General features: G+C 67.3%; 54 protein-coding genes and 2 pseudogenes (2 of these 56 running past the window's edge). 24 read left to right on the forward strand and 32 right to left on the reverse strand.

The genetic code is table 11. From position 1 onward, the window contains the following. A protein-coding gene (locus H0264_RS12290) for a 6,7-dimethyl-8-ribityllumazine synthase (protein ID WP_181584075.1) crosses the window boundary here: on the forward strand, positions 1-362 show its 3' portion. 76 nt of this gene lie to the left of the window's left edge; only the last 362 of its 438 coding nucleotides appear in the window; its start codon lies beyond the left edge, outside the window; the stop codon is at positions 360-362. 135 nt (positions 363-497) lie between these two features. On the opposite strand, the gene H0264_RS12295 is transcribed toward H0264_RS12290, so the two are convergent. Continuing rightward, positions 498-1,859, reverse strand: a complete 1,362-nt coding sequence (locus tag H0264_RS12295) for a cation:dicarboxylate symporter family transporter (protein ID WP_181584076.1) — start codon at positions 1,857-1,859, stop codon at positions 498-500. 117 nt (positions 1,860-1,976) lie between these two features. Here H0264_RS12295 and H0264_RS12300 point away from each other — a divergent pair, with 117 nt between their 5' ends. From H0264_RS12300 to ahcY, 4 genes are all read left to right on the forward strand, one after another. Then, entirely contained in the window at positions 1,977-3,539 is a 1,563-nt protein-coding gene (locus H0264_RS12300) for a sensor histidine kinase (protein ID WP_181584077.1), read from the forward strand. Beyond that, positions 3,536-4,228, forward strand: a complete 693-nt coding sequence (locus H0264_RS12305; protein WP_181584078.1) for a response regulator — start codon at positions 3,536-3,538, stop codon at positions 4,226-4,228. The genes H0264_RS12300 and H0264_RS12305 overlap by 4 nt, the downstream gene beginning before the upstream one ends. A gap of 273 nt (positions 4,229-4,501) precedes the next feature. Further along, complete coding sequence (locus H0264_RS12310; protein WP_244976167.1) at positions 4,502-5,578, forward strand: alkane 1-monooxygenase; 1,077 nt, start codon at positions 4,502-4,504, stop codon at positions 5,576-5,578. Between the two features lie 54 nt (positions 5,579-5,632). Further along, positions 5,633-7,108: an adenosylhomocysteinase gene (gene ahcY, locus H0264_RS12315; RefSeq protein ID WP_181584080.1), complete on the forward strand. Its 1,476-nt coding sequence runs from the start codon at positions 5,633-5,635 to the stop codon at positions 7,106-7,108. Positions 7,109-7,467: 359 nt separating this feature from the next. Here ahcY and H0264_RS12320 read toward each other — a convergent pair whose 3' ends face one another. Further along, entirely contained in the window at positions 7,468-7,950 is a 483-nt protein-coding gene (locus H0264_RS12320) for a hypothetical protein (protein ID WP_181584081.1), read from the reverse strand. A gap of 295 nt (positions 7,951-8,245) precedes the next feature. Next, the gene (locus H0264_RS12325; RefSeq protein WP_181584082.1) at positions 8,246-9,349 is read right to left on the reverse strand and encodes a glycerophosphodiester phosphodiesterase; all 1,104 of its coding nucleotides are present in this window, start codon (positions 9,347-9,349) and stop codon (positions 8,246-8,248) included. Between the two features lie 106 nt (positions 9,350-9,455). On the opposite strand from H0264_RS12325, the gene H0264_RS12330 reads away from it, so the two are divergent. From H0264_RS12330 to H0264_RS12360, 7 genes and pseudogenes are all read left to right on the forward strand, one after another. Beyond that, entirely contained in the window at positions 9,456-10,103 is a 648-nt protein-coding gene (locus H0264_RS12330) for a dTMP kinase (protein WP_181584083.1), read from the forward strand. A 78-nt stretch (positions 10,104-10,181) separates the two neighbouring features. Next, complete coding sequence (mtrA, locus tag H0264_RS12335; protein WP_029931579.1) at positions 10,182-10,859, forward strand: MtrAB system response regulator MtrA; 678 nt, start codon at positions 10,182-10,184, stop codon at positions 10,857-10,859. Continuing rightward, positions 10,856-12,478 (forward strand): annotated as a pseudogene (gene mtrB / locus H0264_RS12340) (MtrAB system histidine kinase MtrB); the annotation flags it as partial. The gene mtrA and the pseudogene mtrB, both read left to right, overlap by 4 nt. 515 nt (positions 12,479-12,993) lie before the next feature. Next, entirely contained in the window at positions 12,994-14,793 is a 1,800-nt protein-coding gene (gene lpqB / locus H0264_RS12345; protein WP_181584084.1) for an MtrAB system accessory lipoprotein LpqB, read from the forward strand. A 106-nt stretch (positions 14,794-14,899) separates the two neighbouring features. Then, positions 14,900-15,544 carry a ComF family protein gene (locus tag H0264_RS12350; RefSeq protein WP_181584085.1) on the forward strand — a complete coding sequence of 215 codons (645 nt, stop codon included), beginning with the start codon at positions 14,900-14,902 and terminating at the stop codon, positions 15,542-15,544. Between the two features lie 196 nt (positions 15,545-15,740). Next, positions 15,741-16,463 carry a ribosome hibernation-promoting factor, HPF/YfiA family gene (gene hpf / locus H0264_RS12355; RefSeq protein WP_420832057.1) on the forward strand — a complete coding sequence of 241 codons (723 nt, stop codon included), beginning with the start codon at positions 15,741-15,743 and terminating at the stop codon, positions 16,461-16,463. 128 nt (positions 16,464-16,591) lie between these two features. Next, positions 16,592-17,884 carry an acetyl-CoA C-acyltransferase gene (locus H0264_RS12360; RefSeq protein ID WP_181584086.1) on the forward strand — a complete coding sequence of 431 codons (1,293 nt, stop codon included), beginning with the start codon at positions 16,592-16,594 and terminating at the stop codon, positions 17,882-17,884. A 5-nt stretch (positions 17,885-17,889) separates the two neighbouring features. Here H0264_RS12360 and H0264_RS12365 read toward each other — a convergent pair whose 3' ends face one another. Next, positions 17,890-18,483 (reverse strand): GyrI-like domain-containing protein, encoded by a 594-nt coding sequence (locus H0264_RS12365; protein ID WP_181584087.1) that lies wholly within the window; start codon positions 18,481-18,483, stop codon positions 17,890-17,892. 73 nt (positions 18,484-18,556) lie between these two features. Continuing rightward, entirely contained in the window at positions 18,557-18,781 is a 225-nt protein-coding gene (locus tag H0264_RS12370) for a hypothetical protein (RefSeq protein WP_181584088.1), read from the reverse strand. A gap of 183 nt (positions 18,782-18,964) precedes the next feature. On the opposite strand from H0264_RS12370, the gene H0264_RS12375 reads away from it, so the two are divergent. Further along, on the forward strand, positions 18,965-19,399 hold the full coding sequence (locus H0264_RS12375) for a hypothetical protein (protein ID WP_181584089.1): 435 nt from the start codon (positions 18,965-18,967) through the stop codon (positions 19,397-19,399). Between the two features lie 9 nt (positions 19,400-19,408). On the opposite strand, the gene bluB is transcribed toward H0264_RS12375, so the two are convergent. The 6 genes from bluB to H0264_RS12405 all read right to left on the reverse strand — a co-directional run bounded on the left by bluB (position 19,409) and on the right by H0264_RS12405 (position 26,471). Further along, entirely contained in the window at positions 19,409-20,065 is a 657-nt protein-coding gene (gene bluB, locus H0264_RS12380) for a 5,6-dimethylbenzimidazole synthase (protein WP_420832058.1), read from the reverse strand. A gap of 113 nt (positions 20,066-20,178) precedes the next feature. After that, complete coding sequence (locus H0264_RS12385; protein WP_181584090.1) at positions 20,179-21,429, reverse strand: fatty acid desaturase family protein; 1,251 nt, start codon at positions 21,427-21,429, stop codon at positions 20,179-20,181. A 95-nt stretch (positions 21,430-21,524) separates the two neighbouring features. Continuing rightward, on the reverse strand, positions 21,525-22,937 hold the full coding sequence (locus H0264_RS12390; RefSeq protein ID WP_181584091.1) for a fatty acid desaturase family protein: 1,413 nt from the start codon (positions 22,935-22,937) through the stop codon (positions 21,525-21,527). A gap of 88 nt (positions 22,938-23,025) precedes the next feature. Beyond that, positions 23,026-24,186, reverse strand: coding sequence for a ferredoxin reductase (locus H0264_RS12395; RefSeq protein ID WP_181584092.1), 1,161 nt, complete (start codon positions 24,184-24,186; stop codon positions 23,026-23,028). Between the two features lie 301 nt (positions 24,187-24,487). After that, on the reverse strand, positions 24,488-25,066 hold the full coding sequence (locus tag H0264_RS12400) for a DUF6912 family protein (RefSeq protein WP_420832059.1): 579 nt from the start codon (positions 25,064-25,066) through the stop codon (positions 24,488-24,490). Continuing rightward, positions 25,050-26,471, reverse strand: a complete 1,422-nt coding sequence (locus H0264_RS12405) for a WS/DGAT/MGAT family O-acyltransferase (protein WP_181584093.1) — start codon at positions 26,469-26,471, stop codon at positions 25,050-25,052. The genes H0264_RS12400 and H0264_RS12405 overlap by 17 nt, the downstream gene beginning before the upstream one ends. 583 nt (positions 26,472-27,054) lie before the next feature. On the opposite strand from H0264_RS12405, the gene secA reads away from it, so the two are divergent. Further along, positions 27,055-29,886, forward strand: a complete 2,832-nt coding sequence (gene secA, locus H0264_RS12410) for a preprotein translocase subunit SecA (RefSeq protein WP_181584094.1) — start codon at positions 27,055-27,057, stop codon at positions 29,884-29,886. 82 nt (positions 29,887-29,968) lie between these two features. On the opposite strand, the gene H0264_RS12415 is transcribed toward secA, so the two are convergent. From H0264_RS12415 to H0264_RS12430, 4 genes are all read right to left on the reverse strand, one after another. Beyond that, the gene (locus H0264_RS12415; RefSeq protein WP_181584095.1) at positions 29,969-30,652 is read right to left on the reverse strand and encodes a DUF2510 domain-containing protein; all 684 of its coding nucleotides are present in this window, start codon (positions 30,650-30,652) and stop codon (positions 29,969-29,971) included. A gap of 63 nt (positions 30,653-30,715) precedes the next feature. After that, positions 30,716-31,117, reverse strand: a complete 402-nt coding sequence (locus tag H0264_RS12420; protein WP_181584096.1) for a nitroreductase/quinone reductase family protein — start codon at positions 31,115-31,117, stop codon at positions 30,716-30,718. A gap of 17 nt (positions 31,118-31,134) precedes the next feature. Next, a complete protein-coding gene (locus H0264_RS12425) occupies positions 31,135-32,073 on the reverse strand; it encodes an ABC transporter permease (protein ID WP_231083051.1) in 939 nt (312 codons plus the stop codon). Between the two features lie 14 nt (positions 32,074-32,087). Further along, positions 32,088-33,044 carry an ATP-binding cassette domain-containing protein gene (locus H0264_RS12430; protein ID WP_181584097.1) on the reverse strand — a complete coding sequence of 319 codons (957 nt, stop codon included), beginning with the start codon at positions 33,042-33,044 and terminating at the stop codon, positions 32,088-32,090. A gap of 107 nt (positions 33,045-33,151) precedes the next feature. Between H0264_RS12430 and H0264_RS12435 the strand changes: the two genes are divergently transcribed. After that, positions 33,152-33,913: a TetR/AcrR family transcriptional regulator gene (locus H0264_RS12435; RefSeq protein WP_181584098.1), complete on the forward strand. Its 762-nt coding sequence runs from the start codon at positions 33,152-33,154 to the stop codon at positions 33,911-33,913. Here H0264_RS12435 and H0264_RS12440 read toward each other — a convergent pair. From H0264_RS12440 to H0264_RS12455, 4 genes are all read right to left on the reverse strand, one after another. Beyond that, complete coding sequence (locus H0264_RS12440) at positions 33,900-34,217, reverse strand: hypothetical protein (RefSeq protein ID WP_181584099.1); 318 nt, start codon at positions 34,215-34,217, stop codon at positions 33,900-33,902. The genes H0264_RS12435 and H0264_RS12440 overlap by 14 nt on opposite strands. Positions 34,218-34,266: 49 nt before the next feature. Next, complete coding sequence (gene rsgA, locus H0264_RS12445; RefSeq protein ID WP_231083048.1) at positions 34,267-35,307, reverse strand: ribosome small subunit-dependent GTPase A; 1,041 nt, start codon at positions 35,305-35,307, stop codon at positions 34,267-34,269. Continuing rightward, the gene (aroA, locus tag H0264_RS12450; RefSeq protein WP_231083047.1) at positions 35,277-36,551 is read right to left on the reverse strand and encodes a 3-phosphoshikimate 1-carboxyvinyltransferase; all 1,275 of its coding nucleotides are present in this window, start codon (positions 36,549-36,551) and stop codon (positions 35,277-35,279) included. The genes rsgA and aroA overlap by 31 nt, the downstream gene beginning before the upstream one ends. A 323-nt stretch (positions 36,552-36,874) precedes the next feature. After that, positions 36,875-38,386, reverse strand: a complete 1,512-nt coding sequence (locus H0264_RS12455; protein WP_181584100.1) for an aldehyde dehydrogenase family protein — start codon at positions 38,384-38,386, stop codon at positions 36,875-36,877. Between the two features lie 145 nt (positions 38,387-38,531). On the opposite strand from H0264_RS12455, the gene H0264_RS12460 reads away from it, so the two are divergent. Continuing rightward, positions 38,532-39,299, forward strand: coding sequence for an SOS response-associated peptidase (locus H0264_RS12460; protein WP_181584101.1), 768 nt, complete (start codon positions 38,532-38,534; stop codon positions 39,297-39,299). A gap of 25 nt (positions 39,300-39,324) precedes the next feature. Here H0264_RS12460 and H0264_RS12465 read toward each other — a convergent pair whose 3' ends face one another. From H0264_RS12465 to ybaK, 4 genes are all read right to left on the reverse strand, one after another. Continuing rightward, on the reverse strand, positions 39,325-39,642 hold the full coding sequence (locus H0264_RS12465) for a hypothetical protein (RefSeq protein WP_181584102.1): 318 nt from the start codon (positions 39,640-39,642) through the stop codon (positions 39,325-39,327). Between the two features lie 92 nt (positions 39,643-39,734). Next, the gene (locus H0264_RS12470) at positions 39,735-41,447 is read right to left on the reverse strand and encodes an MDR family MFS transporter (protein ID WP_276514539.1); all 1,713 of its coding nucleotides are present in this window, start codon (positions 41,445-41,447) and stop codon (positions 39,735-39,737) included. Continuing rightward, a complete protein-coding gene (locus tag H0264_RS12475; protein ID WP_181584103.1) occupies positions 41,444-42,001 on the reverse strand; it encodes a MarR family winged helix-turn-helix transcriptional regulator in 558 nt (185 codons plus the stop codon). Before H0264_RS12475 ends, H0264_RS12470 begins: the two co-directional genes overlap by 4 nt. A gap of 134 nt (positions 42,002-42,135) precedes the next feature. Beyond that, entirely contained in the window at positions 42,136-42,630 is a 495-nt protein-coding gene (ybaK, locus tag H0264_RS12480; RefSeq protein ID WP_181584104.1) for a Cys-tRNA(Pro) deacylase, read from the reverse strand. A gap of 267 nt (positions 42,631-42,897) precedes the next feature. On the opposite strand from ybaK, the gene H0264_RS12485 reads away from it, so the two are divergent. Then, positions 42,898-43,611 (forward strand): sigma-70 family RNA polymerase sigma factor, encoded by a 714-nt coding sequence (locus tag H0264_RS12485; RefSeq protein WP_231087133.1) that lies wholly within the window; start codon positions 42,898-42,900, stop codon positions 43,609-43,611. 8 nt (positions 43,612-43,619) lie between these two features. Further along, positions 43,620-43,889 carry a mycothiol system anti-sigma-R factor gene (rsrA, locus tag H0264_RS12490; RefSeq protein ID WP_181585497.1) on the forward strand — a complete coding sequence of 90 codons (270 nt, stop codon included), beginning with the start codon at positions 43,620-43,622 and terminating at the stop codon, positions 43,887-43,889. A gap of 92 nt (positions 43,890-43,981) precedes the next feature. Here the strand turns inward: rsrA and H0264_RS39315 are convergent, their stop codons facing one another. Continuing rightward, positions 43,982-44,056, reverse strand: coding sequence for a 50S ribosomal protein bL37 (locus H0264_RS39315; protein ID WP_115061593.1), 75 nt, complete (start codon positions 44,054-44,056; stop codon positions 43,982-43,984). A gap of 92 nt (positions 44,057-44,148) precedes the next feature. On the opposite strand from H0264_RS39315, the gene H0264_RS12495 reads away from it, so the two are divergent. Beyond that, complete coding sequence (locus H0264_RS12495) at positions 44,149-44,364, forward strand: biotin/lipoyl-binding carrier protein (RefSeq protein ID WP_181584105.1); 216 nt, start codon at positions 44,149-44,151, stop codon at positions 44,362-44,364. A gap of 121 nt (positions 44,365-44,485) precedes the next feature. Next, on the forward strand, positions 44,486-46,000 hold the full coding sequence (locus H0264_RS12500) for a sensor histidine kinase (protein WP_181584106.1): 1,515 nt from the start codon (positions 44,486-44,488) through the stop codon (positions 45,998-46,000). A 254-nt stretch (positions 46,001-46,254) separates the two neighbouring features. Here H0264_RS12500 and H0264_RS12505 read toward each other — a convergent pair whose 3' ends face one another. Beyond that, positions 46,255-46,509, reverse strand: a complete 255-nt coding sequence (locus tag H0264_RS12505) for a WhiB family transcriptional regulator (RefSeq protein ID WP_011211115.1) — start codon at positions 46,507-46,509, stop codon at positions 46,255-46,257. Positions 46,510-46,767: 258 nt separating this feature from the next. Next, positions 46,768-47,727 carry a diacylglycerol/lipid kinase family protein gene (locus H0264_RS12510; RefSeq protein ID WP_181584107.1) on the reverse strand — a complete coding sequence of 320 codons (960 nt, stop codon included), beginning with the start codon at positions 47,725-47,727 and terminating at the stop codon, positions 46,768-46,770. A 55-nt stretch (positions 47,728-47,782) separates the two neighbouring features. Here H0264_RS12510 and H0264_RS12515 point away from each other — a divergent pair, with 55 nt between their 5' ends. After that, on the forward strand, positions 47,783-48,190 hold the full coding sequence (locus tag H0264_RS12515) for a hypothetical protein (protein WP_231083043.1): 408 nt from the start codon (positions 47,783-47,785) through the stop codon (positions 48,188-48,190). A 99-nt stretch (positions 48,191-48,289) separates the two neighbouring features. On the opposite strand, the gene H0264_RS12520 is transcribed toward H0264_RS12515, so the two are convergent. The 4 genes and pseudogenes from H0264_RS12520 to H0264_RS12535 all read right to left on the reverse strand — a co-directional run. Continuing rightward, positions 48,290-48,775 (reverse strand): GNAT family N-acetyltransferase, encoded by a 486-nt coding sequence (locus H0264_RS12520; RefSeq protein ID WP_181584108.1) that lies wholly within the window; start codon positions 48,773-48,775, stop codon positions 48,290-48,292. 10 nt (positions 48,776-48,785) lie between these two features. Continuing rightward, the gene (locus H0264_RS12525; RefSeq protein ID WP_181584109.1) at positions 48,786-49,388 is read right to left on the reverse strand and encodes an acid phosphatase; all 603 of its coding nucleotides are present in this window, start codon (positions 49,386-49,388) and stop codon (positions 48,786-48,788) included. 96 nt (positions 49,389-49,484) lie between these two features. Further along, a complete protein-coding gene (locus H0264_RS12530; protein ID WP_181584110.1) occupies positions 49,485-50,708 on the reverse strand; it encodes an Rv3212 family protein in 1,224 nt (407 codons plus the stop codon). 1,880 nt (positions 50,709-52,588) lie between these two features. Then, positions 52,589-54,002, reverse strand: a pseudogene (locus H0264_RS12535) (DEAD/DEAH box helicase); the annotation flags it as partial. A gap of 477 nt (positions 54,003-54,479) precedes the next feature. Here H0264_RS12535 and H0264_RS12540 point away from each other — a divergent pair. Then, entirely contained in the window at positions 54,480-55,514 is a 1,035-nt protein-coding gene (locus H0264_RS12540; RefSeq protein ID WP_181584111.1) for an alpha/beta fold hydrolase, read from the forward strand. A gap of 6 nt (positions 55,515-55,520) precedes the next feature. On the opposite strand, the gene H0264_RS12545 is transcribed toward H0264_RS12540, so the two are convergent. Next, positions 55,521-55,799, reverse strand: coding sequence for a hypothetical protein (locus tag H0264_RS12545; protein WP_181584112.1), 279 nt, complete (start codon positions 55,797-55,799; stop codon positions 55,521-55,523). A 251-nt stretch (positions 55,800-56,050) separates the two neighbouring features. Here H0264_RS12545 and H0264_RS12550 point away from each other — a divergent pair, with 251 nt between their 5' ends. Continuing rightward, positions 56,051-56,755: a ferritin-like fold-containing protein gene (locus tag H0264_RS12550; RefSeq protein ID WP_181584113.1), complete on the forward strand. Its 705-nt coding sequence runs from the start codon at positions 56,051-56,053 to the stop codon at positions 56,753-56,755. 97 nt (positions 56,756-56,852) lie between these two features. Continuing rightward, entirely contained in the window at positions 56,853-57,080 is a 228-nt protein-coding gene (locus H0264_RS12555; RefSeq protein WP_181584114.1) for a DUF3107 domain-containing protein, read from the forward strand. 134 nt (positions 57,081-57,214) lie between these two features. On the opposite strand, the gene H0264_RS12560 is transcribed toward H0264_RS12555, so the two are convergent. Continuing rightward, on the reverse strand, positions 57,215-57,671 hold the 3' portion of the coding sequence (locus tag H0264_RS12560; protein ID WP_181584115.1) for an HTH-type transcriptional activator FasR. It continues 209 nt past the right edge of the window; 457 of the gene's 666 nt are visible here — the last part of the coding sequence; its start codon lies off the right edge, out of view; its stop codon occupies positions 57,215-57,217.

The following is a 57,671-nucleotide window of genomic DNA, read 5'->3' on the forward strand; positions in this document are numbered from 1 at the left end:
AGATCGCCCTCGCCGACCACGGCTTCCCCGAAGTCGACATCATCGAGGTCCCCGGCGCCTTCGAAATCCCCCTCCGCATCAAACGTTTGGCCCTCACCGGCCAATACGCCGGCATTGCAGGCATAGCCCTCGTCGTCGACGGCGGCATCTACCGCCACGACTTCGTAGCCTCCACCGTCGTCGACGCCCTCATGCGCATCCAACTCGAAACCGACGTCCCCGTCTTCTCGGCGGTGCTCACCCCGCACCACTTCCACGAGCACGGCGAACACCTCGACTACTTCACCCGCCATTTCACCGTGAAGGGCACCGAACTCGCGAACGCCATCGCGGCCACGGTGCGGGAGACCACCGCCGTCTGATCGGACGCTGAAAAGCAGCCCACCCCTGCCACTCTCCGCTCCGCCCGGCGCGGAGGTGGCGGGAGCGTGGGGCAGGGGTGGGGTCGCGGACAGATGCAGGGGTGTCCGCTGGCCGGTTCCCGGATGGGGTTGGGGTCAGGCGGGAACCGGGGTTTTCTCGGTGGGGAGCTGTTCGGCGGGGTGGTCGTCGACCATGGTGGTTTCGTCGAAGGGGATTTCCTTGTCCAGGACTGCCTGGACTCGGGTGGAATCTATTGTGCGGGTCCAGGTTCCGATGAGGATGGTGGCTACCGCGTTGCCGGAGAAGTTGGTGAGGGCGCGGGCCTCGGACATGAAGCGGTCGATGCCGACGATCAGGCCCACGCCGTCGAGTAGTTCGGGGCGGTGGGATTGCAGGCCGCCGGCGAGGGTGGCCAGGCCCGCGCCGGTGACGCCGGCCGCGCCCTTGGAGGCGATGATCATGAAGAGGAGCAGGCCCAGCTGTTCGGTCCAGGACAGCGGGTTGCCCATGGCGTCGGCCACGAACAGGGTGGCCATGGTGAGGTAGATGGCGGTGCCGTCGAGGTTGAACGAATAGCCCGTCGGGACGACGACACCCACGGTGGTGCGTTCCACGCCAACGTGTTCCATCTTGGCGATGAGGCGGGGCAGCGCCGACTCCGAGGAGGAGGTGGCGACGATGAGCAGGTATTCGCGGGCCAGGTAGCGGACCAGCTTGAAGATGGAAACGCCTGCGGCGGCCCGCAGTAGCACGCCGAGGATGCCGAAGACGAAGACCACACACGTCAGGTAGAAGGCCGCCATCAGCAGGGCCAGCTGTTTGACCGCGTCGAGTCCGGTGCGCGCCACCACATTCGCGATCGCGCCGAAGGCGCCGATAGGGGCCAGCCACAGGATCATGGTCAGGATTCGGAAGACCAGTTTCTGCACCAGCGCGATCCCGCGCAGCAGCGGTTCACCCGCCGAACCCATGGCCTGGATGCCGAAACCCACCAGCAGCGCCACGAACAGGGTCTGCAGCACCTTGCCGGAGGTCAGCGACGAGAGCATGCTCGTCGGCACGATCTCCTTGATGAAATCCCAGGTGCCGCCCGCACTGCTCGCGTCCTTGGCGTACTTGGCGGCATCCTTCGCGTGCCCGGCCACATCGAGTCCGGTGCCGGGCTGGATCAGATTGCCGACCACCAGGCCGATCGCCAGCGCCGCCGTCGACATGAGCAGGAAGTAGGCGATGGCCAGGCCACCGACCTTGCCGACCTTGGCGGCCGCGCGCACCGAGCCGATGCCGAGCACGATGGTGCAGAAGATGACCGGCGAGATCATCATCTTGATCAGGTTCACGAAGAGCGTGCCCAGCTCGCCGACCTGCTTACCGAAACCGGGTGCGAGCCAGCCGGCCAGGATGCCCGCGAAGACGGCCACGATGACGGCGATGTACAGCCAATGGGTGCGGTCGCGGCGCGCGGGCGCCTGCTGTGGAATTGTCGTCTCGCTCATCGGGTGTGTCCTTCGAGTGCCGCCTGTGTGAGCCCGCTCACCGGTTTGTGTGTTGAATGATTACCTCGACAGTGACGCGGGTCACTGTTTCGTAAGTTTTGTTCACGTGGAGGTGCGGTGATCGGTCGCAGACGAACCCTGGCCGGACAGGTGTTCGCCGTGCAGCTCGTGGTGCTGGTGCTGGTGATCGCGGCGGGCGCGGCGCTGGCGGTGCTGCAGGCACGGCGCGCGCAGGACGACGCCACCCGGCAGGCGGTCACCGATATCGCCGTGACGCTGGCGCGGGCGCCGTCCACCGCGCAGGCGGTGCGGTCGGCGGACCCCACCGCGCAGTTGCAGCCGATCACCGAAAGCATCCGCACCGCAACAGGTGTCGACTTCGTGGTGGTCATGGCGCCGGATCGCACCCGCTACACGCACACCGATCCGTCGCGGATCGGGCACCCGTTCAGCGGGACCATCGATCGCGCCCTGGCGGGGGAGACCTTCACCGAGACCTTCACGGGGACACTGGGTCCCTCCATTCGTGCCGTCACGCCCGTGCGTGACGCCGACGGCCGCATCGTGGCGCTGGTGTCGGCGGGCGTCACCCGCAGTCATATCGGTGATCAGGTGCGCGAGCAGGTGCCGATCATCCTGATCGCGGCGGCGGCCGGGCTGCTGCTGGCCACCATCGGCTCACTGCTGTTGCGGCGCAGGCTGTTACGGCAGACGCATGGTCTCGCGCCCGCGGAACTGCGCGCGCTCTACGAGCATCACGACGCCGTCCTGCATTCCGTGCACGAGGGGCTGCTCGTATTCGACAGCAAGACAGAGGAAGCCGCGGTGGTCAACGATCAGGCGCGAAGGCTGCTGGATCTGCCGGACGGACCGGTGCGACGCGCAGACCTTCCGATTTCCCTGCAGCGCATGGATTCCGGTGTGGTCCGTGACGAGATGCACGTGACCGCCGACCGCGTGCTGGTGGTGAATCAGGACGTGGTCGAACACGACGGCCGGGCGCTCGGGACCGTGCTCACCCTGCGCGATCACACCGAATTGCGTGATGTCATGGGCGAACTCGACTCGGTGCGCGGTTTCGCCGAGTCACTGCGGGCGCAGGCCCACGAGGCCGCCAATCGACTGCACACGGTGGTGACCATGGTGGAGCTCGGCCGGCATCGCGAGGCCGTCTCCTTCGCGACCGCGGAACTCGAACTGTCCCAAGCCCTCATCGATCGGCTCACGGGCGCGGTGGCCGAACCCGCTGTGGTCGCACTGCTGCTCGGCAAGGTGGAGAAGGCCGCGGAGTACGGTGTCGAACTGACCGTCACCGGCGACACCGCCGTCGATGCGACCGATCCGCTGAGCGCGCACGAAATGGTCACGCTGCTGGGCAATCTCATCGACAATGCGCTCGACGCGGTCGGACGGGACGAGGACGCCTGGGTGGAGGTCGCGGTCACCGCCGACGAGTCGGAGTTGTTCGTGCGCGTGGCCGACAGCGGTCCGGGCATGTCCGAGGAGGTGTTCACGCGGGCCACCGAACGCGGGTACTCCACCAAGACCGATCATCAGGGCCTCGGTCTGGCGCTGGTGCGGCGGCTCGTGGCCAGGCACGGTGGCACCCTCGAAGCGATACGGGAACCGGAATCGGCTGTGCTGGTGCGGTTCCCACGAATGCCGAGGTCTCTGCCATGATCCGGGTTCTCATCGTCGAAGACGATCCGAAAATCGCTGCGGCACACAAGTCCTACGTGGACCGTATGCCCGGCTTCGAGATCGTGACCGTCGTGCACACCGGCCGCGACGCCATCGCGGCTGCCGGGAAGGCGCAAAGTAACGGCGCCCCGGTCGATTTGGTGCTCATGGACATCGGTTTACCGGATATGAGCGGTCTTGCGGTCGCCGCCGCACTGGCCGGATTGCGTCCGCGCCCCGACGTCATCGCGGTCACCTCGGCGCGGGATCTGACCATGGTGCGGTCCGCCGTCGCGCACGGTGTCGTGCTGTATCTGCTGAAACCGTTCACCTTTTCGGCATTCCGGGAGAAGCTCGAGCGCTACCTCGAATACCGCGCGGCTCTGCCCGCGGGTGAGACGGCGGTGTCGCAGCAGGACATCGACCACGCTTTCGGCGTCCTGCGCACTCCGGAACCGCGCGCGAGCTCCCCGAAAGGCATTGCGCCGCAGACGATGGAGGAGATGACACGGGCGGTGCGCGCGGCGCCAGACGGTGTCTCGGCGGGCGAGGCCGGGCGTGCCGTCGGCGTTTCGCGGGTTACCGCCTGGCGATACTTGGAACGCATGGCCGAAGACGGCGTGGTGGAACGGCGAACCGACTACGGTCGAACCGGGCGGCCACGGGTTCGCTATAAGTGGTTGCACTGACGGAGAGTTCACCACCGGTTTGCCTGTGATGTGCGGTGACGCCAACCACAGTGCAGGTTGCCCGGGAACAAACTGCTCCGGATGTAACAGTTGCCACCCATCCTGTTCTACGAGTGTTGTAACGGGCATAAAGTCTGTACATATCTACCTGCGAGATTTTCGAGGTAAGTGATTAGCGGGGCAAACGTGCAAAAGGTCGGCAAACATTCGGGTTCGCCGGATCCCAAACGTCACCTGTGGGTGTTGGGGCTCATTGCCCCGGGGTGCGCGTTATTGCCCTCGCAGTTGGTCCTGCGGACCGAGTGCGAGGTGTTCTGGTGGATCGGCCCGATCATCATCCTGATTGCTATACCGGTGCTGGACTGGGTCGTCGGGGAAGACGGCACCAATCCGCGCGACGAGGACTACGAGCTACTGGCAAGTGACCGCTACTACCGTTGGTGCACATATCTTTTCCTGCCCATCCAGCTGGTCGGGCTGATCATCGCCGCCGTCATGTGGTCCGGTGACGAGCTGTCGGTCGTCGACAAGCTGGGCCTGGCCGCCACCCTCGGCTTCGTCAGCGGCATCGGCATCAACGCCGCGCACGAACTCGGGCACCGGGTCGAGCGGCTGGAGCGCTGGCTGTCGAAAATGGCGCTCGCACAGTCGGCGTACGGCCACTTCTTCGTGGAGCACAATCGCGGGCACCACGCCCGCGTCGCCACCCCGGAGGACCCGGCCAGCGCCCGCATGGGCGAATCGCTGTACGAGTTCCTGCCGCGCAGCGTGCTGGGCGGTTTCCGCTCCGCAACCGCGCTGGAACGAGATCGGCTGCGGCGCAAGGGGCACCGCTGGTGGAGTGTGCGCAACCACATCCTGCAGGCGTGGTCTATGACCGTCGTGCTGTTCGGTGGGCTCATGGCGGCGTTCGGCTGGCAGATTCTGCCGTACCTGCTGCTGCAGGCCGTGATCGGCGCGGGTTTGCTGGAGACGGTGAACTACGTCGAGCACTACGGGTTGCTGCGGCGTCGCCGTCCCAATGGCAACTGGGCGCGCTGCTCGCCGCGCGACAGCTGGAACAGTGATCGGCTGGTGACCAACATCTTCATGTTCCACCTGCAGCGGCACAGCGACCACCACGCGAATCCGGGACGCCGGTACCAGACGTTGCGCTCTTCGGCTGAAGCACCGCAACTTCCGGCCGGCTACGCCTCCATGATCCTGCTCGCGGCCATCCCGCCACTGTGGCGCATGGTCATGGACCCGCGGTTGCTGGCGCACTACAACGGCGACATCACCCAGGCGAACATCCAGCCGCGCAAGCGCGCTCGCATTCTCGCCGACCACGGGCTGGCGGCGGCTGCCTAACCCAGACAGAGTTCGACTAGCCTCTCTTGGGAAGCATCCGACCAGGAGAGGCAGATGACGACCGTCGTGTCCAGCAAGATGACCCCTGATGTCCGCAACGGGATCGATTTCAAGGTGGCGGACCTGTCCCTGGCCGAGTTCGGCCGCAAGGAGATTCGCCTGGCCGAGCACGAGATGCCCGGCCTGATGGCGCTGCGCCGCGAGTACGCGGAGGTGCAGCCGCTCAAGGGCGCGCGCATCTCCGGCTCGCTGCACATGACCGTGCAGACCGCCGTGCTCATCGAGACCCTCGTCGACCTGGGTGCCGAGGTCCGCTGGGCCTCCTGCAACATCTTCTCCACCCAGGATCATGCCGCGGCAGCCGTGGTTGTCGGCCCGCACGGCACCGTCGACGAGCCCAAGGGCACCCCGGTCTTCGCCTGGAAGGGCGAGACCCTGGAGGAGTACTGGTGGGCCGCCGAGCAGATGCTCACCTGGCCCGACGCTCCGGCCAACATGATCCTCGACGACGGCGGCGACGCCACCATGCTGGTGCTGCGCGGCGCCCAGTTCGAGAAGGCCGGCGTGGTGCCGCCCGAGGACGAGACCCACTCGGCCGAGTACAAGGTCTTCCTGAACCTGCTGCGCGCCTCGCTCGAGGCCGACGGCACCAAGTGGGGCAAGATCGCCGAGTCGGTCAAGGGCGTCACCGAGGAGACCACCACGGGCGTGCTGCGCCTGTACCAGTTCGCCGCCGCCGGTGAGCTGGCGTTCCCGGCCATCAATGTGAACGACTCGGTCACCAAGTCCAAGTTCGACAACAAGTACGGCACCCGCCACTCGCTGATCGACGGCATCAACCGCGGCACCGATGTTCTCATCGGCGGCAAGAAGGCCCTCGTGTGCGGCTACGGCGATGTGGGCAAGGGCTGCGCGGAGTCGCTCAAGGGCCAGGGTGCGCGCGTGCAGGTCACCGAGATCGACCCGATCAACGCGCTGCAGGCGCTCATGGACGGCTTCGACGTCGTCACCGTCGAGCAGGCCATCGCCGACGCCGACATCGTGGTCACCTCGACCGGCAACAAGGACATCATCACCCTCGATCACATGAAGGCGATGAAGGAACAGGCCATCCTGGGCAATATCGGCCACTTCGACAACGAGATCGACATGGCCGCCCTGGAGAACTCCGGCGCCGCCCGCCTGAACATCAAGCCGCAGGTGGACCTGTGGACGTTCAAGGAGACCGGCCGCTCCATCATCGTGCTGTCCGAGGGCCGCCTGCTGAACCTGGGCAATGCCACCGGCCACCCCTCGTTCGTCATGTCGAACTCCTTCTCCAACCAGGTGATCGCCCAGATCGAACTGTGGACCAAGCCGCAGGAGTACGACAACGAGGTCTACCGCCTGCCCAAGGTGCTCGACGAGAAGGTCGCCAAGATCCACGTCGAGGCGCTCGGCGGCACCCTGACCAAGCTCACCAAGGACCAGGCCGAGTACATCGGCGTGGACGTGGAGGGCCCGTTCAAGCCGGAGCACTACCGCTACTGAGGTAGCCCGAACTCTTCGGGGTTCTCAGGGGCTTCGCCCCCGAACCCCCAGGAGCGCAAAGCAATCCGGCCGGTCACCCATGGGGTGACCGGCCGGAGGTTTTCCGCGTGCTCTCCTTGCAGGGGGAGGTACGCGTCGCACTGTACCGATTCCCGCCGCCGTTGATCTTCGAACGGTGCCCCCAGTTTTCCGGGCTTTCCACCAGTTGACCTGAACAAAGGTTGAGCTCTTAACGTCGATCGCGGCGAAAGGAATTCGACTGTGACAACACTGGTTACGGGTGCGACCGGAAACACCGGCCGCCAGGTGGTGCGCATGCCGCCTGATGATCGATGGCGTCCGGCTTCGGCTCTGCACCGTCAATCGTCATCGGACAACACGACCAGTGGCAACGGCCACGGCAGTGCCTCGCGTGCAGCCTGCCATCGGGCGCTGTCATGGGTGATGATCTCCCAATCCAGATGCCGTGCCACTGCGACGATATGAGCTGCGGGCCAGTCGATCTCTTCCGCGGCGGCGAGGATGTCCGCGAGCTCACTGGTGTCGGCGAAGGTCGACAATCCCGTCAGTGCGAGGGTGTCCATGTTGTCGATGACACCATCGAGTCCGTCGCGAAGATCCTCATCCAATTGGGCTTTCGCCGCCGCCAAGGCGGCGGCGGGAACCGCGACGCGGGTGGCACGGTCGGCGAGGTGTGCGATCAGGCCTGCGGTTGCGGCCGAGCCGTGCGCGTACGCGAGCAGTACGGTGTCGTCGAAAACGTAGCCCGTCATCCGCGTGCGGCTCGCCGTGCCGCGGCGCGATCCGCCAGCATATCGGCCCACCGTGCGCCTCGTGCCCACCCCTCCGCATCGGACTGTGCAGCGGCAGTTCGCGTTTCGAATGCTGTCCGCCACCGCACCTTCACCGACTCGTACACATCGAGCACACGATTGAGCGTCTCGTCCACAGTTTCGTTGGGCGAGGCGATCGCGGCCAGGCGGTCACGTGTCGCGGGAAGCGCCGCCAACGTCGTTTTCGGCTTCTTTCCCGAGTTCTCAGCACTGGTCATACAAAAAATATATCTGACATGCGGAGTTTATGTGACCTTCCGGCGCGCGGCGCACATCACCCTCCGCCCGTGTATAGGGTGCGCTCCTACTTACGGAAGGCGGGCGGGAGCGGCATTCCCTTCTCCCGCATGACTTCTCGTGCCCGATTCGGGTAGTCGGTGATGATGCCGTCGACGCCCTGATCGAGCACGAGGGCGATGGTGTCCTTGTCGTTCACCGTCCACGGGATGACCTTCAGGCCGAGTTCGTGGGCCTTGGCCACGTAGGCGGTGTCGGTGGTGAGCTCGAAGCCGGCGTCGCCCACTTTGGCGTCGGAATCCCAGGGGTTCACGTAGGAGGGGGACGAGATGTTCGCTCCCAGAGCCTTGATCGCGCCGAGCGGGTTGTCGGGGTAGTCCTCGTACTTGACCGGGCCCAGCCACATGCTGCCGGGTTTGAAGGTGGAGTCGTCGTAGAGGGCGACCGTCGGGATGGCCGGGTTCGCGGCCTTCACCAGGGGCAGGCTGCGCCAGTCGAAGCTCTGGATCTCGACCTTGTCGATGGCATTGGCCTCGGCGACCGTCGTCAGGATGACGTCGACGAATTCCTCGGGGGTGGCGGACTGTTCGCGCTTCTCGCCCTCGATCTTGGTTTCGATGTTGTAGCGCAGCTTCTCGAAAGCGCCCGGGTAGGACTTCACGAGGTCGAAGAGCTCGGGCAGCTTGGCGATCTTGTTGCCCGGAAGTTCCTGTGCCTCAGGGAAACCCGTGAGCTTCTTGCCGCAGTCGAGGGTGTGGACCTGGTCGTAGGTCAGGTCGTGCACCAGCTTGCCGACGTACGGGTACTGCGGATCGTCCGGGAAGGCCGGGGCGGTGTCGGTGCACTTCTCGGCCTGCATGACCGGGTCGTGCCAGATGAGCGGCACGCTGTCCTTGGTCAGCACGATGTCGAGTTCCAGGGTGGACACGCCCAGTTCGATGGCCTTGGCGAAGCCGGGCAGGGACTCCTCGATGGTCATGCCGCGCCCGCCGCGATGGGCCTGCAGGTCGAAGGGGCGGTTGGGGTTGGCCGACGCGCTGGTGGCCGACGACCCGGAGTCCTTGTTGTCCGAATCATTGCCACAGGCCGCCACGCCGAAGGCGGCAACCGCGACTCCGAGGACCGCAAAAGCGCGCTCGAGCTGCTTCGACTTAGCTCCTTTGGAAGTCATGAACGTGACTCTAGCAATCTACTGGCAAACAATAGGGGGACGATCAGGGCACGCTCCTGTGCACCGCGTACCCTGCGATCGGCCGTCATTCGGTAGTCTCGCGGCCATGGGTGCGCTGGTTGTCGTAGAGGGGCTCGACGGTGCGGGCAAACGCACGCTGACCGATGCCGTCGTCGCCTACCTGCGCGAGCGCGGGCTGACCGTGGCCACCCTCGCGTTCCCCCGCTACGACCGCTCCGTGCACGCCGACCTCGCCGCCGAGGCGCTGCGCGGCCGGCACGGCGACCTCGCGGCATCGGTGAATGCCATGGCGCTGCTGTTCGCGCTGGATCGCGCCGACGCCCGCGACGAACTGTCGAAGCTGTTGGCGGACAATGACATCGTGCTACTGGACCGCTATGTGGCCTCCAATGCCGCCTACAACGCGGCCCGCCTCGAGCAGGGCGCGACCGGCGAAATCGTGAGCTGGGTGGGCGAATTGGAGTTCGGGCGATTCGGGATGCCTGTCCCGAATGTGCAGATTCTCCTGGATGTCCCCGTCGAAGTGGCCGAGGAACGCGCCCGGCTGCGCGGCGAAGCCGACGCGACACGCGCTCTCGACGCCTACGAAAAAGACGGAGGACTACAGCGCCGCACCGGAATTGTCTACCGTGAACTCGCGGACACGAATTGGCACGGACCCTGGTGGGTGCATCGGACCGGTGACGATCCCGCAACACTCGCGGCGCGGATCGCGGAAAATGTTGCTGGATAGGGTTGGATGTGCGCCGACAGGTCACGAGTGTTGGCGTGGCGGCCCGATCGGAGCGCGGAAGGTGACAACATAGTAGTTATGAAGCCGAAGATTCTGGTCGTCGACGACGATATGGCTCTCGCGGAGATGCTCACGATCGTCTTGCGCGGTGAGGGTTTCGACCCTCACGTCGTCGGTGACGGCACGCAGGCGCTGACCGCGGTCCGGGAGCTGCGTCCGGATCTCGTGTTGCTGGATCTCATGCTGCCCGGCATGAACGGCATCGACGTGTGCCGGGTGCTGCGAGCCGACTCGGGAGTGCCGATCGTGATGCTGACGGCGAAGACCGATACGGTCGACGTCGTCCTGGGTTTGGAAAGCGGCGCAGACGATTACATCGTCAAGCCGTTCAAACCGAAGGAACTCGTTGCTCGCGTGCGGGCCCGCCTGCGCCGCACCGAGGAGGAGCCGCAAGAACTTCTGTCCATCGCGGACATCGTCATCGACGTGCCGGCGCACAAGGTGACCCGCGGCGGTCAGCAGATCTCGCTGACTCCCTTGGAATTCGATCTGCTGGTGGCGCTGGCCCGCAAGCCGCGCCAGGTGTTCACCCGCGAAGTGCTGCTCGAACAGGTCTGGGGCTACCGGCATGCCGCCGATACCCGCCTGGTCAATGTGCACGTGCAGCGGTTGCGCGCCAAGGTGGAGAAGGATCCCGAGAACCCTGAGATCGTGCTGACCGTACGAGGCGTGGGTTACAAGGCCGGACCGCCGTGATCGCTGGCTCCAGAAACCGCCTCGAGCGGTGGCTGGCGGTAGTTGTGGCCTGGTTTCGCACCGTAGGTGAGCAACTGGGCCACGTATGGCGGCGTTCGCTGCAGTTGCGCGTCGTCGTGTCCACGCTCACCCTGTCGCTGATCGTGATCACGATTCTCGGAGTCGTGCTCACGAGTCAGATCACCGACCGGCTGCTGGATTCGAAGATCAACGCGGCCGTCGAGGAGATGGGCCGTGCGCGCAACACCGTGCAGGCGACGCTGACCGGTGTGCACGATTCGAGCACCCAGCTGTCCCGATTGGAGGACGCACGCCGCGCGCTCGCGGGCAGCGGCGGCTCCCAATCCGGCGGCGCCGCAGGCAGTTACGACTCCGCGCTGGTCATGGTGGGGGATTCGCAGAACGAGCTGACCGCGGGGCCGATCCAGGAAATCCCGCCGGAACTGCGACATTTCGTGCAGGAACGGCAGGTCAGCTATCAGTTCGCACAGGTCTCCGATCCGGACGGCTATCGTGGACCCGCACTGATCATCGGCAGCCCCGCCGCCGACATTCCCACGCTCGAGATCTACCTGATCTTCCCGCTCACCAATGAGAAGAGCGCGCTGTCCCTCATGCGCGGCACCATGCTCATCGGTGGCATCGTGTTGCTCGTCCTGCTCGCCGCCATCACCGCCCTGGTGACGCGCCAGGTGGTGCTGCCGATCCGCTCGGCCGCCCGCATCGCCAGCCGCTTCGCCGACGGCCGTCTGAAAGAACGCATGCTGGTGCGCGGCGAGGACGACATGGCCCGGCTGGCCATGTCGTTCAACGAGATGGCCGAGAGCTTGTCCACGCAGATCACGCAATTGGAGGAGTTCGGAAATCTGCAGCGCCGCTTCACATCCGACGTCAGCCATGAACTGCGCACGCCGTTGACCACGGTGCGCATGGCGGCCGACCTCATCCACGGATCCAGCGACGACCTGGACCCGGCGCTGGCGCGCTCCGCCGAACTGCTCGTCAACGAACTCGACCGGTTCGAGGGCCTGCTCAACGATCTGCTCGAAATCTCCCGCCACGACGCGGGTGTCGCCGAACTCCAGGTGGAATCGCTGGACGTGCGCATGTGCGCGCGGGCCGCGGTGTCCACGGTCCGGCACCTGGCCAAGGAATCCGGCGTCGAACTCGTCGTCGACATGCCCGAGGAACCCCTGGTGGCCGAGGTGGATCCGCGCCGCGTGGAACGCGTGCTGCGCAATCTGCTCGCCAACGCCATCGACCACAGCGAGGGCAAACCGGTGCTCATGCGCATGCGCGGCGACACCGACGCCAATGCCGTCGCCATCGTGGTGCGCGATCAGGGCGTGGGCCTGCGGCCCGGCGAGGAGAAGCTGGTGTTCAACCGCTTCTGGCGTTCGGACCCCTCCCGCATGCGCCGCTCCGGCGGCACCGGCCTGGGCCTGTCCATCAGCGTCGAGGACGCCAACCTGCACGAGGGCAAACTCGAGGCCTGGGGCGAGATCGGCCAGGGCGCGAGCTTCCGCCTCACCCTGCCGCTCATTCGCGGCCGCAAACTCGGCACCAGCCCACTGCCGTTGGAGCCGCCCAAGAAGCCGCGCCTGGTCGAACCGCTCGCCCTCGAAGCCGGTTCACCCGAATCCGGCTCCACCGCAGGCGAACCCGGCTCCGACCCGGCCGAGGGCGACAGCGCGTCCACCGCCCCCGCCGAATTCGGCACGGGCCCCACCGGTGCCGCGGTCGCACCGGGCTCCGGCCTGCCCGGAAGCGATCCGGACGCGCCGGCGATCGGCCTCCCCGCCGAAACACCCATCGCCGCAACCAAATCCGGCTCGGACGACATCCCGTTCGAAGGATTCGTCCGGTTCGACAGCGAAGCCCACACCATCGTCGCGCCGGAAGACCAGGGCGGCGACGCCGCCGAGCCGGAGCACGACGTGGCCCCGGCCACGGGTACGAGTGGCGCGGACGACCACGGCGACGGCAACGCCCTCCGAGCCGATGCGGCCGCGGGAGCAGAGGCCAACGGCGACAACAGCATTGCGGCGACCGATGTCGGTGGCCCGGAAGGCAACGGGGACAGCACAGTTCGGCGAGACGCGGCGCAACCGCCGAGTGCCGGGGACGGCCGGCCATGAGGCCGGCGTCCTCGCGCCTGCTGCGGGCGCTCGTCGTGCTCGGCTGCGTGCTGGGCATGACGGGCTGCGCCAGCCTGCCGGATTCGTCCGCACCGCAGGCACTGGGGACGCTCGATCGCCAGCCCACCAGTGCCGAACCGGCGCCGCCCATTTCGGGCCGGGAGCCGGATCAGCTGCTGCGTGACTTCCTGCAGGCGACCGCCGATCCGACCAACCGCCATCAGGCGGCGCGGCAGTTCCTGTCGCCGTCGGCCAATGTGAATTGGGACGATTCGGCCGGGACGACCATCGTGGATCGGCCGGACACGCTGCGGGAGTCGCGGACCGCCGACACCGCCACCTATGTGATCCGGGCGCGCAAGATCGGCGAACTCTCACCCGACGGCGCCTACCGGGCCAGCGACGGCACCCTGGAGAACAAGGTCGAGCTGGTGAAGGTAGACGGCGAATGGCGCGTCGACGCCCTCCCGTCCGGCGTGATCGTGGAGCAGACCGCGTTCGCCAAGTCCTACAAGCGGTATTCGCTGTTCTTCCCCAACCTGGCCGGCCAGGCCATGGTGCCCGACCTGCGCTGGGTCTCGGTCCGCAAGGACCAGCTCCCGCAGCGCCTGCTCGGCCTGCTCGCCGAGGGCTCGCAGACCGCACTCGAACCGGCCGTCCGCAACCCGCTGTCCACACCGGTGACCCTGCGCGGACCCATCACCAAGGCGAACGGCGAGACCGAGAATGTGGGCGTCGGCGCGGGCGGCGTGCAGGTGGACTTCAGCGGCGCCGCGGCGCTCGACCAGAAGGCCAAGGACCTGCTGGCCACCCAGGTCGTGCTCACCCTCGCCGGCGCCGACGTGATCGGCCCGTACGTGCTGCTCGCCGACGGCAAGCCCCTCGACGAGCGCTACGCCGCCGGCTGGCAGCTCTCCGATGTCGAGGACATGGGCCCGAACGCGGTGGCCCGCAATCGCGCCGGCCTGCACGCGGTGCGTGACGGCTCGCTGATCAGCGTCGGCGAGAACGGCATCGCGCCCGCGCCCGGCTTCTTCGGCACCACCCACACCCTGCAGTCGGTGGCGGTGTCCCCGGATGCCCAGCTGGTCGCCGCGGTCGCCAATTCCGGTCGGCCCGAACCGGAACCGGGCCGCACCCTCATCATCGGCACCTATGACGGCCAGGGCTTCCCGGTGGACGCCGCCGGCAGTTTCACCCGGCCGTCCTGGCCCGCCGACGGCAGTTCCGCGTGGACGGTGGTGGACGGCGAGAAGGTCAAACGCGCGGTGCACGACCGCGCCACCGGCAATGTGTCGCTGCAGGACGTGGACATCACCGAACTGATGGCGGCGCAGGCCAATTCGAACGGCTCGGTGCCGCGCGGGCCCATCACCGAACTGCGCATCTCGCCGTCGGGGGCGCGGGCCGCACTCGTGGCGGGCGGCAAGGTGTACCTGGCCGTGGTGACCCCGCAGCCGGGCGGCAGGTTCGCGCTCACCTCGCCGCTGCCGCTGGCGGTCGGTCTCACCACGCCGGTCGTGTCCGTGGACTGGCAGACCGACGAGAAGGTGGTCCTGGTCCGCGAGGGCAATATCGATCCGGTGGCGACGGTCCTGGTGGACGGCTCCGGTTTCCAGGCCCAGACCACCCAGAACCTGACCCCGCCGGTGCGCGTCGTGAGCGCCGTCCCGGACCACGAATACGTGGCCGATTCCCGCGCGGTGCTGGAACTCACCCGCAATCCCGAGGGCGGCGAATACTGGCGCGAGGTCCCGGGTCTCGGGGCCAATGCGGTCCCGGTGCTGCCGGGCTAGGGACGGTCCGAGCGGCGGGTCCGTTCTAGCCCGCTGTACACGTATTTCGGCTTGTTCTGGGGGTATTCGCGCCGGTAGGCAAGGTTCTGCGCGCACACTGAAGGGTATGGGGGAGCTGCTGGATCTGATCCTGCCGCGCACCTGCGGCGGCTGCGGAGCGAGTGGAACGGGCTGGTGCGCCGACTGCGCCGGATCGCTGTCGGGCCCGCCGATCCGCATTCGCCCGCGCGCCGATCCCGGGGTGCCGTGCTGGGCGCTGGCCGCCTATCGGGGCGTGCCACGACGGGCCGTGCTGGCCGCCAAGGAACAGCATCGCCGCGATCTGGCGACCCCGCTGGGCACGGCTCTGGCCAGGGGGCTGAACCGATTACGGGACACCTCCCGCCCCCTGATCCTGGTGCCCGCACCCAGTCGCGGCAGCGCCTCGCGCCGTCGCGGCGGTGACCCCGTGGTGCGTGCGGCACGCGTCGCCGCAGGTTGGCTGACCGATAGCCAACTGGTACGAATGTTGCGGTTCCGGCCCGGTGTGCGGGATTCGGTCGGTCTGGGCGCGGGCGACCGGCAGCACAATGTACGCGGGCGGATCATCGTAGTACCGAGCTCCTCGACGAGGGGGTGGTTTCCGGCAAATGCCCAGGTAGTGCTTATCGATGACGTGCTGACCACCGGTACGACGGCGAGTGAGTCGGTGCGGGTGCTGGCTGGTACGGGTGTGCCGGTTTGTGCCGTGCTGGTGACGTGCCACGCTTGATTCTTCGAAATTTGCGTGAACACTGGCGGACAGGTCGCTGGCGGACTAACTTGGCGATCAGACACCCGAACTCGACGTTTGGAGGTGGCGCCTCGGACATCATGTGCCGAGCGGTTTCCGTTGAGACACCGACGATCGGCACACGTTTCAATCCCGCCGCACGAGCGGCTTGTGCGGCCAGATCCGGGAGGTACGCGTGACGACTACTTCACGACCTTCAGCGAAGAACGCAGACACCACGGTGCTGCTGGACGATGCCACTGTTCCCGACGAGCCCCGCGGGGCGACGCACGCGGACGTGGTGGTCAAGGGACGAACTCTCGGTGAGGGTGGCGTTCCCGAACATTTCCGAATCCACGTCTCGGACAAGCTCTCTCGCTTGGAGCGCTACGATCCGACCATCTACCTGTTCGACGTGGAACTCACCCACGAACCCAACCGTCGTCAACGCAAGAACTGCCAGCGGATCGAGATCACCGCTCGCGGCAAGGGTCCGGTCGTCCGGGCCGAAGCCTGCGCGGACAGTTTCTACGCCGCGCTCGAGCTCGCGGTCGAGAAACTCGCGAGCCGGCTACGCCGCATGAAGGACCGTCGCAATGTCCACCACGGCGACAAGACGCCCATCTCGGTATCGCAGGCGACGGCAGGACTCATCGACGATTCACTCTTCGCTGCCACCAACGGATCCTCCGATGCACACGAACACTCGGCCTATGACGCCGAAGCCGACAATGCGGGCCCCGGCCACGTCGTGCGCACCAAAACCCATCCGGCGATTCCCATGACCATCGACGACGCCCTCTATCAGATGGAGCTCGTCGGACACGATTTCTTCATGTTCATGGACAAGGAGACCGACCGACCGTCGGTCGTGTACCGCCGCCACGCCTTCGACTACGGCCTCATCCGGCTAGCGTAGGCGCGCATTCATCCACTTTCGGCCGGGGCTTGCAGGGCCCCGGTCGCTGGCATCTCTGTGCGGCCTGGTCGCCGGTATGCCTGTCGGCGCACTTGCTGTGACACGGTGTATCAGTTACAACTGATGTCATGGCTACCAAGGGCGCTCGCCGTGCCGTCATCGTCGCCGGGGCGCGGACCCCGTTCGTGCGGGCATTCACCGATTACACCCGTATGGACTCCATCGACCTGGCCGATACGGCCGTGCGCGGACTCCTGGAACGCAGTGGGCTGCGCAAGGATTCGGTGCAGGCCATCGTGTGGGGCGGGGTGATCCTGCCCAGCGGGGCGCCCAATATCGCGCGTGAGATCGCGCTGGATCTGGCACTGGATCCGGGGTGCGAGGGCTACACCGTCACGCGTGCGTGCGCCTCCGGGTTGCAGGCCGTGGTGTCGGCGGCCGCCGCCATCGAGCGCGGCGAATACGACATCATGATCGCCGGCGGCAGCGACTCCACCAGCAATGCCGAGGTGAAGCTGCCGCAGAAGATCGTGCACGCCGCCGCGCCGCTGGCGCTGGGCAGACCCAAGCCGAAGGACTACCTCTCGGCCGCCATGCAACTCGCGCCGTTCACCGACATCGTGCCGCGCCGGCCCAAGATCGAGGAACGCACCACCGGCGAGGTGATGGGGGAGTCCGCCGAGAAGATGGCGCGCATCCACGGCATCACGCGGGCCGCGCAGGACGAGTTCGCGGCGCGGTCGCATCATCGAGCCGCCGCCGCCATCGAATCCGGGCGCTTCGACAGCGAAGTGCTGTCGGTGACCACCCCTGAAGGCAAGACCATCACCCGAGACGGCCTCGTGCGCGCGGGCACCAGCGTGGCGAAACTGGGCACGCTCGCACCGGTTTTCGCCAAGGGCGGCACCGTCACCGCGGGCAATGCCAGCCCGCTCACCGACGGCGCGTCCGCGGTCCTGCTGATGAGCGAGGACAAGGCCCGCGAACTCGGGTTCGAGCCGCTGGCCGCCTTCCGCTCCTGGAGTTTCGTCAGCGTCGACCCGCGCGACCAGGTGCTCATCGGCCCCGCCATCTCCATGCCGCGCGCCCTCGACAAGGCCGGAATGTCATTGTCCGACATCGATTTCGTGGACATTCACGAGGCTTTCGCGGCGCAGACCCTCTCGGTGGTGTCCGCGCTGGCCAGCACGGAATGGGCCAAGACTCGCCTGGACCGCGACACCGCCGTCGGCGAGATCGACCCCGCACTGCTCAATGTGCACGGTGGCTCGGTCTCGCTCGGTCACCCCTTCGGCGCGACCGGCGCGCGCATGGTCACCACCATGGCCAATGAACTGGCCCGCACCGGCAAATCGACTGCCCTGCTGGGCATCTGCGCCGCAGGCGGCATCGGCGCCTCGGCCGTGCTCGAACGGGTCTGACCCGTTCAGATCGCCGTGACCGGGTAGCGGATGAGTGTCTTCATGGCCTCCGGCGCTACCCGGCCCGGTGCGGACAGATAGATCTCGTGATGCCGTCCGCGCAGCTTCTTCCCCTGCGCGGCAAGGAATTCCATGAGCCGATCCCGGGTCGGCGGCTCGGTCGCATATGGGCCCACATGCAGAATCTGCCCGCTCTCGCCCTCGTCGAAGATCTCCCACCGCACCCGATCGATCGGCGCATCCGGCTTCTTCTTCCGCGTAACCGCGAACGCCTCCTGCACCAACGCCGAATCCGCCTGCGGCGGTTGCTGAATCATCATGGTGTAGGTCCAGGTCGACCGGTCGGCCGTCGGCCCGCCATCCCACTGCCCCTGCAGCGGCGGCACCGAATACACCACCGTCCCAGCAGATTTCAGCAGCCCCCGAATCCCATAGGCGACCGCGTAGAGCGCCCCCACCGTCGCCTTGTACTCCGCCCCGTCAGGATCCCCGATCCCGTCGATCATGAGATACGGCAGCGGCGGCACGGTAAGCAGCACCGGTTCCCGCCGCGCCGCGTACAGGTCCCGGTACGCCTTCTTGAAATCCAGTGTGTCCATGCCAGCGATTCTGATCTCTCCCGTGACGGGAGAGTCAACGCCATGCCGACCCGAAAGGGTCCCGGGGCCGGACCTACTTCTTCGCTGAACCGGTCAGCGCCGACGACCCACTGACCAGGGTTTCCATCAGCCATTCGAGGGGGTTGCCGGGATAGCAGGCGGCCGTGCTGCCCCACGGCAGGCACGGGGTGGCCACGGACTCCGCGGTGCCCGGCGCAACGGTCTGCGCCTGTGCGCCCGGTGCGGCGACGGCGGCGAGGGACAGGGCCATGGCGGAGGTGATGAGGATTCGTTTCACGGTTGCTCTCGATCTCTAGCTGCCGGACGACCCCTGCCGCCCGGTGGTGGCGAGACTATCGACGTGTGATCACCGACCCAACCCGCGAGTTTCAGGGGGAGCGCCGGTGTGACACGCCCGGTCGGGGGTTTCGGATCGCTGTCGACTGGGCATCTTGTAGTGACGGGAAAACGATCAGGACGGATGCGAAAGATGTTCGGCAAGAGCACAATTGCCGCCGCAGCCATCGGGATCGGGACCATCGTCGGAGCTTCCGGAGCCGCTGTTGTCGAAGGCGCTGTGGCCTGGGCCGACCCGGTTCCGGTCGATGCGCAGCCACTGGCGGGACGCGATATGAAGCAGGTCCTCACCGACTACCGCGCCCATGCCGGTGAACAGTTCGAGGTGCACGGGCTGGTCTACTCGGATGTGGCGGTGTGGACGCTGGTCTTCGTGACCGACGGCCCGGCCGAGTTCTACACCGTGGACGGCGCGCGGGCCGAGATCATCGGCCCGGATGCGGGCGGGGTGCGGCAGGGCGACATTTTCACCGGCACGATCACCGTCACCGGGCAGAACGGGGTCAATGATCCGGTGGTGCACCTGGAGAACGTGCGAGTCGTCGGCCACCAGGAGTGACCGCCGCCCTCAGGCGGTGAAGCTCTCCCAGTGCACGGCAGCCTCGAGCGGCCGGCGGCTGCGCCAGCCGAAACGCTCCAGATCCGGCACCCGCTGGAATTCGTGCACCGGGCCGACACACAGCCAGGCCACCGGTTTCACGCCTGCGGGGACGCCGATCAGCTCGGTCAGGAACGGGGTGTCGTAGAAGCTCACCCAGCCGACGCCCACACCCTCGGCGGTCGCCGCCAGCCACAGGTTCTGGATGGCCAGAATCGTGGAGTAGAGACCGGTTTCGGGCACGGTCGCGCGGCCCAGCACATGGGTGCCGCCGCGCTGCTGGTTGTGGGTGACGACGATGCCGGTGCCGGACTCGACAATGCCCTCGATCTTGATCGGGTTGAAGGTCTCCGCCCGGTCCTCCGGCAGCGACTCGTGGAATTCGCGTCGCTTGTCCGCCACGTGATCGGCGAAGCGGCGCAGGGTCGCCGGCTCGCGCACCACCACGAAATCCCACGGCATCGAGTTACCGACACTCGGCGCGCGGTGCGCGGCCTCGAGAATCCGCAGCAGCGTGGTGTCGTCCACGACCTCCCCGGTGAATTCCGCGCGCACATCGCGACGCAATCGGATGGCGTCGTAGACGCTCAGACATTCAGCTTCGGCGATCGGGCCTTCGGAACACACGGCCTCCAGTGAACCAGGCCGGTCGGCCGGCGGCACGGCGGGTCCGGGACCCAGCCGGGACGACGATGCCCCCGCCGGGAATCGGCGGGGGCATCGACGAGTGAACGGCAGGATCAGCCGACGAGCGCGGGCTCGCGGCGGGACAGCTTCTTGCGGCCCTGCTTCAGGGCGGTGCGCAGGCCCCGGTAGCGGCCGGTCATCGGATCGACGTAGCCTTCGCCGCCGAAAGCCTTCTCCGACTTGGTTTCCGGGGCGTCGTCGGAGCTGCGGCGCAGATACTTGTTGGGCAGCGACAGCTTCATGATGGTGCGCCACGACTTGGCGTACTGCACCGGCAGCGAACCGGTGGTGTAGGGCAGGTCGTACTTGTCGCAGAGGGCGCGCACGCGAACCGCGATGGACGCCAGGCGGTTCGACGGCAGGTCCGGGAACAGGTGGTGCTCGATCTGGTGCGAGAGATTGCCGGTCATGAAGTGCATGAGCGGGCCGCCGGAGATATTGGCGCTGCCCAGCATCTGGCGCAGGTACCACTCGCCCTGGGTTTCGCCGTCCACATCGGCCTTGGTGAACTTCTCCGCGCCGTCGGGGAAATGGCCGCAGAAGATGACGGCATTGGTCCACACATTGCGGATGATATTGGCGCCCAGGTTGGCGGTCAGCGTGCCCAGGAAGGCGGGGCCGGTGAGCAGCGGGAAGATCAGGTAGTCCTTGGCGGCCTGCTTGCCGATCTTCTTCAGGACGACCTTGCGGTCCTCCTCGAACTGGATGCGCTCGGGGCTGCCGGCCGGCCACTTCTTCTTCGCGACCTTGCCGAGCTCCAGATGCTGGATGGCGACGCCGTATTCGAAGAACATCTGCAGCAGCAGGTTGTACACCGGCTGGCCCAGGTAGAAGGGGGACCAGCGCTGATCGCGGGTGACGCGCAGCAGGCCGTAGCCGATGTCGTCGTCCATGCCCAGCACATTGGTGTACTTGTGGTGCAGGAAATTGTGGGTGATCTTCCAGTGCTCGGACGGGCCGGCGTTGTCCCATTCCCATTTGGTGGAGTGGATTTCCGGATCGTTCATCCAGTCCCACTGGCCGTGCATGACGTTGTGGCCGATCTCCATATTCTCGATGATCTTGGCCACGCCCAGCATTGCCGTGCCCGCGATCCAGGCGGGCGGGAAGAGGCTGAAGAAAAGCACGCCGCGCGCCGAGATTTCCAGGCCACGCTGCAGGCGGATCACATTGCGGATGTACTTGGCGTCGCTCTCGCCCCGGGACGATTCGATTTCACGGCGGATGGCGTCTAGTTCGGCGCCGATCGCTTCCACGTCTTCCGGGGTGAGGTGTGCGTATTCCTTGACATCCGAGATCGCCATGCTGGTTACAGTACCGTAGGTTACGGCTCCGTAGGTTACGACGGTTTGAATCTCTTCCGTGTCGAAGAACGCATTGCGTCCGAGATGTCGATCTGTTAGCGCTTGCGACGCAGAATACCGCGACGAGTGCCCTCGCGCACGGCCTTCTCGCGCAGCAAAGCCTTTTCCTGCCTTGCCTTTTCCTGCAACGTCTGCTTCGCCTCGCGCAGCAGTTCCTTCTCGTGCCGCGCCTTCTCCTTGAGCGCCACCTTCGCCTCCTGCAGCGCCGAGCGCAGCCCGCGCCGCTCACCCGTCACCGGGTCCACGCCGGGCCAGTGCGGCTGATGCTCGGCCAGCCACTCGCTGTTCGGCAGCGAGGGCAGCGACGGCATGGTGATGCCCGCGAACTTGCGCTCCGACGACGTCTCCGGGGCATCGTCGGCGGTGCGCTTGAGGAAGCGATCCGGCAGCGCCAGCTTGTGAATCGTCCGGAAGGCCAGGCCGTACTGCTTACCCAGCGAACCGGTCGTATACGGCAGGTCGTACTTGTCGCACAGCTCGCGCACCTTCACCGACACCTGCGCGTACCGATTGCTCGGCATATCCGGGAACAGGTGATGCTCGATCTGGTAGCTGAGATTGCCGCTCATGAACGCCATGGCCGGACCCGCGTCGAAATTCGCGGAACCCAGCATCTGGCGCAGGTACCACTCGCCCTGCGTCTCGTTCTCGAACTGCTCCACGGTGAACTTCTCCGCGCCGTCCGGGAAATGCCCGCAGAAGATCACCGCGTATGCCCACAGATTGCGCACCAGATTCGCGGTGGCATTCGCCTTCAGCGTGGACTTCCATGCCGGACCGGTGAGCGCCGGATAGATCACGAAATCCTTCGCGACCTGTTTACCGGACTTGCGCCAGAACTCCTTGTTCGCGTCGGAGAACCAGTCCTTGGGCGAAATGCCCGCCTGCTCCTTGGCCAGCTTCAGATCGTGCAGGGCGATGCCCCATTCGAACAGCGCGGCCAGCACCACATTCGCCAGCGGCTGCGCCAGATGCAGCGGACGCCACGGCTCGTCGCGCGTCATGCGAATGATGCCGAAGCCGATGTCGTCGTCCATGCCGACGATGTTCGTGTACGTGTGATGCGAATAGTTGTGCGCGCGTTTCCAGTTCGCCGACACCCCGGTCATGTCCCACTCCCACGTGGTGGAGTGGATCTCCGGGTCGTTCATCCAATCCCACTGCCCGTGGCTGATGTTGTGCCCGAGCTCCATGTTCTCGATGATCTTCGCGACCGAGAGCAGGGCGGTGCCGGTCAGCCACGCCCAGCGCTTGCGGCTCGCGAACAGGGTGGCGCGACCGGCCGCCTCCAGCATGCGCTGGGCGGCGATGGTGCGCCGGATGTACTTGGCATCGCGTTCCCCGAGGGACAGCTCGACATCCCGCTTGATGGTGTCGAGTTCGTGCCCGAGGGTCTCGATATCGGCCGCCGTGAGATGAGCGAACGTTTTGATGTCGGTGATGGCCACCGGCGGTCCTTCCGTGATTCGCGATGTCCCCGAAATCGAGGGTACGGGGTCTGCGGGGTGAAGGTGTTACGCGGTCCGCGAAGTTGTCTCAGACATCGAGGGTGCAATCGCCGGCCGCGGCCGAGATACAAGTTTGCACCTTGTCGCCCGCGCGGTGCTCGTTGCCATTGCGCAGATCCCGCACATGGCCGTCGGTCACGGTCACCACACAGGTCTGGCAGATGCCCATGCGGCAGCCGAACGGCATCTGCACGCCCGCGGACTCGCCGGCCTGCATGAGCGTGGTGGCGCCGTCGACCTCGATGCTGCGGCCGGTCTTGGCGAAGGTGACCGTGCCGCCCTCCGCGGTCGCCGAACGTGCGATCTCGAAGCGCTCCACATGCAGCTGGTTCTCGATACCGGCGGCGGCCCAATGCTTTTCGATCTCGTCCAGCATGCCGAGCGGGCCGCACGCCCAGGTTTCGCGCGCACGCCAGTCCGGGCAGACCTCGTCCAGATCGGCGAGCGCGAACTTGCCGTTCTCGCCGGTGAGGTGCAGGTGTGCGGTGAAAGACGGGTGCTTGTCGTGCATTTCGCGCAGTTCGTCGCCGAACATGACATCGTCGGGTGTGCGCGCCGAGTGCACGTGCAGCACATCCGGCACCGACTCACGGCGCTCCATGGTGCGCAGCATGGCCATCACCGGGGTGATGCCCGAACCGGCGGTGAGGAACAGCACCTTGGCCGGCGGCGGCTCCGGCAGCACGAACCCGCCCTGCGGCGCGGCCAGCCGGACGATGGTGCCCTCCGGCACGCCGGACACGATGTGGCTCGACAGGAAGCCCTCCGGCATGGCCTTCACGGCGATCGAGATGAGCCGCTTGCTCTTGTGCTCCGGATGCGTCCAATCCGGCGGGCAGGTCAGCGAATACGAGCGCCAGTGCCAGCGCCCGTCCACCAGGATCCCGATGCCGATGTACTGGCCCGGCTCGAACTTGAAATCGAAACCCCAGCCCGGCTTGATCACCAGCGTCGCCGAATCCGCCGTCTCCTTGCGCACCTCGACGATGCGCCCGCGCAGCTCCCGCGCCGACCACAGCGGATTCACCAGATGCAGGTAGTCGTCCGGCAGCAGGGGAGTGGTGATCCGCGCCGCCGCCCCCCGCAGCGCATCCAGTCGAGTCCGCCCGGCAGTGGTGCCGTCGGCCACCGGGGCCTCCAGCCACTCCCGCAGCCCTCGCACGGAGAAACCACCAGTCTTCGATGCCATGATTCGGAACGCTTCCCTGTCGTCGTGCGCGCTGACCCGCGCGTCGTCATGCGTGTCCGCCGCGCCCTCACCAATGAGTGTCACGCGGCTCTCGCAGCAAGGTTACGGCATCGTAGGTTAGGGCGTCGTTGCCAAGGGGTCGAGCCCAACCGCCGGGGCGCGAAGAACGCGTCGAACACGGCCCCGACGCGGGGGCGAGGGCCGGAGCGGACGCGGGGGGCGGACAGGCCGACACGGGGGTCGGGGGCGGAGCCCACGTATGGGGGTTTGGGGGCTTAGCCCCCACCCCCTTTTCCTGCTCTCAGAGCAGGTCGAGCAGGAACGGCAGTTCTTGCGCTGCGTACCAGGCCAATTGGTGGTCTTCGGCGTCGCCGAGGACGAATTCGGCGTCCGGATCGCCCATGTCGGCGGCGTCGATGACGTCCACGGCCTTGGCGACTTCGGACTCCGCCTCCGCGAGATCCACGTGGACCGAGGCGATTCGGTCGTAGGGGATGGGGGCGGACAGCCGGACCACGGCGTCGTCGAGGTCCGGGCGCAGGGTCGCGCCGTCCACATCGGCGGCGATGACGGCGCGGCGGAACACCGGTCCGCGTGGGGCGGAGTCGGTTTCGTCGGGGTCGGCGTTGTCGGCGCCGGCCTGTTCGTCGGCGAGCAGGCGCAGGGAGGCGCGCGCGGCTTCGGCCATCGCGACTTCGGCGAGTTCCTCGTCGTCACCGGAGGCGTAGGCCTCGCGCAGGGCGGGGGTGACGGCGAAGGCGGTGTCGTTCAGGGCGCGGATTTCGCGTTCGGCGACGAGCTCTCGCAGCATCGGCACGGTGGCCGGTACGTACACGCGTAGCTTGTTGGTCACGCGGGACGACTCACTGGACGCAGGCACCGAGCATCTCCTCCATCGACTCGTGCACCGAAGCGGTCAGCACCGCGATATCCGCCATCGCGTCGCGATCGGCATTGAGCCCGTAGAACACGCGTCCGTCGTAGGACGTGAGGCCGAAGCTCAGAGCCTGATTGCGCAGCAGCGGCGACACCGGGTACATCTCCAGCATCCGCGCGCCGCCGATGTACATCGGCTGCTGCGGACCCGGCGCGTTGGTGATCACCAGATTGAACGTGTGCTCTGGAAACGTACTCGCCGACCGCACGCTCATGGCATGCAGGCTCGCCGGAGCGAATCCGGCCATGTGCACCAGCGTCCGCGCCCGCACTCCGCGCTGATGCCGGGAGTGCGCCTCGGTGGCGTGTTTGATGTGCGAGAGCCGGATGACCGGATTCGGTTCGCCGACAGGCAGATCCAGCACCAGCGAATGCACTTCGGAGGCCGGTTTCAGCTCCCCGTGCGGCCCGTCCGCGTACACCGACATGGGCACGACGGCGCGCAGGGCATCGGATTCGGTGAGGATCGCACCGCGCGAGAGCAGCCAGTTGCGCAGCGCCCCGGTGACCACGGCGAGGATCACGTCGTTGATGGAGCAGTCGAATCTCTTGCGGATCTTGCGGTAGTCCTCGAGATCGGTGCGCACCACTTCGAACCGCCGATTGCGCGAGGTCCGGGTATTGAGCGGGCTGTCGGGCGCGCCGATGGCCGCGGCCCGCACCATCGACACCATCTTCTTCACGGCCTTGCCGGTGGCATCGATGAGCGCGAACGCCTCGGCGCTGTGATGCCGCGCCACCTCGAGGGCTTCGCGCGGCTGGGTCGCCAGGTGCAGCAGCGCGCTCACGAGCAGTTCCACATCGGCGGGTTCGCGATGCGCCCGCCAGGCGTCGTCGGCGACCTCGCGCGGGGCTGCCGAGGTGTCCAGGATCACATGCCCGATCTCCAGCGCGGAGTCGCCGTCGACGAGCGCGGAGTGCGTCTTGGTGAAGATGGCGCACCGTCCCTCGGACAGCCCCTCGACGAGGTACATCTCCCATAGTGGACGGCTGCTGTCCAAGGGCCGCGACGCCAGCCGCGCGACCAGGTCGAGCAGTTGCCCGTCATTGCCCGGCTCGGGCAGCGCCGACCTTCGAATGTGGTAGGTGATATCGAAATGCGCATCGTCCACCCACACCGGCCGGCCCAGCGCGAAGGGAATCTCACGCACCTTGTGCCGATAGCGGGGGACCAGCGGCAACCGTGCCTCCACCAGCGATACCAAGCGGTCGTAATCCAACGGCCCGTGGCCGGAATTTCCGGCCGGCGCCGGATTGCGCAGAATGGCGAGGGATCCGATGTGCATCGGGTTGCTGCTCGACTCGAGCCGATAGAACGACGCGTCCTGCGGCGTCAGTCTGGTGATCACGCTGCCTGCTACTCCCTGATCCCTGCCTGCGCCCGCACATGCGTTTGAATAAACACAGCCCCTGCCGAGCGTCGGCGTACGGCGGCACGCGCCGGTTGTTGAGGGCAAGCTATCGCAATCCGATCACCCGGGGAATGAGTCGAGCGCCACTGCCCGCACTCGCACCATCGTCGGTGCCCCGCCTGTCCGGGCCGTGGGCGCAAGCCTCCGCGTGCCGAACCCCCTACATCCTACGTCAGGGGTGGTGAAACCACTTCGGCTGCAAAACGATTCACTGAGAGCTCAGCCCGTCATCCCGGCATGCTTTTGGCCGGGATCCATCGCCCGTGGTGGATCCCGGCCAAAAGCGCGCCGGGATGACGGGTAACGGCCCGGCGCGGCGTTGAGCTTGTCGGTACAGTGCGAGCGGGAGGATCGTGGGGGCGACGTCTTCGCGACCCGCCTGAGCTGGCCCGTCGCACGTGCACCTCAGCGCCTACGATGGGCTGCGCACTACCATGGCAATTGGTTGCGCGCCCGCGCGTGCCCAGCCCGCCCAGGCGGGTGCGAAAGACGACCACCGACCAGAGGACTGACAAGACCCGTGCCTGCGCTGACGTTTTCGAGGTTGCTACGGATTGGTGAGGGTCGCACGGTCAAGCGGCTTGCGCACCTGGCGGACGAAGTCATCGCCCTGGACGAGGAGTTCTCGGCCCTCTCCGACGCGGAGTTGCAGGCCAAGACCGATGAGTTCAAGCAGCGCTACGCCGACGGCGAAAGCCTCGACGAACTGCTGCTGGAGGCGTTCGCGACGGCGCGGGAAGCATCCTGGCGCGTGCTCAACCAGAAGCACTACAAGGTGCAGATCATGGGTGGCGCGGCGCTGCACATCGGCAATGTGTCCGAGATGAAGACCGGTGAGGGCAAGACCCTCACCTGTGTGCTGCCCGCCTACCTGAACGCCATCTCCGGCGAGGGCGTGCACGTGGTCACGGTGAACGACTACCTGGCCAAGCGCGACGGCGAGTGGATGGGTCGCGTGCACCGCTTCCTCGGCCTCGAGGTCGGCACGATTCTGTCCGGCATGACCCCGGCCGAGCGCCGCGTGGCCTACAGCGCCGACATCACCTACGGCACGAACAACGAGTTCGGCTTCGACTACCTGCGCGACAATATGACCCACTCGCTGGACGATCTGGTGCAGCGCGGGCACAACTTCGCCATCGTCGACGAGGTCGACTCGATTCTGATCGACGAGGCCCGCACGCCTCTGATCATCTCGGGCCCGGCCGACGCCTCCTCGAAGTGGTACGCCGAATTCGCGCGCATCGCACCGCTTCTCAAGAAGGACCTGCACTACGAGGTCGACATCAAGAAGCGCACCATCGGTGTGCACGAGGCCGGCGTCGAATTCGTCGAGGATCAGCTCGGCATCGACAACCTGTACGAGGCCGCGAACTCGCCGCTGGTCAGCTACCTGAACAACGCCATCAAGGCGAAGGAGCTGTACACCCGCGACAAGGACTACATCGTCCGCGACGGTGAAGTGATCATCGTCGACGAGTTCACGGGCCGAATCCTGGTGGGCCGCCGCTACAACGAGGGCATGCACCAGGCCATCGAGGCCAAGGAAGGCGTCGAGATCCAGCCGGAGAACCAGACTCTGGCCACCATCACGCTGCAGAACTACTTCCGCCTGTACGACAAGCTGTCCGGCATGACCGGTACGGCCGAGACGGAAGCGGCCGAGCTGCACCAGACCTACGGCCTGGGCGTGGTGCCGATCCCGACCAACAAGCCGATGATCCGCGCCGACCAGTCGGATCTGATCTACAAGACCGAAGAGGCCAAGTACGCCGCGGTCGCCGACGACATCGTGGAGCGCCACGAGAAGGGCCAGCCGGTCCTGGTCGGCACCACCTCGGTCGAGCGTTCGGAGTACCTGTCCAAGCAGCTGACCAAGCGCGGCATCCCGCACTCGGTGCTGAACGCCAAGTTCCACGAGCAGGAAGCCCAGATCGTCGCCGAGGCCGGCCGCCCCGGCGCGGTCACCGTGGCCACCAATATGGCCGGTCGCGGTACCGACATCGTGCTCGGCGGCAACCCGGACATCATTGCCGACCTGGTGCTGCGCAAGCAGGGCCTGGATCCGGTCAACACTCCCGACGAGTACCAGGCGCAGTGGCTGCCCACCCTGGAACGCGTCAAGGAGCAGACCGAGGAGGACGCCGAGGCGGTGCGTGAGGCCGGCGGCCTGTACGTGCTCGGCACCGAACGCCACGAGTCGCGGCGCATCGACAACCAGCTGCGCGGTCGTTCCGGCCGGCAGGGCGATCCGGGCGAGTCCCGCTTCTACCTGTCGCTGGGTGACGAGCTCATGCGGCGCTTCAACGGCGCGGCGCTGGAGTCGATCATGACCCGGCTGAACCTGCCCGACGATGTGCCGATCGAGGCCAAGATGGTCTCGCGCGCCATCAAGTCCGCGCAGACCCAGGTCGAGCAGCAGAACTTCGAGATCCGCAAGAACGTCCTCAAGTACGACGAGGTCATGAACCAGCAGCGCACGGTGATCTACGCCGAGCGCGGCCGCATCCTGGCCGGTGAGGACATGGAGGGCCAGGTCCAGGAGATGATCACCGACGTGATCACCGCCTACGTCAACGGCGCCACCGCCGAGGGCTATGTGGAGGACTGGGATCTCGCCAAGCTGTGGGGTGCGCTCAAGACGCTGTACCCGGTCGGCATCGACTACAAGGACCTCACCGGCGAGAACGAGACCGGCGAGGTCGGCGAGCTCACCCGCGAGGAACTCCTCGAGGCCGTTCTCGACGACGCGCACGCCCGCTACGAGAGCCGCGAGGACGAGATCGACGGTCTGGCGGGCGAGGGCAGCATGCGCAACCTGGAACGCCAGATCCTGCTGAGCGTCCTGGACCGCAAGTGGCGTGAGCACCTCTACGAGATGGACTACCTCAAGGAGGGCATCGGCCTGCGCGCCATGGCGCAGCGTGACCCGCTGGTCGAGTACCAGCGCGAAGGCTACGACATGTTCGCCGCCATGCTCGACGGTCTGAAGGAAGAGTCGGTCGGCTTCCTGTTCAACCTGCAGGTCGAGGTGCAGCAGCCGCAGCCCGCCGGTGTCCAGGTCGCCCCCGGCCTGCAGTCGCCGGTCGGCAACCGTCCGCTGCCCACCCAGGAAGCGGCCCCGGCTCCCAATGGCGCCCCGGCGGCCTTGCGCGCCAAGGGAATCGACGAGTCCGGCCCGCGCGGCCTGTCCTACTCCGGCCCCGACGAGGGCGGCCGCGCGGCCGTCCACAGCGATGCCGAGGAGTACGGGGACGGCGACACCTCCGGCACCACCCGCCGCGAGCGCCGTGAGGCCGCCCGCGCGCAGGGCAAGCACGACAAGGCGCCGAAGTCCAAGCGCCGCCGCTGATTTCGCACACCCGACAGGGGCGTCCGGGCGAAATGCCCGGGCGCCCCTGTTGTTTCGGGGGCGCGGTGTTCCGGAGTGCGGGTTACACGTTGCGCCGCACGATAATGGTGTGCTGGATGCGGGGGACGGTCGCGAACACGAGACCGGCGAGCGGATCGGCGGGCAGCCGGTCGAGGTGTACCCCGATCTCGTAGGCCCCCACCATGCCGAATCTGCCGAGCGGCACCGTATCCCACTCCATCCGGCCGATCTGCCAGTCCTCGGCGTCGCGGATGACGAATCGGTGCGACCAGGATTCGGTGGCCTCGATCGTGCCCAGTACATTGTCGTCCGCATCGCTCAGCGTGAACCGCGGCTTGGACGACGACCAGTTCTGGGTGACTTTGCCGAGACCGGCGATACTGGCGACGATCTTGAACCGGACGACTTCCTCGGTGATCGTGTGGATGAGCGCATCGCGCTCGTCCCGGAGTTCGACACGCTGCCCGGACAGCCGCTCCGCTGCCCGCACGCCGATCGGCACCAGCGCGCCGAGCGGCGTTCCGTCGCGGTCGGCAATGCTCCACTCGCGGCTCACGACCAGTCCGGCCTTGTTCCGGAACACCAGCGTCCGTTCGGTGTACAGCCGCGGATTCACCGAAACCTGCTCTGTCGGTGTGGTTCTCACCGGTAGCGGCTGGGTGAGGTGGGTCCATCGGTAGCCGTCCCACCAGCGGAGGACGGCGCCGTTCGGATACCAGCCTGCGGAGGGGAGCGGGTGCGTCATGGTTCGAGGGTAGGAATCCGCCGCGCTGCCTCCTACCCACCGCAGGGGTGTGATTCCCGCACCTCAGGCAGCCTTCGGCACCACCTGGGCGATATCGGTGCTGAGGAATTCCGGCGCTTTCAGCACATAGCGCAGCATGAAGCGGATGAACAGTGGCATATCGCTCGCCTCGGGATCGTTGTAGACGCGCGGATTGGTGACCCGGTATCGCCGTGTGCGAGAGATCATCTCGCAGCCGCCCGCCGCGACCACATTGCGCACCCAGTCGGACCTCGACCCGTAGGTGAGCGCGATGACGAAGCGATCGCCGCGCTTGAACGCCCACAGTGGCCTGCGGAATGTCCTGCCGGACTTGCGGCCTCGATGGATCACCACGGCCCAGCCCGGCGCCCACGGTGCGATGAATCGGGTGAGCTGATTGATCCCGTACTTGTTGGCGCGGGCGATCCAGCGGGGAGTCGGCATCTCGGAACTCTATGCGTTCAGCGGGCCAGATGCCGGTAGCGATGGATGGACAGCGGCAGGAAGACGGCGATCAGCAGCAGCGGCCAGACGATCGCCATGAGGGTCGCGTGCTGGGCCACCCAGCCGGCATCGTCGCCGGTGGGGTTGCCGAACAGCGCGCGGACGGCGGTGGTGGTGGAGGACAAGGGATTCCAGGCGGCGAGGAATCCGAGCCAGGCGGGCATGGTGGCAAGGGGGATGAACGGATTGGCCAGGAAACCGATCGGGAATTCGAGGGTGCGCACACCGGTCACGGCTTCGGGGTTGGCGTGGAACAGCAGGCCCAGGTAGACGCCGATCCACAGAAATGCGAAGCGCAGCAGCAGGAGCAGACCGAGCGCGGCCGCGGTGTGCCCGAGCCCGCGCTCGGGCTTCCAGCCGATGGCGAGGCCGCAGATGACCAGAACAGCCAGGGCGACAGTCGAATTGAGCATGTCGGCGATGCCCCGTCCGGTGACCACGGCCGAGGCGGACATGGGCATGGACCGGAAGCGGTCCGTAATCCCGCGTGCCGCATCGGAACTCACCGCCACCATGGTGGTGCCGATGCCGAAGACCATGGTCATGGCGAACATGCCCGGGAGCAGAAATTCCCGATAGTCGCCGCCGCCCGGAACCTGCATGGCGCCGCCGAGCAGATACCCGAACATGAGCACGATCATGATCGGGAACAGCAGCGTGTTGGCGATGACCGCGCCGGGCCGCCGCCGCCAGTGCGCGAGGTCCCGCCCCGCGATGGTGAATGCGTCGGCCACCGCCCAGCGCCATCGAATCAGACGGGATCGACTGTCCGGCAGTGGAATCGGAGCGCCGGTAAAGGCGGGCGCGATGGATTCGACGGGCATGTGGGCCTCCTCGGCTGGGTGGGCGGCGATGGCGAGTGGGGCGATAAGGTCGGCGGCAGTTCGGCGTCGCATGGTGCGTTTGGTGCTCAGGCAGCCACCTCCACGGCGGCGGGCCGACCGGTGAGATGCAGGAACACCTCGTCCAGGGTGGGTCGGCGCACGGACAGGTCCTCGACCGGAATACCGCTGTCGCGCAGCGCATTCGCGATATCGGTGAGGTCGGCGACCGGATCGGTGGCCGGTGCGCCGACCCGTCGGGTGTCGGGGTCGACGACGGGCTCGGCGTGCAGCCGGTTCCGCAACAGGGTCGCGGTGGCTGCCAGGTCGGCGGCGTCGTGCACGATGACATCGATGCGGTCGCCGCCCATTCGGCCTTTGAGCCCGCCGGGTGTGCCCTCGGCGATCACCCGTCCGTGGTTCATGACCGCGATCCGAGCCGAAAGCTGGTCCGCCTCTTCGAGATACTGCGTGGTGAGCAGGACGGTGGTGCCCGCCGCGACCAGTCCGCGCACGGCCTCCCACACCTGGTTCCGATTGTGCGGATCCAGTCCGGTGGTGGGCTCGTCGAGGAACAGCACGGCCGGCGCGACCAGGAAGCCCACGGCCAGATCGAGCCGTCGCCGCATGCCGCCGGAGTACTGCTCGATCGGTTTGTCGCCGGTGTCGGCCAGCCCGAACCACTCCAGTAGTTCGGCTGCTCGTTGCCGGGCCCGCGCCGCGCCGAGGTGATGCAGTTTCCCGAACAGTTCCAGGTTCTGCCGCCCCGACAGCGCCTCGTCCACCGCCGCGTTCTGCCCGACCAGCCCGATGCGCTCTCGGACCCGCGCGGCGTCGCGCACGGCATCGAATCCGGCGACCTCGATCCGCCCGGAATCCGGACGTGTGAGCGTGGCCAGCATTCGCACGGCCGTCGTCTTGCCCGCCCCGTTCGGGCCGAGCAGGCCGTAGACCATGCCCTCGGGCACGGCCAGATCGAATCCGTCCAGGGCCGCCCTACTGCCGTAACGCTTGTGCACTCGTTCGCACACGATCACATCGCCCACCGCGGCCCCTAACTCTCTACAACGTAAGTAGTTAGAGAATGGGATACGTTGTAAAGAGTTGTCAACCCCGAAAATCCGGGCCGAACCGATTCGGAGAGGATGTCCGCATGGACTACAGCGGCAGCGGCGACCCGCAGCGCACCATCGAACTGCTGTGGGGTCTCCCGCCCAAGCCCCGGCGCGGCCCGAAACCCAAACTGACCGTCGAGGACATCGCCGACACCGCCATCCGGCTGGCCGACAGCGACGGCCTGGCCGCCGTCACCCTGCGCCGCGTCGCCGAAGAACTCGGCGTCACCGCCATGTCGCTGTACGGCTATGTGCCCAGCAAGGCCGAACTCCTCGACCTCATCGCCGACCGGGTGCTGCGCGACTACCCCATGCCCGCGGACGACGGCGCGGGCTGGCGGCCGCGATTGGAGGCCGTCGCCCGCGCGAATTGGTCTCTCTACCTGGCACATCCGTGGCTGCTGCAGATCGCGGCCAGCCGCCCCGTGCCCGGCCCCTGCCTCACCGCCAAATACGACTACGAACTGCGCGCCGTCGACGGCCTGGGCCTGACCGACGTCGATATGGATCTCGTTGTCGCCCTGGTGAACGACTACGTGCGCGGCGCGGCGCGCACCGCCGTGGACGCCGCCCGCGCCGAAGCCGAAACCGGCCGCACGGACCAACAGTGGTGGGACGCAATCGGTCCCGCACTCGCCCGGGCCGCCGACCCGGAGCGTTTCCCCACCGCCGCCCGCGTCGGCAGCAGTGCGGGCGCGGAATACGGCAGCGCCGTGGATCCGGCCCGCGCCTTCGAATTCGGCCTGCGCCGCCTGCTCGACGGCCTCGAGCGATTCATCGACGACCTCAGTCGAGATTGACCGATTCACCCCAGTAGCGGGGATCCCAGTTGATGAGGATCATGCCGGCCACACTGCCGGCGCAGGCGCCGCAGGAGTTCACGCTGATGTGACTGTCCACATCGGTGTCCCCGTTCAGCACGGCCTTGGTCGACAGCCAGACGGCCCGCAGGTACATGGTGGCGGGTCTGCCGCAGCGGACGCATTCCGGGAGGGGCGCCGCACTGTCGTTGCGGCCGATGCGGACCTCCGGGGTCACCGGTGCGCCGGGGCCGAGCAGATCGTCGAGGAGCGGCGAAAAATCTCTGCGCTCATGGTCTTCCACGGCGGAAGATTACCGATTTCCGGAAGGCCGCGCAGCACTTCCGATTCCGTCAGCTCACCGTGGTGGATTGGCCCTTGAACCAGGGGTCGTTGGAATTGAGCGCGACCAGCAGCCGGCGGATGGCCTCCACACGGCGTTCCTTGCCGGGCAGAGCGTCCAGCGCGCACTCCGGATCGGCGGGCGGGCCGAGATGGGTGCAGCCGCGCGGGCAGTCCTCGATGGCGTCGGCGAGGTCGGAGAAGGCGCTGATCACATCGTCGGGGGTGATGTGCGCCAGGCCGAAGGAGCGTACGCCCGGGGTGTCGATGACCCAGCCGCCGTCGGGCAGATGCAGCGCCACCGACTGGGTGGAGGTGTGCCGGCCCTTGCCGACGCCGGACACGTCGCCGACGGCCCGTTCCGCTTCCGGCACAAGGCGATTCACGAGTGTGGACTTGCCGACGCCGGAGTGGCCGATCAGGGCGGTCAGGCTGTCGTCGAGCAGATCCAGCACCGGCTGCAGCGGATCCTCGATACCGCCGTAGACGATGGTCAGATCCAAATCCTCGAAGTCCGAGGCGAATTCGGATTCGGCGGCCAGGTCGTGCTTGGTCAGGCACAGCACCGGTTGCAGCCCGCCGACATACGCGGCCACCATGGCGCGCTCCACGAATCCGGTGCGCGGCGGCGGGTCGGCGAGCGCGACCACGATGAACAGCTTCTCGGCATTGGCGACCACGACGCGTTCGAACGGATCGGTGTCATCGGCGGTGCGCCGCAAGACCGTTCGGCGATCGGCCACCCGCACGATGCGGGCCAGGGTGTCCGGCTTGCCGGACAGATCGCCCACCACATCGACCTGATCGCCCACCACGATCGGTGTGCGCCCGAGCTCCCGCGCCCGCATGGCCACGATCCGGCGCTCCGGATCGTCGTCGAGCACACACCCCCAGCGGCCCCGGTCGACCGAAACGACCATGGCCGCTTCGGCATCCAGGTGCTGGGGCCGGGTCTTGGTGCGCGGCCGCGTGCCCTTGCCCGGGCGGACCCGGACGTCGGACTCGTCGTACTCGCGGCGCCTCAGCGGTCCGCTCCCAGCATTCCCTCCCACAGGGCGACGAAATTGGGGAGGGTCTTGGCGGTGGTGCCGATGTCCTCGATCTCGATACCGGGCACGACCAGGCCGAGAATCGCACCGGCCGTTGCCATTCGGTGGTCGGCGTAGGAGTGCCAGGTGCCGCCGGTGAGCGGGGTCGGCTCGATGACGAGGCCGTCCTCGGTCTCGGTGACCTTGCCGCCGAGCCGGTTGATCTCGGTGGAAAGCGCTGCGAGACGGTCGGTTTCGTGCCCGCGCAGGTGCGCGATGCCGCGCAGCCGCGACGGCGAATCGGCCAGGGCGGCCAGCGCCGCCACGGTCGGGGTCAGCTCGCCCACATCGTGCAGGTCGATATCGATGCCCGCCAGCCGATCCGGGCCGGCCACGGTGAGCACGCCGTCGAAGATGCGGGCCTCCGCGCCCATGCGCACCAGGATCTCGCGGATCACGTCACCGGCCTGGGTGGTGTAGCGCGGCCAGTGCGGAATGCTCACCTCGCCGCCGGTGACCGCGGCGGCCGCCAGGAACGGGGTCGCGTTCGACAGGTCCGGCTCGACCTCCCAGTCCACCGCGCGAATGATGCCCGGCGCCACGGTCCAGGTCTGCGGCTTGCGCGGATCGGCCGGAGCCTCGACGCGCACGTCGGCCTGCCGCAGCATCTGCACGGTCATCTCGATGTGCGGCATGGACGGCAGGGGAGCGCCCTCGTGATTGACGGTGACGCCCTGCTCGAACCGCGCCGCCGACAGCAGCAGCCCGGACACGAACTGCGACGACCCCGACGCGTCGATGGTGACCGCCCCGCCCAGCAGCGACCCCGTGCCGTGCACCACGAAAGGCAGTGCGTCCCCGTCGATGTCGACGCCCAGACTGCGCAGCGCCCCCAGGATCGTGCCCAGCGGCCGCACCCGCGCCTGCTCGTCCCCGTCGAAGGCCACATCCCCGTTGGCCAGCGCCGCCACCGACGGCATGAACCGCATGACCGTGCCCGCCAGCCCGCAGTCCACGGTCGCGCTGGTGAACTCCTTCGGCGGGGTGACGGTGAGCTCGTCCCCGTCGCCCTCGATGGAGGCGCCCATGGCCCGCAGCGCGTCGATCATGAGGTTGGTGTCGCGACTGCGCAGCGCACCGCTGATGGTGGACGGCTGATCGGCCAGAGCGGCGAGGATCAGCGCCCGGTTGGTAATCGATTTGGACCCGGGCAGGGTCACGGTCGCGTGCACGGGAGCTTGGACATGGGGCGCGGGCCAGAAAGTCACCCCCCTATCTTCGCAAACGGACCGCAGCGCGCGTTGCGGACTTACTGACAGGGCGGCTCCGAACGGCAACCCATCCGTCATCCCGGCGCGCTTTTGGCCGGGATCCACCGCCGCAGCACACGTACCCCCGTGTGGATCCCGGCCAAAAGCATGCCGGGATGACGAAGGCTGGTTCCTGTCGGGGATGACGAAGGCTGGTTCCTGTCGGGGATGACGAAGGCTGGTTCCTGTCGGGGATGACGAAGGCTGGTTCCTGTCGGGGGTGACGAATGCCGGTCCCATCCGGGACCGGCATTCGCGAACTCCGTTTGCCCTGTGAGCGACTACTTGTGGCGTCCGTGCAGGAACGGGACGACCTTGCGCAGCAGCTTCATGGTGGAGTCGGTGCGCGAGTAGGACAGCAGCGCCATGCCCGGAATCGTGAAGCGCTGCACCGCGATCGAGTGCGGGCGCGAGAACTCCAGCAGACCCGGCGCGCCGTGGATGCGGCCGATGCCGGAGTCCTGGCTGCCGCCGAACGGCAGACCCGAGATGGCGGCGAAGCCGAGCACCGAGTTCACCGAGGTGGCGCCGACCTTCAGGCGGCGGGCGATCTCCAGGCCGTTCTTCTTCGAGTACACCGCCGAACCCAGCCCGAAGGTGCTGTTGTTGGCCAGCTGCACGGCCTCGTCCACACCGTTCACGGTCTTGATGGTGACGGTCGGGCCGAAGGTCTCCTCGGTCACCGCGGCCGAGGACTCGTCGGCGTCGACGATGATCACCGGCTCGATGAACGGGCCCTTGATCGATTCCACGCCGCCGAGCACGGCCTTGCCGCCGTTCTTCAGCGCGTCCTCGATATGCCGGCGCACGATGTCGATCTGGCTGGGCATGGTCATCGGCCCGTAGCTGGCCTTGGCGTCCGAGCCCGGCTTCACATCGGTCAGGATGCGCTTGACCTCGGCGATGAACTGATCGGCCACCGACTTGTCCACGTACACGCGCTCGACACCGGCGCAGGTCTGGCCGCTGTTGGCGGTCGCGCCCCAGGCCACGGCGTCGGCGGCGGCCTTGATGTCGGCGTCCGCGGCCACGATCACCGCGTCCTTGCCGCCGCACTCCAGCAGCACCGGGGTGAGGGTGTCCGCGGCCGAGGCCATGATCTTCTTGCCGGTCGCGGCGGACCCGGTGAACGCCACCTTGTCCACGCCCGCGCGGACGAGCGCCGCACCGGTCGCGCCGTAACCGTTGATGGTGTTGAACACGCCGTCGGGCAGTTCCGGATTCGCCTCGGCGAAGCACTGGGCCACGAAATTGCCGATGCCCGTGGAGTATTCACTCGGCTTGAACACCACGGCGTTGCCCGCGGCGAGCGCGTACGCGATGGAACCGTTCGGCGTGTAGACCGGGTAGTTCCACGGCCCGATGATGCCGACCACGCCCAGCGGGCGCTGCTCGAGATGTGCGGAGAAGTTGGCCATGAGCGCGCCGGGCGCGATCTTCTTGGGCTTGAGCACCTTCTCTGCGTTCGAGGCCGCCCACTTGATGTGCTCGAGCGCCAGCATGAGCTCCAGGAAGGCGTCGTCGAGCGGCTTGCCGTTCTCGGCGTGGATGAGCTCGCACAGTTCGTCGGACTTGGCGACCAGCTGGGAACTCCAGCGCAGCAGATGCTTCTTGCGCTCGGCGAAGGTCAGCGCACCCCAGGTGGCGGCGGCAACCCGGGCCTTGGCCACGGCCGCGCGCACCGCGTCCTCGTCGTCGATCGGGTAGGTCGCGAGCACCTCGCCGGTGGCGGGGTTGACGGAAGTCAGTGTGGCGTCCGCCTCGATCGAAGCGGCGGTGTCGGTTGCAGACATGATTGGCGGCATCCCCTATGAGAGTGTGATGAGAGGAACGTCTCACACCGCCGAACTGAAGTCAATTGCCCTCACATGTTCGGTCACTATCCACATGTTCGGCCATAGCGGGCTTGTGTCGGTGTGCGGTGGCAGCATGGTGGTCATGTGTGGCAGGTATGCGACTACGACTGATCCCGCGAAGCTGGCTGTCGAGCTCGATGCCATCGACGAGACCGACGACAGGGGCTTCGACCCCAACTACAACGTGGCGCCGACCAATCGGGTGCTCACGGTAGTGGAGCGGCACGACCGCGACCACCCGGAAGACCCGGCGACGCTGCGTATCCGGGCCATGCGCTGGGGGCTCATTCCACCGTGGACCAAGGCTTCCGAGCCCGGCGTCCCGGTCAAGGGCAAACCCCTGTTCAATGCCCGTGCCGACAAGGCCGCCACCACCGCCTCCTTCCGCGACGCCACGAAGAAGCGGCGCTGCCTGGTCCCCATGGACGGCTGGTACGAGTGGATCACCGAGACCGACGGCAATGGAAAGGCCGTCAAGGTCCCGTATTTCATGTCCCGCGCCGACGGCGGCCGCATCTACATGGCGGGCCTGTGGTCGGTCTGGCGCGACCGCAGCCAGGGCGACGACGCGAAACCGCTGCTGTCCTGCACCATCCTCACCACGGATTCGGTCGGTGAACTCACCAAGGTGCACGATCGCATGCCGCTGCCCATGGCCCGCGAGCACTGGGACGCCTGGCTGGACCCGGATCACCCGGCCCCCGAGGAACTCCTGGAAACCCCCACGGAGGCAGCGGTTTCGGACATCGTCCTCCGCCAGGTTCCCGCACTGGTGAACAGCGTCAAGAACAATGGCCCCGAGCTATTGGGCCAGGTGGACGAACAGGCCGGTCAGATCAGTCTGATCTGACCGGCCTGCCGGAGATTCGCTGCTGTCAGACAGTGCATTTCACGGACGGCAGGGCGAAGTTCAAGCCGCACTTGAGAAGTCCCGCGACGGTGTCGATGACCTTGGTCGCGACGCCGCCGCCGAGGCTCTCGGCCTTCTCCGCGTTCTTGTCCTTCTTCGGCTCCGCGCCGGGAGCGCCGGAATCCGGCGCGAGGGGATAGTTCGGGCTCTGCGCCGGGGCCACCGAGATGACGCTGGGCGTCGCCTGCGCGGTGGCGACCGTCAGCGGGCCGGACCCCAGCGCCAGGAGCAGCGCGCCGGAGACAGCGACCACGCCGGTGCGAAAACGCTGATGGGGGGACATACCGCATCACATCCTCGGGTCGAACGAACCTGGCCCGACAAGTAACGCACACATCCGGCGCGAACCCTCGGATCCGCGCCGGACGCATCGCGTCACGCCTTCGTTTCGACCCCGATCCAGGTCTCGGCCTCGGCTTCCGCCTCCGGCTCGGCGGCCGCCCGGGACTGGATCCCGCCGGCTGTCCGCAACGGCACTTCCTTCCAGAACAGCACCAGTACGAACGCCAGCACCGCGAGCACCGAGGCCGACAGGAACACGGTGTCCATGGCATCGGCGAATCCGGCCTTGAACGGTTTCGCCAGTTCCGGGCTCAGCTGCTGGATGATCGAGCTGTCGGCCAGCACCTTCTCGGCCGCCGAATGATCCTGTGCGGCCAGCCCATTGGCGAGCGCCGCATCGGCCGGGTTGCTGCTGTGCATGCCCTGCACCACCGCCGCCTTGAACTCCGGCTGCGTGGCCGCCGCCTGCAGTTCACTGCTGATATTCGGTGTCACCTGCGCGAACAGAATCGACAGGAACACCGCCACGCCCAGCGTGCCGCCGATCTGCCGGAAGAAGGTCGCGGCGGCGGTCGAGACGCCCATGTCCTGCGGCGGCAGCGCGTTCTGGATGGCCAGCGTCAGCGGCTGCATGAGGTTGCCCAGGCCCAGACCGGTGATGAGCATGAACAGCATGGTCACCGGCAGCGGTGTGTCCGGGGTGATGAAGTGCAGCAGGAACAGTCCCAGCACCACCAGCCCCGCGCCGATCGGCGGGAACCAGCGGTAGCGCCCGGTGCGCGAGATGAGCTGTCCGGCGATGACCGAGGCCACCATCATGCCCACCACCAGCGGCAGCATCTGCATGCCGGCCAGCGTCGGGCTCGCGCCCCGCACCACCTGCAGGTACTGCGGCAGCAGCGTGATGCCGCCGAACATGGCCGCGCCCACCACGATCGAGATGAGCACGCCGAGCGCGAAGGTGACGTTCTTGAACATGCGCAGCGGAATCAGCGCGGCGTCACCGAGTTTCGCCTCGATGGCCACGAAGCCGATCAGGCCGAGCGCGCCCACCACGTAGCAGGTGATGGAATTGGCACTGCCCCAACCCCATTCGCGGCCCTGCTCGGCCACCACCAGCAGCGGCACCAGACCCAGCGCCATGGTCAGCACGCCGAACCAGTCGACGGCCACCTTGGGCCGTTCCACCTTGGGCAGCTTCAGCACGCGCGATACGACGGCCAGCGCGATCAGGCCCAGCGGCACGTTCACCAGGAATACCCAGCGCCAGCCGGAGATGCCGAAGATCTGGTCCTGTCCGGCGAGCACGCCGCCCAGCACCGGTCCGACCACGCTGGAGGTGCCGAACACCGCCAGGAAATACCCCTGGTAGCGGGCTCTTTCGCGGGGCGACACCATATCGCCGAGGATGGTCAGCGCCAGCGACATGAGCCCGCCCGCGCCCAGGCCCTGGAAGGCCCGGAACGCCGCCAGTTGGTACATGGACTGCGCGAACGTGCACAGCAGCGAGCCCGCGACGAACAGCGTGATGGCGGTCAGATAGAACGGCTTGCGGCCGTACATGTCCGAGAGCTTGCCGTACAGGGGAGTGGAGAGCGTGGCGGTGATCAGGTACGCCGTGGTCACCCACGCCTGCATCGAATAACCCTGCAGGTCATCGGCGATGGTGCGGATGGAGGTGCTGACGATGGTCTGGTCGAGCGCGCCCAGCAGCATGCCGAGCAGCAGGCCGCTGAGCACGACCATGATCTGTTTGTGGGTGAACCCTGCCGGGGAATCGGTATCGGTCTGCGCTGTAGTCGTCACGAATTGCTCTCTGCGGTATCGGTTTTCGATTCGTTGTCGGTTTTCCGGTCGAAGGGCGGGTTTTCGGTGAGCTCGGTGAGCAGGTGCTGGCGGGTGATCTCGTAGCCGTCGACGAAGCGGCGCAGCAGCCCGGCGAAGAGGTCTCGTTCCTCCGCGGTCCAGTCCGAAAGGATCATGCGCAGCCCCTCATTGCGTCGCACGCGCATCTTGGCGGCCACCTCGCGCCCGAAGTCGGTAACGGCGAGCACGCTGACCCGGCCGTCATCCGGATCGGCCCGGCGTTCCAGCACACCGCGTTTCACCAGTGCGGCCACCTGTCGGCTGATGGTCGAGGCGTCGGAGTACATGGCCTCGGCGAGTGCGCCCGAGCGCATCGGCCCGGCCTGCAGCAGCTGGAACAGGATGGAGAAGGCGGCGGGTTCGATCTCGCCGTGCGAGGCGGCGACGATCTGTGCGGTGGTGCGGTCGCGCAGTTTGCCCAGTCGCCCGATTTGGAAGCCGATGCTGTCGAGCAGCTCGTCGGCTGGGAGGCCGCACGTCGGTTCGTCGGTCACGGACCACCATCTCCTTGCATCGGCCAACTGCTTGCGCCGGTCAACTAGTTGTGCAATGCAAGTATGTCCAGATAGTTGATCGATGGCAAGTAGTTATCCGGGGTCGGTGGCTCACCTCACGGCGCGGCCCGGCGTCAGCTCACCGCGACAGCCGCCGTCACCGCACCGGTCAGCCGCACCAGATCCGCCGGAGCCAGTTCGATCTCCAGCCCGCGCTTCCCCGCACTGCACAGCACCCGATCCCATTGCAACGCCGACTCATCGATCACCGTCGGCAACTTCTTCTTCTGCCCCAACGGCGAAATCCCGCCCAGCACATACCCTGTCGTCCGCTCGGCCTTCGCCTTGTCCGCCATCGCCGCCTTCCCTCCACCCAGCGCCGCGGCCGCCGCCTTCAATGACAGCGTGGTCGGCACCGGCAGCACGGCCACGGCCAGGCCACCCGACCCCAGCTCGATCACCAGCGTCTTGAAGATCTGCTCGCCCGTCACCCCGAGCTGCGCGGCCAGCGCGTCCACAGCCTCGACGCCATAGGAGTCACTGCGCGGATCGTGCGTATACGAGTGCACGCGATGCTCCACCTTCGCCTGCACGAGTGCCCTGATCGCCGGAGTCGCAGCAGAAGCCATGAGCCTCACCCTAGACACCGTCGCAACCGCTTTTCCCGCCGTCCGGGAACAGGTGCAGTGTTCGGTCTGTTGCAGACGATGCGCGCGCCAACGAGCACAAGACATCATTCTGAGGAGGAGCCGGTGACCGTTCTGGTGGAGGAACGCCCGCCGATGACGGTGGATATCGTCGTGACCCCGAATGCCGGTTTCCTGGCGCGCACTCCCTTCGCGGTAGATTCAATTGCTACGGCGATCGAAGGGATAAGCGTGACGAGCGACGACGACATGGCAGTCGATCGCCTGCGTGATGACGACTCGGACACGAGTGAGGGCATCGACGCCGGTGACGACGTGGCCGACGAGTACGAGGCCGGAGAGGCCGACGAAACCGGTGCGCGCAGCAATGAATCCGCCGCCGAACTGGCGCAGCGATTCGAACGCGACGCCCTGCCGCTGCTGGACCAGCTCTACGGCGCGGCGCTGCGCATGACCCGCAATCCGGCCGACGCCGAGGACCTGGTGCAGGAGACCTTCGCCAAGGCGTACCAGGGGTTCCGCTCCTTCCGGGAGGGCACCAACCTGCGCGCCTGGCTGTACCGGATTCTCACCAACACCTACATCAACTCGTATCGGAAGAAGCAGCGCCAGCCCGCGCAGTACCCGACCGACGAGATCACCGACTGGCAGCTGGCCTCCACCGCCGAGCACACCTCCCAGGGGCTGCGCTCGGCCGAGATGGAAGCCCTCGAAGCCCTGCCGGACGACGACATCAAGCGGGCCCTGCAGGAACTCCCCGAGGAGTTCCGGATGGCGGTGTACTACGCCGACGTGGAGGGCTTCCCCTACAAGGAAATCGCCGACATCATGGGGACTCCCATCGGTACCGTGATGTCCCGGTTGCACCGCGGCCGCAAGCAGCTGAAGGGGCTGCTGGCCGACGTGGCACGGGAACGCGGATTCAACCGATCGGGTAGCGCGCGTCAGGAGGTAACCCAGTGAGCGACGACATGGAAGACCTGGACTGCTCGGCGGTCCTCGCCGATGTGTGGCTGCTCCTCGACAACGAGTGCGACGAGAGCGCCAAGGCGCGGCTCACCGAGCACATCAACCGTTGCTCCCCGTGCATCGAGGCCTATGGCCTGGAGGAGAAGCTGAAGTCGCTGCTGAACCGCAAGTGTGGCGGCGAGCGGGCGCCCGACTCGCTGCGGCAGCGGCTCACCATGGAGATCCGCACGACCTTCACTCAGGTGGAGACGCGGATCGAGACGGCGGAGTAGCTCCGCGCGAAGACCCCTAGATACAGCACGAGCGGCACAGTTTCCAGTCGGAAACTCGTGCCGCTCAGTGCTTTCGGAGCTACAGAGTGAGCTCAGGCGTTCGGCCGCTTGCCGTGGTTGGCGCCATTCTTGCGGCGGCTACGCTTCTTACGTCCACGCTTACCCATAGGTAATCCTCCTTCTCGGTTCGAGACATTCTTTCACGCGGGGTCTGCTGTACCTTCAGCTGGTACGAGGTCCACCGAAACCTAGGGGTGTCATGGCTGAGGAAGTGCTTGCCGAGATGGTGTCCACCGTCTTCCAGATCGTCGCGAGCGTCGGCGACGAGGTGAAGGAAGGCGACACCCTCGTCATCCTCGAGTCGATGAAGATGGAGATCCCCGTCGTCGCCGAGGCCGCAGGCACGGTCACCTCGATCAATGTCAAGCCGGGTGACGTGATTCAGAAGGATGACGTGATCGCGGTCATCTCCTGACCTGCGCCGGATTCCCCACGGCTCCCGCGACATTCAGACCTGCCGGTCGGACGCATGTGCGCGAAGCCCCCACCGGCGTGGGAACATACACCCGACGTGGGTGCAGAGGAGCGTGGGTGGAATGTCGACACTGAGTGATCTACTGGCCGAGCACACCGATCTACCGGGTGCGGCCGTCGATCATCTGCAGCGGGTGGTCGGGGACTGGCAGCTGCTGGCCGACCTGTCCTTCGCGGACCTGCTGCTGTGGGTCGGCACCGGTCCGGTCAACGACGGCGCGGACATAGTGTGCGTCTCCCAGTGCCGCCCCACCACCGCGCCGACCGTGCATCCGGAGGACCGGGTCAGCACGCTGGCCACCAAGGACGCCTACCCGGAGATCTTCGAGGCGCTGCTCACCGGTGAGATCGTGCGCGTGGACGCCGACACCGAGACCACCGGCGTCTACCACCCGCATCCGGTGCACGCCATGCGCGAGGCCATCCCGGTGCGGGTCGGCGACGATGTGATCGCCATTCTCGGTCGTGACACCGACATGCAGCGCCGCAAGATGCGCTCGAGTCTCGAGATCGCGTACATGTCCTGCGCGGACGACCTGTGCCAGATGGTCGCCGACGGCACCTGGCCCGCGCTGGAGGACCGCACCGGTTCGCATTCCAGCCCGCGCGCCGGCGACGGTTTCATCCGCCTCGACACCGAGGGCATCGTGGTCTACGCCAGCCCCAACGCACTGTCGGCCTATCACCGCATGGGGTTGCAGAACGATCTGGTCGGCCAGGATCTGGCGCTGACCACGCGGTCGCTGATCACCGACCCGTTCGACGCGCAGGAGGTGGTCGGCGACATCCAGGCCGCCCTGGCCGGAAAGGCCGGGCGCAGAATGGAAGTCGAGGCCCGCGGCGCGACCGTGCTGCTGCGCACGCTGGTGCTGCGCCCGCACGGGGAACTCGGCGGGGCCGCCGTGCTGGTCCGCGATGTCACCGAGGTGAAGCGTCGCGACCGCGCGCTGCTGTCCAAGGACGCGACCATTCGTGAGATCCATCATCGCGTGAAGAACAACCTGCAGACGGTCGCGGCGCTGCTGCGACTGCAGGCGCGCCGCACCGAGAACGAGGAAGCCCGCCTGGCGCTGACCGAATCGGTGCGCCGCGTGACTTCCATTGCCTCCGTGCACGAAATGTTGTCCATGTCGGTTGACGAGGAAGTCGATCTGGACGAGGTGGTCGACCGCCTGCTGCCGATAATGGCCGACGTGGCGACGGTGCACACCGCGCGCATCAAGGTCCGTCGCGCGGGTTCGCTGGGGGTTTTCTCGGCGGAGCGCGCGACACCCCTGGTCATGGTGCTCACCGAGTTGGTGCAGAACGCCATCGAGCACGCCTTCGATCCCGGCGAAAACGGCGTTGTCACAATCCGTTCCGAGCGTTCGGCCCGCTGGCTCGACGTCATCATCAGCGACGACGGCCGCGGCCTGCCCGAGGGTTTCAGCCTGGAAGCCTCCGACCGGTTGGGCCTGCAAATCGTGCGCACCCTGGTTACCGCGGAATTGGGCGGCTCGATCGGCCTGCACCCGGGCGCGGATGTCGGCACCGACGCGGTTCTCCGAGTTCCGCTCGGCCGCCGCTCCGCCCGCTGAAATTCGGACACCGGCGCACCGAATAACCGCCCTCGATCATTGGTTCGAAAAGCGCCGGTCCCGCTCAACGGGAATTGTTTTGGAGCCGATACAAAGCTCTCCGTGTTTTTGCATTCGGAGGTTCGGGGCGAAGCCCCTGAGAGGCCGGGGAGAGTTCTCCAAACACACGAGAGCCCGGCACCTGTATTGGTGCCGGGCCGAATTGCGTTCGGGCCGAGGGCTGGGGTTCGGCCTGAACGCCTGTCGTCTGCTGGTTAGACGACGGTGCGGGTACGGGTACGCGCGTTGCGACGCTTGAGTGCGCGACGCTCGTCCTCGCTCATTCCACCCCAAACGCCGGCATCCTGGCCCGACTTGAGGGCCCAGGACAGGCAATCGGCGGTTACGGGGCAGCGAGCGCAGACCAGCTTGGCATCGGCAATCTGCGCGAGCGCAGGACCACTGTTACCCACCGGGAAGAACAGCTCGGGGTCCTCGTCGCGACAGATGGCCTTGTGGCGCCAGTCCATTCCTCTGCTCCTTTGCTTGGGCGCGCGCATGGCGCTGCCCCTCGGGTTTGTGGTCCGTTCACTTGTGCGACTCGAATGTTTCCGCACGGTTGCTTGTGAATGCTTTCACGAACACCGTAGATGTCAATAGATGTCCGGTGCACCGTGGGGAAGCTCACGCTGTAAGACCCCTACATGGGGGGCCTGCCGTGTCATTTGTACTCGGTCGAGCGGGTTTTCGCAGCACAACAGCGATTGTTCTCAGGTGTGTCGGGCCCGCTACGGCTTCGGCGCGACCACATCGAGGATATCCGGAACCGCTGTGAAATTCACCATGTTGCGTCGTCCGATGAAGTCGCCGTCGATTTGCAACCCGATCGGCTGCTCACTCGTGATCTTGACCGAAGGCACGTCGTCTTCACGAAACAAATTGTGGCCCTTGGGATTTCCCTTGGGGGTCAGCAACTGCCGGGCGATGTCGAGGGTGGCGAAGATCCCCATGGTCCGCATGGCAAACACCCCGAGACCGGTTTCGAAAGCGGTACCCGGGTTGGTGATCACCGGCGTGTTGTCGAGGTAGGTCCATGGACTGGCATTGGTCACGAATGCGTAATGCACTTCCGTGACCGGTTCGTGACCTGGAATCTCCAAGCGCACCTGCGGATCACGACGAGCGTTCCGGAAGAACTGTTTCACCGTGGTGCGCAGATACCGTGCGGGAGTAGCGGCTTTGCCATTCGCGCGCTTGGCGTCGATGGCCTCGCACACATCGGCGTCGAGCCCGACGCCCGCGCTGAAGCAGAACCAGCGATCGTCGGCGAGGCCGAGCCCGATGCGCCGATCCCCGAGCCGAGTATTCGGTTCCCCGTCGAGCGCGAGCAGATCGATCAGCTGATTGGTGGCATCCACCGGATCCGGCGCGATACCCAGCGACCGCGCGAACACATTCGCCGAACCGCCCGGAATGACACCCAGCCGCGGCAGCCATTCCCGCTTCGGCTGATCCGGCCGCGGCAGAAACCCGTTGATGGTCTCGTTCACCGTGCCGTCGCCGCCGTGCACCACGATCAGATCCATGCGCGTGTCCGCGGCCCAGCGCGCCAGTTCGGCCGCATGCCCCCGGTGTTCGGTGTGCGCGACGGTCAGCTGCGTGCGGCTCTCCAGCGCATGTGCGAGCAGATCGCGAGTGGCCGGAGTGGTCGAAGTGGCATTGGGGTTCACGATCAGCAGCGTCCGCACTCGAAGCAGCCTACTGGGGGATGTCGCAACGACGTACGGTCGTAGGCTTGGCAGCGTGGCTGAGCAGAACAGTGGAGGCGTGCCGGGGACCGTGCGGGGAGCGGGTGCGCTGGTGACCCTCGAGGGCGCGGTCGGCGTGATCGTGGCGATCGTGCTCGTCGTGCGCGGGTTGAGCGGCGCGGATCAGCATGTGGTGAACGGGTACGGGACGGCCGCGTGGGCCGGAATCCTGGCCGGTGCCGTGCTGGCGGCGGGCATCGCGCTGTACCTGGGCAAGCGCTGGGGCCGGGCGATCGCGGTGCTGGCGAATCTGCTGCTGCTGCCGCCGGCGTGGTACATGATCACCTCGCATCAGGCGTACATCGGCGTGCCGCTGGGGCTGGTCGCGTTCGCGGCGCTGGGGTTGCTGTTCGCGCCGGCGTCGAGCCAGTGGATGGCGGCGGGGTACGACACCTCCGAGTGAGGGCCGGCGGATCGGGTGGGACGGGGGCATACAGGGCGCTGAAAGCCCTGCTGACGGACTTTTGGACGTCTGTCCATCAACTCCCCGTCCCGGTCCGGTTCAGTCCTCCGCGTGGGCGGCCAGGCGGGGGAGCGCCGCGCCGGTGAGGCGGTAGCCGACCCACTCGTCCTCGGCCTTCGCACCGATCGACTCGTAGAAGTCGATGGACGGGGTGTTCCACTTCAGGACCGACCAGTCGAGCCGCGCGTAGCCCTGATCGACGGCCTCCTTGGCCAGCGCCGCCAGCAGCGACTTGCCCAGACCACGGCCGCGGGCCTCCGGCTTCACGTACAGGTCCTCCAGGAAGATGCCGTGCACGCCCTCCCAGGTGGAGTAGTTCAGGAACCAGATCGCCATGCCCACAACGCCTTCGGCGCCGGGGCCCTCCGCGACGTGGGCGTAGAGGGCGGGCTTGGGGCCGAACAGCGCGGTGTGCAGCTGCTCGGCGGTGAGGTGGCACTCCTCCCGCAGCTTCTCGTACTCGGCCAGGTCGTAGACGAGATCGACCAGAGCCGGGACGTCGGCGGGGGTGGCGCGGCGGATCATGGATCCCCTTTCACAGGTCGTCCAGGTGAGCAATCAGATTGTGCGCCCGCAGCGTACGCGCATCATGATCGTGGCCGAGCACGCTGACCCCGGCCGTGGACATGAAGAAGCGGCGGCCCTCGCGCACCTCGAACTCCAGCCAGCGGGCGATCAGGGCGCGCGAGAAGTGGCCGTGGCCGATCAGGACCACGTCCCGATCCCGCAGTGCCGGTTCGACTTTCGCGAGCGCGCGGTCGGCACGGGCGGTGACCTGCGCGGCGGTCTCACCGCCGGGGGTGACGCCGGTCCAGATGGTCCAGCCGGGATCGTGCTCGCGGATCTGCACGGTGGTCAGGCCCTCGTAGTCGCCGTAGTCCCATTCGGCCAGGTCCTCGTCGACGCGGTCGACGCTCAGGCCCGCGAGTTCGGCGGTGTGGGTGGCGCGCTGCCGGGGGCTGCTCACCACGAGGGGGTCGCGCAGGCCGAGACCGGCGAGGATCTTGCCCGCCTCGCGGGCCTGGGTCTCGCCGCCGGGCGTGAGCGGGAGGTCGGTGCGGCCGGTGTGCCGGCGCGCCTGCGACCACTCGGTCTCACCGTGCCGGAGCAGTACCAACCGGAATTCGGGAGCGCTCATGTACTGATCATGCCGGACCGAACCCGGCAAAGGGCGCAGTGGGCGGTGTGCGCGGCGACACCGCGACGGCCGCCGGGTCCGCTCGCACGGGGCCGGTCAGTTCGCGCCGACGGCGTACAGTTCGGTGCCGCGGCGTTCCAGGATGGTCGGGCCGACCGCCGAGAGGGTGATGGGCTCATTGTGATAGTCGGTGCGGGGCAAAGGGATTCGCGCCGTCTGCGCGCCGGTGGCGGGATCCAGGGCGGCGAGGCCGTCGGCGACGGGGACCAGCAGCTTGCCCGACATCAGGGTGGGGGTGCCGAGCACGTTCGGAATGCCCCACAGTGGGTCGAAGGTGGTGGTGTTCAAGGCGACCAGGCTGTCGCCGGTGAAGACGAAGTAGGCCGAACTCAGATGCGAGACGATTGCCTTGTCCGACATCGGACCCGAAAGCTGATGCGTGGCAATGCGTTTGCCGGTGTGATCGTAGACGGCGAATTGCGGTGCGCTGCTTTGCGTTCCGGGTAGGTAGAGCACAACCCGGCTGTCCGACACCGCGAGCACCCGCGCCCCGTTCACCGTGCCGCCCGGCTCGGCGAGGATATGCGAGCTGTACTCCTCCGGCGTGGTGCTGTCCTTGGGCGCCGGATTCAGCACCGTGAGCCGATCCGCCGTCTCGTTGGGGCAGCGTTCCAGCACGGCTAGTCGGCTCGCCCCCGAAACCGCCGACACCAGTTCGCATCCCGTGCGCGGCTGGGTGCGCGGATTCACCGGTGCGTCCACATACCCGTATTCGAGGGTGCGCACCAGGTCCGACCGCCACATCTCCAGCCGATCCTTGCCCAGCGCAAGCACATACGTGCCGTCCGCCGACATGGTGATCGCGTCGTCCATGTAGCTGGACCGCGCCGTCAGCCGTGATCCGCTCTCGGCATTGAGCAGCGTGGTCTGACTGCATCCGCGGTCATCCCGATAGGTCGCGATGACCGTTCCGAACTGCGACTCCACCCCGCACAGTGGTAGATCCCGCTGATACTTCCAAACCTGTTCCCCCGTAACCGGATTCCGCCCGGTCACGGTATTGCCGTCCGCGGTCACGGCCACCCCGCCCACCCCGATGGCCCGGAACGCGGCCGTATCCGCCGCATGCCACAGCTCTTTGTACTGCGCCGGCAGCTTCTCGGGCGTGGGCGGCGGCGTCAGCGTCTGCGTGGCGGTCACCGACTGGGTTCCGCGCACGCCACTGTGCCACCACACGAACGCTGCCGCGATCGCCACCAGAGCGGCGATCGCGACAGCGGTCAGTACATCGGCGCGCGTCCGCCGCTCAGGTGCGAGCACGACAGCGAGACTAACCGATCCGCGCGACTAGGCGGACGCCGCAATAGCGGTGTCCGTGGCCACCGCCCCGGATTCGCCCTCCACCTCGGCCTTCCGCCGCCGCGGCCGCCGAGCCGCCGGAGCGGCCTCGGCCACGACCTCACCGGCGCCGTTCGCGGCCGATCCGGCATCGGCCGCACCCGCCTTACGAGTGGCGGTGCGACGCGTCCGGGTCGCCTTCGGAGCGGCCTCGGCCTCCGACGCGGATTCGTCCGCCGGAACGCCATTACCGTTCGACTCGGGCTGGGCCTCGGCCGCACCCGCGGCCCGGCGTGCGCCCCGTCGCGCCCGAGCGGGAGCGTCGGCGGCAGTCGCCGCTACCTCGGCGGAACCGGCCGCGGCCGAGCCATTGTCGACCGTCGCGGCGCTCTCGTCGGCGGTCTTCTTACGGGCCCGCGTCGCCTTCTTGACCGGAACCTCCGCGGTGGCCGCTTCGCCCGGTTCGGCGGCGGCCTCGGTGGCCTTCACCGCGCGACTCGTCCGCTTCTTGGCGGTGGCGTTCGCGGCCTGGTCGGCAACGGTGTCGGTGGCCGGAGCCTCGGCTGCCTTCTTGCGGGCGCGGGTCGCCTTGACCGGCACCTCGGCGGTAGCGCCCTCGCCGGGCTCGACCGCTTCGGCCGTGGCTTCCGCCGCGGTCTTGGTGCGACGGGTCCGCTTGGGGGCCGTGCCATTCGACGACTCCGCGGCGGCGATGGAAACCTCGGCGGTGTCGACCGCGGTCGACGCGGCTTCGGCCGAGCCGTTCGCGATGGCCTTCGTCGTGCGGCGAGTCCGCTTCGGGGCGGTGCCGTCCACGGCTTCGGTACCCGAACCATCGGCGGCTGTGGTGGGCGCGTCGGTGGCCTCGGCTGCCTTCTTGCGCGTCCGGGTGGCCTTCTTGACCGGCACCTCGGCGGTGGCGGCCTCGCCGGGCTCGACCGCGTCGGCTGCCTTGGTGCGGCGGGTCCGCTTGGGAGCGGCGCCATTCGACGACTCGGCCGCCTCCGCGGTGACCACGGCCTCGGTCGAGCCTTCGGCTACGACGCCGTCGGCGGCCTTCGTCGTGCGACGAGTCCGCTTGCGGGGCTCGGGCTTCGCCTCGTCGGCGGTTTCCGTCACGGCGACGGAGGCCGGCGCGACCTCGGTGCTTTCGACTGCCGCGACTTCGACGGCTTCCTTCGCGGCCTTGGTGCGGCGTGCGCGTGCCGGTGCCTTCGCCGCGACCGGCGCTTCGGCGGCAACGGCCACGTCGGTGCCGGTTACCGCGTCCGCCACTACACTGCTTGCGGCAGTAGTGGTTTCAGCCGCGGTCGCAGCGCCGACGCCCGGGGCGGTCACGTCAGCGACCGTTTCCGGGGTACCGGAATCGATACCGGTCGCCTCGGCGGCCGCGGCCTTGCCGCGACGGGTGCGCGTACGGCTCCGGGAGCCGGTTTCCGGGGTTTCTGCCGAATCCTTAACGGCGGCAGTGCTTTCCGCTTCCACCTGGCCGGTGGACACCGGGGCTGTCGCGGTATCGGCTACGTCGGCCGCGGGTGCGGCGGCAACGCCGTCGGTCGCTGCCTGCGCGTTGCCGTTGGTCACGGCCTCGGCGGAACCTCGGCCCCGGCGGCGGTTGCGTTTGCGGCGGCTGCTTCCCTCCGTCGCCGGTGCGGTCTCCGTGCTCTCGACGCGCGTTTCCGTATCGGATTCGGTTGTCGTGCTGGTGGTTTCGGTGGTCACCGCGGTGGTGTTGTCACCGTTGCCACGGCCGCGACGGCGGCGGCGCTTGCGGCGGCCGGGCTTGTCGGCGTCGCTGTCGGCGGCCGAATCACCCTGGGGGGAAGTCGATTCCGTGGTGGTCGTGGTCTCGACGTCGGCTGCCTGGCCGCCACGCGTGCGGCGGCGGTTGCGCTGGCGGGGGGAGCGGGATTCGCGTTCCACCACGACGGCGTCGGCGTCGCGTTCCGGCCGCTTGGTGCGGACGGTGCCGGTGACGCCCTCCGGGATGCCGAGTTCGGCGTAGAGGTGCGGGGAGCGCGAGTACGTTTCGACCGGTTCGGGGATGCTCAGATCGAGCGCGGAGTTGATGCTGGACCAGCGGTTCAGCTCGTCCCAGTCGACCAGGGTGACCGCGACACCGGTCTTGCCCGCGCGGCCGGTGCGGCCGATGCGGTGGACGTAGGTCTTCTCGTCCTCGGGGCACTGGTAGTTGACGACGTGGGTGACGTCGTCGATGTCGATGCCGCGGGCGGCCACGTCGGTGGCGACCAGCACGTCGATCTTGCCTTCGCGGAACTTCTTGAGCGCCTTCTCGCGGGCGATCTGGCCGAGGTCGCCGTGCACCGCGCCCACCGCGAAACCGCGGTCGGCGAGATCGTCGGCCACCTTCTGGGCGGTGCGCTTGGTGCGCGCGAAGATCATTGTGGCGCCGCGGGTTTCGGCCTGCAGGATGCGAGCGACGAGTTCGCTCTTGTCCAGCGCGTGCGCCCGGTAGACGAACTGAGCGATGCGGTCGTGCACGGCGGAGTCGTGCGGCTCCTCGGCCCGGATGTGGGTGGGCCGGTTCAGGAAGGTGCGGGCCAGGGTGATGATCGGGCCGGGCATGGTGGCCGAGAACAGCATGGTCTGCCGCTGCTCGGGAACCATATTGAGAATGCGCTCGATATCGGGCAGGAAGCCCAGGTCGAGCATTTCGTCGGCCTCGTCGAGCACCAGCACCTGCACTTTGCCCAGGATCAGATGACCCTGTTCCGCGAGGTCCAGTAGTCGCCCCGGGGTGCCCACGACCACGTCGACGCCGGCCTTCAACGCGGCGATCTGGGTCTCGTAGGGCCGTCCGCCGTAGATGGCGTGCACGCGCAGCGGAGTGCCCTGCGCGTTCTTCAGGAACTTGCTCGCGTTCTCCAGGTCCTCGGTGACCTGCACGCACAGTTCGCGCGTCGGCACGATGATGAGCGCGCGCGGGGTCCCGTCGAGGGGGATGGTGCCGGACCCGGCGGACGCCACCCGGTGCAGCAGCGGCACGCCGAACCCGAAGGTCTTGCCCATGCCGGTGCGGGCCTGGCCGATGAGATCCTCACCGGCCAGCGCGAGCGGCAGGGTGAGTTCCTGAATGGCGAAGGTGCGTTCGATGCCGATGGCGTTCAGTGCGCGGACGATTTCCTCGCGCACGCCCAATTCGGCGAATGTCGGAGCGGTGTGGGTGTCGTCGAGTTCTGCGGTCAGCAGCGTGTCGGCCACACCCGGTTCCTGCTCAACAGTGATCTTGCTCAGGTTCTTGCCTTTCCTCGTTATCGCGTCTCGCGCGCACGAGGCGTGGGGCGGACCCGGTCGGTCCGCGACGACCACTTGATCCGTTCTCGCCGCTGCGGGATGCCGTCCGGTTCTCTGCCGGATTTCTTGGCATCTACCTGGCGCGGCGCATTTGCTGCGGATCGGAGTGCGCGCACATTTTCCATGGACTGCGGGCATCGGAGCCCGGGCTCGCGGTCGTACCGGCAAACTCGTTCGGGCGAAAATTTCCGCTGTCCGCGGTGATTGTAGCGTGATACGGTCTTCGCCCCGATTTCCGGCACCGCCATCGGTGAGCGTTATTGCGCTGGTGGACGGGATCGCCGGGATTCGCACGGGTTGCGTGCGCTCCTTCGCATCGGCGTTAATGATTGTGCCGCAGCGCAACTCGATCACGACGAGGTCGCGCCGCCGGGCCCGTACAGTTGGATTGCTCACATAGGTGTTACACCGTGTATCGGCATGTGCGAAATTGTGCGAGTGAGCTTGGCAGAGACCGTGACGACCGCGGCCCGCAACGCGTGGGCCCTGACCTTCGGCGATGGCATCGGGGCCCCCGAACCGACGCCCTCGACCGTGCTGTCGGACGCGCCGCATCAGGAATTGCGCCGCTACGACGGCGCATCCGCCGACGATCCGGCCGTGCTGCTGGTGCCGCCGCTGGCCGCCCCGGCCTTCTGCTTCGACCTGAGCCCCGAGCAGAGCATGGCCCGCTTCCTGCTCGACTCCGGTCGCGCGCCCTACCTGGTCGACTACGGCGACATCACCTTCGACGACCGCGCCATGGGTTTCGAAACCTGGATCGACGACATCCTGCCCGAGGCCATCCGCCGGACCTCCGCCGATCGCGGCGGCCGCGCGGTGGATCTGGTGGGCTGGTCCATCGGCGGCGTGCTGGCGCTGCTGACCGCGGCAGCCGATCCGACGCTGCCGATCCGCTCGGTCACCGCGGTCGGCGCGCCGCTCAGCTACGACCACATGGTCGGCGTGAAAGAGCTGCGCACGCTGATGAAGATCGACGGCGGCCGCACCGCCACCGCCGCCATCCGCGCCATGGGCGGCGTGTCGGCGAAGATCACCCGATTCGCCTACCGCGCCACCGCGTGGGATCGGGAACTCAAGCGGCCCTTCTTCATTGCCACCAATATCGCCGACACCGACACGCTCGCACGCATGCAGGTGACCGACCGCTTCCAGAATTCCCTGCCCGGTTACCCCGGCCGGTTCTACAACCAGCTGTGGGGCCGGTTCATGCTCAACAACGACATCGGCAAGGGCGTTGTGCACCTCGGCGATCGCCGCATCGCCCTCGCCGACGTGAATGTCCCGGTCCTGCTGGTCGGCGGCCCGAACGACGCGATCACCGCCGCCGCGGCCGTGAAACACGGCCTGAAGACGCTGACCGGTTCCCCGGACGTGCGGTACGAGACCGCACCCGGTTCGCACCTCGGCATCCTGCTGGCCGCCGACACCACCTGGACCTACCTGGACAAGTTCCTCAGCGACCAAGCCTGAGCGGGGTCACACGTTCGGGTACGGCCGCAGGGCCGGCCACGACTGCGGATTCAACTGTCCCAGTGTGTATTTCGTGAGCATGACGTCCACGATCTGCCGGGCGATGAGCTGATACACGGCCTCGGTCGGATGCGCCAGATCGCTGGTCGTCATGGCCCGCCGCAGGCCCGGGTCGGGCATGTTCTCGGCCATGCCGAGGTAGCGGACCGGGCCGTGCTTCTGCGGCAGTTTCTGCAGTTCGAATTCCTTCGCGTGGTCGAAGACGTGCTGCATGAAATCGGCCATGGCCAGCCCAGCTCGGACGTCCGGTCGGAGGCGGCGATGGCTCCGCCCTCGGCGAAGTCGGCGCTTTCTTGCCGTCGCTGTAGCGGCCGATCTCGTTGGTGCGCATCATGCCGCCCGCGCGGGCGAACATGCCGGTGGGCGCTTCGCGTTATGAAGTGCCGCAAGCGCTTACGAACACATCGAGGGTACGCCGCCGGTGTGCCCGCCGATGGGTGAATGGTCCCTCTCGGCACGGGCTAGGGTGGAGTCTCATGGGAGCAAATTCGTCTACTGCGCTTGGCTTGGGAGAGGGGTCGGCAGACGGTCGCATTGCCGCCGCCCACCCCGGAGTGACCGACCTGTTCGCCGTGCTCGCCTACGGTGAGATCTCCGCTTTCTACCGTCTGGCCGAGGAGGCCAAACTCTCGCCGACGCTGCGCGGCAAGGTCGCGGTCGCCAAGATGGCGGCCAACGAGATGGAACATTTCAAGACCCTCGAACTGGCGCTGGCCGATCGCGGCGGCGTGGACGTCTTCGACGCCATGGCCCCGTTCGTGCGCGCCCTGGACGCGTATCACGACTCCACCGACCCCTCCACCTGGCTGGAATCGATGGTGAAGTTCTATGTCGGCGACGGCATCGCCGCGGACTTCTACACCGAGATCGCCGGCGCCCTGGCTCCCGAGGTCGCCGATGTGGTGCGCGATGTGCTGGCCGAGACCAGCCACTCCGAATTCGTCATCGAGGAGGTGCGTACGGCCGTCGCGCAGAACCGCTCCGAGCGCGACCGGCTCACCCTGTGGGGACGCCGCCTGCTCGGCGAGGCCATCACGCAGGCGCAGTATGTGATGGCGCAGCGTGACGATCTGACCGAACTGGTGCTCACCGCGACCGGTGATCTCAATGGCATCGCGACGCTGTTCGAGCACATGCAGGCCAGCCATGCCGAGCGCATGCGGGTGCTGGGGCTGGGCTGATTGTTCGCTGACAGCGCAGGCTACTGCCCGCCGCAAGATCGGCCCGCTGCGCTAGCGTTGGCACGACAGCACAGGACTCTAGGTTCGGAGGTTGGCCGTGGAGGTCAAGATCGGCATTTCGGATAGCCCGCGTGAGCTCGTCATCAACAGCTCGCAGACCCCTGCCGAGGTCGAGGCTCTCGTGACCGGCGCGCTGCAGGGCGATGGCGGCGTCGTGGCGCTGACCGACGAGAAGGGCCGTAAGTTCCTCATCCAGGCCAGCAAGGTCGCCTACGTGGAGATCGGCACCCCGTCCTCGGGCCGCGTGGGTTTCGCCGCGGTCTAGCCCGGCGCTCGGGAACTCTCAGGGGCTCCGCCCCGGGGAATTCCGTCGGGGCCGGTAAGCCACCCCAAAACCGACAATTGCCCCGCCGAATCATTCGGCGGGGCAATTGTTTTATGTAGTTCGGGGACCGCGCGTCAGTCGATCGGGTGCAGCGGGACGTGCTTCAGGCCGCCCCAGCAGAGGGCGACGGTGGTGTCGACGGCCTCTTCCTTCGGGATCGGGCGGTCGGCCTCGAGCCAGTAGCGCGCGCTGAACTGGCTGGCGCCGACCAGGCCGACGGCGAGCACGCGCGCCCGGTACGGGTCGAGGCCGGAGTCGTGGGCCACGAGGTCGAAGACGGCGTCCACGCAGGCTTCGGTGGCCTGCTCGACGCGGCGCTGCACCTGCGGCTCATTGGTCAGATCGGATTCGAAAACCAGTCGGAAGCCCTGGGTTTCGTGATCGACGAAGTCGAAGTATGCCTGCACGGCGGCACGGACGCGCTGCTTGTTGTCGGTGGTGGAGCGCAGCGCCTGGCGCACGCTCGACACCAGGGCGTCGACATAGTTCTGCAGGACCGCGAGGTACAGCTCGAGCTTGCTGGAGAAGTGC

The organism is Nocardia huaxiensis, assembly GCF_013744875.1.
In the GTDB taxonomy this organism is placed as follows: domain Bacteria; phylum Actinomycetota; class Actinomycetes; order Mycobacteriales; family Mycobacteriaceae; genus Nocardia; species Nocardia huaxiensis.

Coding starts and splice junctions, on each gene's coding strand:
- H0264_RS12295 (WP_181584076.1), bottom strand. CDS start 1,859: ATGAGCGAGACGACAATTCCACAGCAGGCGCCCGCGCGCCGCGACCGC.
- H0264_RS12305 (WP_181584078.1), top strand. CDS start 3,536: ATGATCCGGGTTCTCATCGTCGAAGACGATCCGAAAATCGCTGCGGCA.
- ahcY (WP_181584080.1), top strand. CDS start 5,633: ATGACGACCGTCGTGTCCAGCAAGATGACCCCTGATGTCCGCAACGGG.
- H0264_RS12325 (WP_181584082.1), bottom strand. CDS start 9,349: ATGACTTCCAAAGGAGCTAAGTCGAAGCAGCTCGAGCGCGCTTTTGCG.
- H0264_RS12330 (WP_181584083.1), top strand. CDS start 9,456: ATGGGTGCGCTGGTTGTCGTAGAGGGGCTCGACGGTGCGGGCAAACGC.
- mtrA (WP_029931579.1), top strand. CDS start 10,182: ATGAAGCCGAAGATTCTGGTCGTCGACGACGATATGGCTCTCGCGGAG.
- lpqB (WP_181584084.1), top strand. CDS start 12,994: ATGAGGCCGGCGTCCTCGCGCCTGCTGCGGGCGCTCGTCGTGCTCGGC.
- H0264_RS12350 (WP_181584085.1), top strand. CDS start 14,900: ATGGGGGAGCTGCTGGATCTGATCCTGCCGCGCACCTGCGGCGGCTGC.
- H0264_RS12360 (WP_181584086.1), top strand. CDS start 16,592: ATGGCTACCAAGGGCGCTCGCCGTGCCGTCATCGTCGCCGGGGCGCGG.
- H0264_RS12365 (WP_181584087.1), bottom strand. CDS start 18,483: ATGGACACACTGGATTTCAAGAAGGCGTACCGGGACCTGTACGCGGCG.
- H0264_RS12375 (WP_181584089.1), top strand. CDS start 18,965: ATGCGAAAGATGTTCGGCAAGAGCACAATTGCCGCCGCAGCCATCGGG.
- H0264_RS12385 (WP_181584090.1), bottom strand. CDS start 21,429: ATGGCGATCTCGGATGTCAAGGAATACGCACACCTCACCCCGGAAGAC.
- H0264_RS12395 (WP_181584092.1), bottom strand. CDS start 24,186: ATGGCATCGAAGACTGGTGGTTTCTCCGTGCGAGGGCTGCGGGAGTGG.
- H0264_RS12415 (WP_181584095.1), bottom strand. CDS start 30,652: ATGACGCACCCGCTCCCCTCCGCAGGCTGGTATCCGAACGGCGCCGTC.
- H0264_RS12420 (WP_181584096.1), bottom strand. CDS start 31,117: ATGCCGACTCCCCGCTGGATCGCCCGCGCCAACAAGTACGGGATCAAT.
- H0264_RS12425 (WP_231083051.1), bottom strand. CDS start 32,073: ATGCGACGCCGAACTGCCGCCGACCTTATCGCCCCACTCGCCATCGCC.
- H0264_RS12435 (WP_181584098.1), top strand. CDS start 33,152: ATGGACTACAGCGGCAGCGGCGACCCGCAGCGCACCATCGAACTGCTG.
- H0264_RS12455 (WP_181584100.1), bottom strand. CDS start 38,386: ATGTCTGCAACCGACACCGCCGCTTCGATCGAGGCGGACGCCACACTG.
- H0264_RS12460 (WP_181584101.1), top strand. CDS start 38,532: ATGTGTGGCAGGTATGCGACTACGACTGATCCCGCGAAGCTGGCTGTC.
- H0264_RS12465 (WP_181584102.1), bottom strand. CDS start 39,642: ATGTCCCCCCATCAGCGTTTTCGCACCGGCGTGGTCGCTGTCTCCGGC.
- ybaK (WP_181584104.1), bottom strand. CDS start 42,630: ATGGCTTCTGCTGCGACTCCGGCGATCAGGGCACTCGTGCAGGCGAAG.
- H0264_RS12485 (WP_231087133.1), top strand. CDS start 42,898: ATGGCAGTCGATCGCCTGCGTGATGACGACTCGGACACGAGTGAGGGC.
- rsrA (WP_181585497.1), top strand. CDS start 43,620: ATGGAAGACCTGGACTGCTCGGCGGTCCTCGCCGATGTGTGGCTGCTC.
- H0264_RS12495 (WP_181584105.1), top strand. CDS start 44,149: ATGGCTGAGGAAGTGCTTGCCGAGATGGTGTCCACCGTCTTCCAGATC.
- H0264_RS12500 (WP_181584106.1), top strand. CDS start 44,486: ATGTCGACACTGAGTGATCTACTGGCCGAGCACACCGATCTACCGGGT.
- H0264_RS12505 (WP_011211115.1), bottom strand. CDS start 46,509: ATGGACTGGCGCCACAAGGCCATCTGTCGCGACGAGGACCCCGAGCTG.
- H0264_RS12520 (WP_181584108.1), bottom strand. CDS start 48,775: ATGATCCGCCGCGCCACCCCCGCCGACGTCCCGGCTCTGGTCGATCTC.
- H0264_RS12525 (WP_181584109.1), bottom strand. CDS start 49,388: ATGAGCGCTCCCGAATTCCGGTTGGTACTGCTCCGGCACGGTGAGACC.
- H0264_RS12545 (WP_181584112.1), bottom strand. CDS start 55,799: ATGGCCGATTTCATGCAGCACGTCTTCGACCACGCGAAGGAATTCGAA.
- H0264_RS12550 (WP_181584113.1), top strand. CDS start 56,051: ATGGGAGCAAATTCGTCTACTGCGCTTGGCTTGGGAGAGGGGTCGGCA.